The organism is Nocardioides sp. Z35_8 (assembly GCF_059621125.1).
In genome coordinates this window covers 170,349-228,019 of record NZ_JCAQIE010000002.1, presented here as the reverse complement: position 1 = coordinate 228,019, position 57,671 = coordinate 170,349, and the positions used below count along the sequence as shown (strand labels likewise).

The 57,671-nt window shown below is 72.6% G+C and carries 46 protein-coding genes, 2 tRNA genes and 1 pseudogene (2 of these 49 cut by a window edge); 37 read left to right on the top strand and 12 right to left on the bottom strand.

Annotation, left to right across the window (positions count from 1 at the left end):
- Positions 1-1,571: the 5' portion of an aminopeptidase N gene (gene pepN / locus AC54T2_RS12810; protein ID WP_496666355.1), read on the bottom strand. The gene continues 997 nt to the left of window position 1, outside the view; 1,571 of the gene's 2,568 nt are visible here — the first part of the coding sequence; it begins with the start codon at positions 1,569-1,571; the stop codon falls past the left edge of the window.
- Between the two features lie 133 nt (positions 1,572-1,704).
- Between pepN and AC54T2_RS12805 the strand changes: the two genes are divergently transcribed.
- The 11 genes from AC54T2_RS12805 (at position 1,705) to AC54T2_RS12755 (ending at position 11,848) form a co-directional block, all read left to right on the top strand.
- Positions 1,705-2,304, top strand: coding sequence for a mycothiol-dependent nitroreductase Rv2466c family protein (locus tag AC54T2_RS12805; RefSeq protein ID WP_186340772.1), 600 nt, complete (start codon positions 1,705-1,707; stop codon positions 2,302-2,304).
- Between the two features lie 78 nt (positions 2,305-2,382).
- The gene (gene metG, locus AC54T2_RS12800; protein ID WP_186340773.1) at positions 2,383-4,185 is read left to right on the top strand and encodes a methionine--tRNA ligase; all 1,803 of its coding nucleotides are present in this window, start codon (positions 2,383-2,385) and stop codon (positions 4,183-4,185) included.
- Between the two features lie 10 nt (positions 4,186-4,195).
- Positions 4,196-4,771 (top strand): LURP-one-related family protein, encoded by a 576-nt coding sequence (locus tag AC54T2_RS12795; protein ID WP_241005157.1) that lies wholly within the window; start codon positions 4,196-4,198, stop codon positions 4,769-4,771.
- A gap of 44 nt (positions 4,772-4,815) precedes the next feature.
- Entirely contained in the window at positions 4,816-5,685 is an 870-nt protein-coding gene (locus AC54T2_RS12790) for an alpha/beta hydrolase (protein ID WP_186341232.1), read from the top strand.
- Between the two features lie 69 nt (positions 5,686-5,754).
- Complete coding sequence (locus AC54T2_RS12785) at positions 5,755-6,288, top strand: ribose-5-phosphate isomerase (protein ID WP_186340774.1); 534 nt, start codon at positions 5,755-5,757, stop codon at positions 6,286-6,288.
- On the top strand, positions 6,281-7,216 hold the full coding sequence (locus tag AC54T2_RS12780) for an Fpg/Nei family DNA glycosylase (RefSeq protein WP_186340775.1): 936 nt from the start codon (positions 6,281-6,283) through the stop codon (positions 7,214-7,216). Before AC54T2_RS12785 ends, AC54T2_RS12780 begins: the two co-directional genes overlap by 8 nt.
- The gene (locus AC54T2_RS12775) at positions 7,213-8,268 is read left to right on the top strand and encodes a PP2C family protein-serine/threonine phosphatase (protein ID WP_241005156.1); all 1,056 of its coding nucleotides are present in this window, start codon (positions 7,213-7,215) and stop codon (positions 8,266-8,268) included. The genes AC54T2_RS12780 and AC54T2_RS12775 overlap by 4 nt, the downstream gene beginning before the upstream one ends.
- 93 nt (positions 8,269-8,361) lie before the next feature.
- Positions 8,362-8,435: transfer RNA gene (locus tag AC54T2_RS12770), tRNA-Gly, on the top strand.
- A gap of 46 nt (positions 8,436-8,481) precedes the next feature.
- A tRNA-Pro gene (locus AC54T2_RS12765) sits at positions 8,482-8,554 on the top strand.
- A gap of 129 nt (positions 8,555-8,683) precedes the next feature.
- Complete coding sequence (gene tig, locus AC54T2_RS12760; protein WP_489974840.1) at positions 8,684-10,102, top strand: trigger factor; 1,419 nt, start codon at positions 8,684-8,686, stop codon at positions 10,100-10,102.
- A 138-nt stretch (positions 10,103-10,240) separates the two neighbouring features.
- Entirely contained in the window at positions 10,241-11,848 is a 1,608-nt protein-coding gene (locus tag AC54T2_RS12755; protein ID WP_496666354.1) for a serine/threonine-protein kinase, read from the top strand.
- Here AC54T2_RS12755 and AC54T2_RS12750 read toward each other — a convergent pair.
- From AC54T2_RS12750 to AC54T2_RS12730, 5 genes are all read right to left on the bottom strand, one after another.
- Entirely contained in the window at positions 11,835-13,892 is a 2,058-nt protein-coding gene (locus AC54T2_RS12750; RefSeq protein ID WP_496666353.1) for a transglutaminase TgpA family protein, read from the bottom strand. The genes AC54T2_RS12755 and AC54T2_RS12750 overlap by 14 nt on opposite strands.
- Before the next feature lie 119 nt (positions 13,893-14,011).
- Entirely contained in the window at positions 14,012-15,154 is a 1,143-nt protein-coding gene (locus AC54T2_RS12745; RefSeq protein ID WP_496666352.1) for a DUF58 domain-containing protein, read from the bottom strand.
- Between the two features lie 10 nt (positions 15,155-15,164).
- Complete coding sequence (locus AC54T2_RS12740) at positions 15,165-16,154, bottom strand: AAA family ATPase (RefSeq protein ID WP_496666351.1); 990 nt, start codon at positions 16,152-16,154, stop codon at positions 15,165-15,167.
- A 66-nt stretch (positions 16,155-16,220) separates the two neighbouring features.
- Entirely contained in the window at positions 16,221-18,917 is a 2,697-nt protein-coding gene (locus AC54T2_RS12735) for a fibronectin type III domain-containing protein (RefSeq protein ID WP_496666350.1), read from the bottom strand.
- Between the two features lie 116 nt (positions 18,918-19,033).
- Entirely contained in the window at positions 19,034-19,885 is an 852-nt protein-coding gene (locus AC54T2_RS12730; RefSeq protein ID WP_496666349.1) for a hypothetical protein, read from the bottom strand.
- 147 nt (positions 19,886-20,032) lie between these two features.
- On the opposite strand from AC54T2_RS12730, the gene AC54T2_RS12725 reads away from it, so the two are divergent.
- The 3 genes from AC54T2_RS12725 to clpX all read left to right on the top strand — a co-directional run bounded on the left by AC54T2_RS12725 (position 20,033) and on the right by clpX (position 22,688).
- Positions 20,033-20,638 carry an ATP-dependent Clp protease proteolytic subunit gene (locus AC54T2_RS12725; RefSeq protein ID WP_056908601.1) on the top strand — a complete coding sequence of 202 codons (606 nt, stop codon included), beginning with the start codon at positions 20,033-20,035 and terminating at the stop codon, positions 20,636-20,638.
- Positions 20,639-20,643: 5 nt separating this feature from the next.
- Positions 20,644-21,252 (top strand): ATP-dependent Clp protease proteolytic subunit, encoded by a 609-nt coding sequence (locus AC54T2_RS12720; RefSeq protein WP_186340784.1) that lies wholly within the window; start codon positions 20,644-20,646, stop codon positions 21,250-21,252.
- 155 nt (positions 21,253-21,407) lie between these two features.
- The gene (clpX, locus tag AC54T2_RS12715) at positions 21,408-22,688 is read left to right on the top strand and encodes an ATP-dependent Clp protease ATP-binding subunit ClpX (protein ID WP_186340785.1); all 1,281 of its coding nucleotides are present in this window, start codon (positions 21,408-21,410) and stop codon (positions 22,686-22,688) included.
- Positions 22,689-22,924: 236 nt separating this feature from the next.
- Here clpX and valS read toward each other — a convergent pair whose 3' ends face one another.
- Positions 22,925-25,558, bottom strand: a complete 2,634-nt coding sequence (gene valS / locus AC54T2_RS12710; protein ID WP_496666348.1) for a valine--tRNA ligase — start codon at positions 25,556-25,558, stop codon at positions 22,925-22,927.
- Positions 25,559-25,634: 76 nt separating this feature from the next.
- Here valS and AC54T2_RS12705 point away from each other — a divergent pair, with 76 nt between their 5' ends.
- The 14 genes from AC54T2_RS12705 to AC54T2_RS12640 all read left to right on the top strand — a co-directional run bounded on the left by AC54T2_RS12705 (position 25,635) and on the right by AC54T2_RS12640 (position 41,971).
- Positions 25,635-26,588: a GNAT family N-acetyltransferase gene (locus AC54T2_RS12705; protein ID WP_186340787.1), complete on the top strand. Its 954-nt coding sequence runs from the start codon at positions 25,635-25,637 to the stop codon at positions 26,586-26,588.
- A 12-nt stretch (positions 26,589-26,600) separates the two neighbouring features.
- Positions 26,601-27,968: a bifunctional tetrahydrofolate synthase/dihydrofolate synthase gene (gene folC, locus AC54T2_RS12700; RefSeq protein ID WP_186340788.1), complete on the top strand. Its 1,368-nt coding sequence runs from the start codon at positions 26,601-26,603 to the stop codon at positions 27,966-27,968.
- On the top strand, positions 27,965-28,363 hold the full coding sequence (locus AC54T2_RS12695; protein WP_496666347.1) for a DUF4233 domain-containing protein: 399 nt from the start codon (positions 27,965-27,967) through the stop codon (positions 28,361-28,363). Before folC ends, AC54T2_RS12695 begins: the two co-directional genes overlap by 4 nt.
- Positions 28,364-28,385: 22 nt before the next feature.
- Positions 28,386-28,817 carry a nucleoside-diphosphate kinase gene (gene ndk / locus AC54T2_RS12690; RefSeq protein WP_186340789.1) on the top strand — a complete coding sequence of 144 codons (432 nt, stop codon included), beginning with the start codon at positions 28,386-28,388 and terminating at the stop codon, positions 28,815-28,817.
- A gap of 302 nt (positions 28,818-29,119) precedes the next feature.
- Positions 29,120-30,148, top strand: coding sequence for a rod shape-determining protein (locus AC54T2_RS12685; RefSeq protein ID WP_186340790.1), 1,029 nt, complete (start codon positions 29,120-29,122; stop codon positions 30,146-30,148).
- A complete protein-coding gene (gene mreC / locus AC54T2_RS12680) occupies positions 30,148-31,086 on the top strand; it encodes a rod shape-determining protein MreC (protein WP_186340791.1) in 939 nt (312 codons plus the stop codon). Before AC54T2_RS12685 ends, mreC begins: the two co-directional genes overlap by 1 nt.
- Positions 31,083-31,595 (top strand): rod shape-determining protein MreD, encoded by a 513-nt coding sequence (mreD, locus tag AC54T2_RS12675; RefSeq protein ID WP_496666346.1) that lies wholly within the window; start codon positions 31,083-31,085, stop codon positions 31,593-31,595. The genes mreC and mreD overlap by 4 nt, the downstream gene beginning before the upstream one ends.
- The gene (gene mrdA / locus AC54T2_RS12670) at positions 31,592-33,724 is read left to right on the top strand and encodes a penicillin-binding protein 2 (RefSeq protein ID WP_496666345.1); all 2,133 of its coding nucleotides are present in this window, start codon (positions 31,592-31,594) and stop codon (positions 33,722-33,724) included. The genes mreD and mrdA overlap by 4 nt, the downstream gene beginning before the upstream one ends.
- Before the next feature lie 4 nt (positions 33,725-33,728).
- Entirely contained in the window at positions 33,729-34,913 is a 1,185-nt protein-coding gene (gene rodA / locus AC54T2_RS12665; protein WP_496666344.1) for a rod shape-determining protein RodA, read from the top strand.
- Between the two features lie 144 nt (positions 34,914-35,057).
- Complete coding sequence (locus tag AC54T2_RS12660) at positions 35,058-37,031, top strand: TIGR03960 family B12-binding radical SAM protein (RefSeq protein ID WP_489974827.1); 1,974 nt, start codon at positions 35,058-35,060, stop codon at positions 37,029-37,031.
- Positions 37,032-37,284: 253 nt separating this feature from the next.
- Positions 37,285-38,034: an FkbM family methyltransferase gene (locus AC54T2_RS12655; protein ID WP_496666343.1), complete on the top strand. Its 750-nt coding sequence runs from the start codon at positions 37,285-37,287 to the stop codon at positions 38,032-38,034.
- Positions 38,031-39,083, top strand: a complete 1,053-nt coding sequence (locus tag AC54T2_RS12650) for a glycosyltransferase domain-containing protein (protein WP_489974825.1) — start codon at positions 38,031-38,033, stop codon at positions 39,081-39,083. Before AC54T2_RS12655 ends, AC54T2_RS12650 begins: the two co-directional genes overlap by 4 nt.
- A 102-nt stretch (positions 39,084-39,185) precedes the next feature.
- Entirely contained in the window at positions 39,186-40,310 is a 1,125-nt protein-coding gene (locus tag AC54T2_RS12645; RefSeq protein ID WP_496666342.1) for a class I SAM-dependent methyltransferase, read from the top strand.
- Entirely contained in the window at positions 40,307-41,971 is a 1,665-nt protein-coding gene (locus tag AC54T2_RS12640) for a glycosyltransferase family 2 protein (protein WP_496666341.1), read from the top strand. The genes AC54T2_RS12645 and AC54T2_RS12640 overlap by 4 nt, the downstream gene beginning before the upstream one ends.
- On the opposite strand, the gene AC54T2_RS12635 is transcribed toward AC54T2_RS12640, so the two are convergent.
- Positions 41,968-42,867, bottom strand: coding sequence for a glycosyltransferase (locus AC54T2_RS12635; RefSeq protein WP_496666340.1), 900 nt, complete (start codon positions 42,865-42,867; stop codon positions 41,968-41,970). The two genes, AC54T2_RS12640 and AC54T2_RS12635, sit on opposite strands and share 4 nt — an antisense overlap.
- A 22-nt stretch (positions 42,868-42,889) precedes the next feature.
- Here AC54T2_RS12635 and AC54T2_RS12630 point away from each other — a divergent pair, with 22 nt between their 5' ends.
- A complete protein-coding gene (locus AC54T2_RS12630) occupies positions 42,890-44,185 on the top strand; it encodes a polysaccharide biosynthesis protein (protein WP_489974821.1) in 1,296 nt (431 codons plus the stop codon).
- Complete coding sequence (locus AC54T2_RS12625; protein ID WP_496666339.1) at positions 44,172-44,945, top strand: glycosyltransferase; 774 nt, start codon at positions 44,172-44,174, stop codon at positions 44,943-44,945. The genes AC54T2_RS12630 and AC54T2_RS12625 overlap by 14 nt, the downstream gene beginning before the upstream one ends.
- A gap of 7 nt (positions 44,946-44,952) precedes the next feature.
- Here AC54T2_RS12625 and AC54T2_RS12620 read toward each other — a convergent pair whose 3' ends face one another.
- The 4 genes from AC54T2_RS12620 to AC54T2_RS12605 are packed head-to-tail and all read right to left on the bottom strand — an operon-like array spanning position 44,953 to position 48,992.
- Positions 44,953-45,843, bottom strand: coding sequence for a glycosyltransferase (locus AC54T2_RS12620; RefSeq protein WP_496666338.1), 891 nt, complete (start codon positions 45,841-45,843; stop codon positions 44,953-44,955).
- A complete protein-coding gene (locus tag AC54T2_RS12615) occupies positions 45,840-46,217 on the bottom strand; it encodes a DUF2304 family protein (RefSeq protein ID WP_489974818.1) in 378 nt (125 codons plus the stop codon). The genes AC54T2_RS12620 and AC54T2_RS12615 overlap by 4 nt, the downstream gene beginning before the upstream one ends.
- Entirely contained in the window at positions 46,214-47,059 is an 846-nt protein-coding gene (locus tag AC54T2_RS12610) for a glycosyltransferase (protein ID WP_489974817.1), read from the bottom strand. The genes AC54T2_RS12615 and AC54T2_RS12610 overlap by 4 nt, the downstream gene beginning before the upstream one ends.
- A gap of 10 nt (positions 47,060-47,069) precedes the next feature.
- Entirely contained in the window at positions 47,070-48,992 is a 1,923-nt protein-coding gene (locus AC54T2_RS12605; protein ID WP_489974816.1) for a DUF7657 domain-containing protein, read from the bottom strand.
- 63 nt (positions 48,993-49,055) lie between these two features.
- Between AC54T2_RS12605 and AC54T2_RS12600 the strand changes: the two genes are divergently transcribed.
- The 7 genes and pseudogenes from AC54T2_RS12600 to AC54T2_RS12570 form a co-directional block, all read left to right on the top strand.
- On the top strand, positions 49,056-49,778 hold the full coding sequence (locus AC54T2_RS12600; protein ID WP_489974815.1) for a TIGR03936 family radical SAM-associated protein: 723 nt from the start codon (positions 49,056-49,058) through the stop codon (positions 49,776-49,778).
- Positions 49,779-50,100: 322 nt separating this feature from the next.
- Positions 50,101-52,980 (top strand): annotated as a pseudogene (locus tag AC54T2_RS12595) (Rne/Rng family ribonuclease); the annotation flags it as partial.
- A 752-nt stretch (positions 52,981-53,732) separates the two neighbouring features.
- Positions 53,733-54,032: a 50S ribosomal protein L21 gene (rplU, locus tag AC54T2_RS12590; RefSeq protein WP_056908626.1), complete on the top strand. Its 300-nt coding sequence runs from the start codon at positions 53,733-53,735 to the stop codon at positions 54,030-54,032.
- 45 nt (positions 54,033-54,077) lie between these two features.
- Complete coding sequence (gene rpmA, locus AC54T2_RS12585) at positions 54,078-54,332, top strand: 50S ribosomal protein L27 (protein WP_135840891.1); 255 nt, start codon at positions 54,078-54,080, stop codon at positions 54,330-54,332.
- An 86-nt stretch (positions 54,333-54,418) separates the two neighbouring features.
- Positions 54,419-55,987: a GTPase ObgE gene (obgE, locus tag AC54T2_RS12580; RefSeq protein WP_186340816.1), complete on the top strand. Its 1,569-nt coding sequence runs from the start codon at positions 54,419-54,421 to the stop codon at positions 55,985-55,987.
- Positions 55,977-57,098, top strand: a complete 1,122-nt coding sequence (gene proB / locus AC54T2_RS12575) for a glutamate 5-kinase (protein WP_489974813.1) — start codon at positions 55,977-55,979, stop codon at positions 57,096-57,098. The genes obgE and proB overlap by 11 nt, the downstream gene beginning before the upstream one ends.
- 144 nt (positions 57,099-57,242) lie before the next feature.
- Positions 57,243-57,671 carry the 5' portion of a cysteine desulfurase family protein gene (locus tag AC54T2_RS12570; RefSeq protein WP_186340818.1) on the top strand. It continues 753 nt past the right edge of the window, so only the first 429 of its 1,182 coding nucleotides appear in the window; the start codon lies at positions 57,243-57,245; its stop codon lies beyond the right edge, outside the window.

Here is a 57,671-nt window from a genome sequence, read left to right as displayed (position 1 = left end):
TCGGTGCTGGCGCCGTCGACGTCGATCTCGAGGTAGTCGCGACGCACGAGGCGCCCGGCGCCCTCCTCGTCGGTCACCGTGTCGTAGAGGCCGATGCCGAGGCGGTGCCGGCGCAGCGTCGGCCAGTCGGGGTGGGCCGACTGGGCGACGGCGAACGACGAGTAGGCGCCGTCGGCGTCGAGCTCGAAGACGGGCGCGAGCGTGTTGACGCCGGCCGTCTGGAGCCACTCCTGCGCCCAGCCCTGCAGCTCGCGGCCCGAGGACTTCTCGAGCGTGGCGAGCAGGTCCTTGAACTCCGGGTTGCCGTACTCCCACTCCTTGAAGTAGGACCGCAGGCCCTTCAGGAACGGCTCGATGCCGACCCACGCGACGAGCTGCTTGAGCACCGACGCGCCCTTGGCGTAGGTGATCATGTCGAAGTTGACCTCGACCGCGTGCAGGTCGACGTTGTCGGCCGCGATCGGGTGGGTGGACGGCAGCTGGTCGGCGCGGTAGCCGGTCTGCTTGCGGGCGTTGGCGAAGCCGGTCCACGCGTCGGTGAACTCGGTGGCGTTGGCCTCGCACCAGTAGCAGGCCCACTCCGCGAACGACTCGTTGAGCCAGAGGTCGTCCCACCACTTCATGGTCACCAGGTCGCCGAACCACATGTGCGCCATCTCGTGGGTGATGACCGAGGCGCGGAACTCGAAGAACGAGCGGGGCTGGCGGCTGCGGGGGAGGTACTCGTCGCGCAGGGTCACGCAGCCGGCGTTCTCCATCGCTCCGGCGTTGTACTCCGGCACGTAGAGCTGGTCGTACTTGCCGAACGGGTAGGGGTAGTCGAACTGCTCCTCGAACCACTCGAAGCTCTGCTTGGTCAGCTTGACCAGCTCGGCGGTGTCCATGTGGTCCTTGAGCGACTGGCGGCAGTAGTGGCCCAGCGGGATGGTGCCGAACTTGCCCTCGTAGGTGTCGAACTCGCCGTGGTACTCGCCGGCGACGATCGCGGTGATGTAGGTCGACATCCGCTTGGTGGTGGGGAAGCGCCACACCGAGGCGCCGTCGCCCGCCTCGACCGGCTCGGGGGTCGCGGCGTTGGACACCACGACCCAGTGCGAGGGGGCGGTGACGTTGAAGGTGAACACGGCCTTGAGGTCGGGCTGCTCGAAGGTGGTGAAGACGCGCCGGGCGTCGGGCACCTCGAACTGGCTGTAGAGGTAGACCCGGTCGTCGGCGGGGTCGACGAAGCGGTGCAGCCCTTCGCCGGTGTTGGAGTAGGCGCAGTCGGCCGTCACCACCAGCGTGTTGCTCGCCTCGAGCCCGTCGAGCGCGATGCGGTGGTCGGCGTACGCGGTGGCCGGGTCGAGGCTGCGTCCGTTGAGCGTGATCTCGCGGACGCTGGGCGCGACGAGGTCGGCGAACGTGGCGGCTCCTGGCTCGCGGCAGGTGAACTCGAGCGTCGTGGTGGAGACGAAGGTGGTCTCCTCGGGCTGGGTGGCTGACGTGAGGTCCAGGTCGACGGTGTACGCCGTGACGTCCAGGAGGGCGGCGCGGGTGGCGGCCTCGTCCCGGGTGAGGTTGGTTCCAGGCATGCTCGCATCCTGCCACCGGGTGCATCGCCGGCCCATGCCGGAGGGGGCCGGTGGGCGGCCGGCGGGCGGCCGGTGGGCGGCCGGTGGGGGAGGGGTGGGGAATAGGTGGCCGTGGCGGGGTCTTGTGGTGGACATGGCTACCGCTGACCTCTGGTTCGACCCGCTCTGCCCGTTCGCCTGGATCACCTCGCGCTGGATCCGCGAGGTCGAGCAGGTGCGCGACATCGACGTGCAGTGGCACGTGATGTCGCTGGCCTACCTCAACAAGGACAAGGACATCCCCGACGAGTACCGGGAGATGCTGAAGGGCACCGAGAAGCCGGTGCGCGTCGCGATCAAGATCGCGCAGGAGCGTGACAACAAGGCGCTGGGCGACTGGTACACCGCGGTCGGCACCCGCCACCACAACCACGGTGAGGGGCTGACCAGGGAGACGGTCGCCGCGTCGCTGGCGGACGCGGGCCTGCCCGCCGACCTGATCGAGGCCTGGGACGACGCGTCGCTCGACGACGCGGTCGCGAAGAGCCACCACGAGGGCATGGACCCCGTCGGCGACGACGTCGGCACGCCGACCATCCACATCGACGGCTCGGCGTTCTTCGGTCCGGTCCTGTCCAAGATCCCCCGCGGCGAGGAGGCCGGCGAGCTCTGGGACGGCGCCGTGGCCGTCGCGAAGTTCCCCTACTTCTACGAGCTCAAGCGCTCGCGCACGGGCGACCTCGACTTCTCCTGACCCCGCGCTGCCGCCCGCCCGTGCCCGGGGACGCCACCGGGGCAGGGCGGGTGGCACCCGGTCACTAGGCTTGCGTCCATGACTCGTGTCCTGTCCGCCGTCGCCTGGCCCTACACCAACGGCCCGCGCCACATCGGCCACGTGGCCGGTTTCGGCGTGCCCTCCGACGTGTTCAGCCGCTACATGCGGATGGCGGGCCACGACGTGCTGATGGTGAGCGGCACCGACGAGCACGGCACGCCGATCCTGGTGCTCGCCGACAACGAGGGCCTGCCCGCCCGCGAGCTGGTCGACAAGTACAACCAGGTGATCGTCGACGACCTCTGCGGCCTCGGGCTGTCGTACGACCTCTTCACCCGCACCACCACCGGCAACCACTACGCGGTGGTGCAGGAGATGTTCGAGACGTGTCGCCGCAACGGCTACATGGTCGAGGAGACGACGAAGACCGCGATCAGCCCGTCCACGGGCCGCACGCTGCCCGACCGCTACATCGAGGGCACCTGCCCGATCTGCAAGTACGCCGAGGCGCGCGGCGACCAGTGCGACAACTGCGGCAACCAGCTCGACCCGACCGACCTCATCGACCCGCGCTCGAGGATCAACGGCGAGACCCCGGAGTTCCGCGACACCCAGCACTGGTTCCTCGACCTGCCGGCCCTCGCCGACGCGCTGGGGGCGTGGCTCGACGAGCGCGAGGCGACCGGCCTGTGGCGACCCAACGTGATCAAGTTCAGCCAGAACATCCTCAAGGAGATCCGTCCGCGCGCGATGACCCGCGACATCGACTGGGGCATCCCGGTCCCGGGCTGGGAGGACCAGCCGACCAAGCGGCTCTACGTGTGGTTCGACGCGGTCATCGGCTACCTGTCGGCCTCCATCGAGTGGGCCCGTCGGCTGGGCGAGCCGGACAAGTGGCGCGAATGGTGGAACGACGCCGACGCCGAGTCCTACTACTTCATGGGCAAGGACAACATCGTCTTCCACTCCCAGATCTGGCCGGCCGAGCTGCTGGCCTACAACGGCGAGGGCGACAAGGGCGGCGAGCCCGGCGCGTACGGCACGCTCAACCTGCCGACCGAGGTGGTCTCCAGCGAGTTCCTGACCTTTGGCGACTCGCAGTTCTCGACCAGCCGCGGCAACGTCATCTACGTCGGCGACTTCCTCGCCCGCTACGGCCCCGACGCGCTGCGCTACTACATCTGCGCGGCCGGGCCGGAGACCTCCGACGCCGCCTTCACGTGGGCCGACTTCGTCACCCGCAACAACTCCGAGCTGGTCGCGGGCTGGGGCAACCTGGTCAACCGCACCGCCACGATGGTCGCCAAGAGCTTCGGCGAGATCCCGGCGGCGGGGCCGCTCGAGGAGGTCGACGAGCAGGTGCTCGCCACCGTGCGCGGGGGCTTCACGAGCGTCGGCGACCTGATCGAGAAGCACCGGCTGCGAGCCGCCGTCGCCGAGGCGATGCGGGTGGTCGGCGAGGTCAACAAGTACCTCACGGTCACCGAGCCCTACAAGATGAAGGACGAGTCCCAGCGCGAGCGCCTCGCGACGGTGCTGCACGTGGCCGCGCAGTGCGTGAGCGACTGCAACACGCTGCTGTCGCCGTTCCTGCCCCACGCGGCCAACAAGGTGCACGCGGTGCTGGGCGGCGAGGGCGAGCTGATGCCGATGCCGCGCATCGAGCAGGTCGAGGAGCTCGAGCCCGACAACGGCGCCGGCCACACGTCGTACACGATCATCACCGGCGACTACTCCGCGACGCCCGCGTGGGCGTCGCGCCCGGTGCCGGTGGGTGCGAAGGTGGCCAAGCCGACGCCGGTGTTCACCAAGCTCGACCCGTCGGTCGTCGAGGAGGAGCTCGCCCGGGTGGGTGGCTAGGCTCCGCCCCATGCCCGACACCGCCGAGATGTACCTGCCGCACTTCGTGGTCAGGCAGAAGCTGACCATGATGATCAACCGCTACGAGATCTCGGAGTCGGACGAGGCGGGCAACCCCACCCGGCTGATGGCGCTCGCGGAGCAGAAGCGGATGGCGTTCAAGGAGCAGGTCACCTTCTTCGCCGACGCGAGCAAGTCGCGTCCGGTCTTCGGCTTCAAGGCGCGCCGTGCGATCGACCTCAACGCCGGCTACGACATCACCGACGAGTCCGGGGCGCAGATCGGCTACTTCAAGAAGGAGTTCGGCGCGTCGCTGCTCCGCTCGACCTTCCTGGTCGAGGGGCCCGGCTACGCCGGCTCCGGTCGCGAGCGCAACCAGCTCGTCGCGCTGCTGCGCCGCTTCACCGACGTCGACTTCATCCCGGTCAACTTCGACTTCGTCGACACCACCGGCGCCCCGCTCTTCTCCGTCGAGCGCAGGATGTCGATCCGTGACCACTACCGCGTCACGGTGCCCGACCGGCGGGTCGACTTCCGGGTCGCGGCCGCGGTCGCCGTCGGCCTCGACGCACTGATGTCGCGCTGATCGAGCGCTGGACCCCGACTCCCACCGACCAGGAGGTCGTCGTGATGTATCCCGAGGTGCGCGCGGCACTCGCCGGGGACGACAGTCCCGACCTCCGCGCGCCCGGCTTCAACCTCGCCGCCCACCGCGAGGACGCACGCCGCGCCAGCCTCCTCGAGCCGCGCGAGGACGTCGCCGCGGTCGAGGAGGTCGACGCCGACGGGGTGCGCTGCCGCCTCTACACGCCCGCCGGCGCCCGGCCGGGCCTCGTCGTGCACGCCCACGGCGGCGGGTTCGTGCTCAACGACGTCGACGTCCACGACCCCATCTGCCGCCGCTTCGCCAACCGGCTGGGCCGCCCGGTGCTGAGCGTCGGCTACCGCCGCCCGCCGGAGCACCGGTTCCCCGCGGCGCCCGACGACCTCGACACCGTGGTCGGCTGGCTGCGGCGCGAGGGCCCGCCGGGCGCGTACGCCGCCCACGGCGACTCCGCGGGCGCCAACCTCGCCCTGGTCGCCGCCCTGCGCAACCCCGGCTTCTTCCGCGCCGTGGCGCTCGTCTACCCCTTCCTCGACCCGCGCAACGCGTTCCCGTCGTGGCAGCAGGGGGCGGACTCGGGCTTCGACCCGGACCAGGCGCGGTGGTACTGGGAGCAGTACGCACGCAGCGAGGCCGACTACGACGACCCCGACCTCGCGCCGCTGCTCTCCGACCGGCTGCACACCCTGCCGCCCACGTTCGTCGCCACCGCCGAGGCCGACCCGCTGCGCGACGAGGGGGAGGAGCTCGCCCGGCGGGTCGCCGAGACCGGCGTGGAGACCGTCGGGGTGCGCTACCTGGGCCAGACCCACGGCTTCTGGCGGCACGCGGGCTTCACCGCGTCCGAGCCGCTGGTGCGGCAGGTCGCCGGCTGGCTCGACCTGCACCTCGCCTGAGCCGCAGGAGGACACTCGCGATCTCGTGGGGGTGGTGTCGGCGTCGGGCTGCTCTGGGAGACTCCTCCCATGCGCGTACACCTGGGCTCCGACCACGCCGGACTCGAGCTGAAGGACCACCTGACCACCTGGCTGGTCGACCACGACTACGAGGTCGTCGACCACGGACCGTTCGTCTACGACGCCCTCGACGACTACCCGTGCTTCTGCCTGCGGGCGGCCGAGGGCGTGGCCGCCGACCGCGCCGACGGCCTGGAGAGCATGGGTGTCGTGATCGGCGGCTCGGGCAACGGCGAGCAGATCGCGGCCAACAAGGTGGAGGGCATCCGGTGCGCCCTGGCCTGGTCGGAGGAGACCGCCGTGCTGGCGCGCGAGCACAACGACGCCAACGTCGTCTCGGTCGGTGGCCGGATGCACCCGGTCGAGGAGATGACCCGCTTCATCGAGCTCTTCCTCACCACCCCCTTCTCCGGCGACGAGCGCCACGCGCGCCGCATCGGACAGCTCACGACGTACGACGAGACGGGCGAGCTGCCGCCGCTGCCGGAGTCGGCCCTGCGCGGCACCGTCCCCGACTCCTCACCCGATCGCCCGGATGCCTGAGGGGCACACGCTCCGCAAGCTCGCCGACGACCTCACCGCGGCCTTCGCCGGACGGCGGGTGCGGGTCACGTCGCCGCAGGGACGGTTCGCGGCCGACGCGGCGCTGCTCGACGGGTCGCGGGTGATCGGCGCCGACTCCGCCGGCAAGCACCTGTTCCTCGAGCTCGAGGGCGAGCGCTTCGTGCACGTGCACCTCGGCCTGATCGGCCAGCTCGACGTGCACGCCGACATCGGGGGAGGGCTCGGGGCGGTCCCCGACCCGGTGGGCGCCGTCCGGCTGCGGCTGGTCACGCTCCCGGACGCCGATGCCGGCGCCGAGTCCGGCGCCGGTCCGCGACCCCCGGCGTACGCCGACCTGCGCGGCGCGATCGTGTGCGACCTGGTGGGCCCCGCCCGCCGCGCCGAGGTGATCGAGCGCCTCGGCCCCGACCCGCTGCGTCCCGACGCCGACCCCGATCGCGCCTGGCGCCGCATCTCGGCGAGCCAGCGCCCCATCGGCGACCTGCTGATGGACCAGAAGGTGCTGGCAGGTGTCGGCAACGTCTACCGCGCCGAGGTCCTCTTCCGCCACCGCATCCACCCGCTCCGGCCCGGCAACACCCTGCGGGTCGGGCAGTGGCGCGCGATGTGGGACGACCTCGTCGAGCTCATGGCCGAGGGCGTGCGCACCGGCCGGATCGACACCGTGCGCCCCGAGCACACCCCCGAGGCGATGGGCCGCGAGCCCCGCAAGGACGACCACGGGGGCGAGGTCTACGTCTACCGCCGCACGTCGCTGCCGTGCCTGGTGTGCGGCACGCCCGTGCTCACGGGTGAGCTCGTCGGACGCAACACGTTCTGGTGCCCCCGATGCCAGCCGAAGTTCCGCTCGCGGGCCTTACGATCTCCCACCAAGGGGACTGGGAGATCAGGAGGGGCTCGTCGGTGAGTTCTCCATCGCTCAACGCCGCCGCCAGTCGGCTCGTCCCCCGCGGGTCGCGGATGCTCGTCCTGCTCGTCGTCGTCACGGTGCTCATCGGCCTGGTCATCTGGCGCTTCCACGAGAGCGTCCCGCTCGTCAGCCTGCTCGTCCCGCTGCTGGCCTCGAGCCTGGTGCTCGGCCCACGCCAGCTGCCGTGGTTCGTCGTGTTCGTCCTGCTGGTGCTCGCGCTCGTCGTGCCCAGCCAGGACCGGATCGACCTGCGCATCGTGCTCACCGTGGTCATCATGTTCGTCCTGGGCTTCGTGGTGCTGGCCTCGTCCCTGCGCCGCACGCGCCTGGGGGTGGCGGGCATCCAGGGCGAGACGATGTTCGTCGACCTGCGCGACCGGATCCTGCGGCAGGGCGGGATCCCCGACCTCCCCGCGCAGTGGTACGCCGCCAGCGAGCTGCGCTCGGCCGGTGGCACCCCCTTCGCGGGCGACTTCGTCGTCGCCTCGCGCATCGCGGAGCGCCTCGAGGTGGCGGTGGTCGACGTGTCGGGCAAGGGCCAGGGCGCCGGCACCCGCGCGCTGCTGCTCTGCGGTGCCCTGGGCGGGCTGCTCAGCGCGCTGCCGCCCAGCGAGTTCCTCGACAGCGCCAACCGGTTCCTGCTCCAGCAGGACTGGGACGAGGGGTTCGCCACGGCCATCCACCTCTCGCTCGACCTGACGACCGGCCGCTACGACATCCGCAGCGCCGGGCACCCGCCTGCCGCCCTGCGCCATGCCGGCTCAGGCCGCTGGGAGGTGCTGGAGTCGGAGGGCCCGATCCTCGGGCTGATCGAGGACGCGACCTTCCCCGCCGTCTCCGGGGTGATGCGCCACGGCGACGCGCTCCTGCTCTACACCGACGGGATGGTCGAGACCCGCAACCGCGACATCGCCCTGGGCATCGACCGGATGCTCGGCCAGGCCGAGCGGCTGCTGCGCGGCCAGTTCGAGGGCGGCGCCAAGCGGCTCGTCGAGGCGCTCGGCTCCCGCAACGACGACCGCGCGCTGCTGCTGGTGCACCGGCGCTGACGCCGGTGTGGCCCCGCGAGCCGGTTGGGGTGCCGGACCGCGGGTGTGGCACCATGACTCCCGCACCGGCGGCGAGGACGCCGTCGGACGCGCGCGGATGTAGCTCAATGGTAGAGCCCCAGTCTTCCAAACTGGCTACGCGGGTTCGATTCCCGTCATCCGCTCCAAGCAGGCCGCGGCGCCTCCGTCAGGAGCGTTCCGGGGTCGGTTTGGCGGGGCGTAGCGTAGTGGCTAGCGCGCCTGCTTTGGGAGCAGGAGATCGCAGGTTCGAGTCCTGTCGCCCCGACCGCTGGTGGCTGATTCGGCCTGCGCCCGCTGCGCCGATAGACTTCCATGGTTTGCGGACGCCTCTTCCCCGCGGTTCCCCCGGCTCGTCCGCATGCGTACCCATGACCTTCAGCATCAGGAGACATTTGTGAAGAGCGCCGTCGAGACCTTGAGCCCCACCCGGGCCAAGCTGACCGTCGAGGTGCCCTTCGAGGAGCTCAAGCCGAGCCTCGACGCGGCGTACCAGAAGATCGCGAAGCAGATCAACGTCCCCGGCTTCCGCCGCGGCAAGGTCCCGCCGGCGGTCATCGACCGCCAGATCGGCCGTGGCCCGGTCCTCGACGAGGCCATCAACGCCGTGGTCCCGCAGCAGTACATGGCCGCGCTGCAGGAGCACGACCTCGAGCCGCTGGCCCAGCCGGAGATCGAGGTGACGAAGTTCGAGGACAACGAGTCCCTCGAGTTCACCGCCGAGGTCGACGTCAAGCCCGACTTCGAGCTCCCCGACTACGAGGGCCTCGAGGCCAGCGTGGAGGACGTCGAGATCACCGACGCCGACGTCGACGAGCAGGTCGAGGCGCTGCGTGAGCGCTTCGGCACCCTCGTCCCGGTCGAGCGCGCGGCCGCCGAGGGCGACTTCGTGACCATCGACCTGGTCGCGGCCCGCGACGGCGAGACCGTCGAGGGTGGCGAGGTCACCGGGATGTCCTACAAGGTCGGCCGCGGCGGCATGATCGACGGCCTCGACGAGGCCCTGGCCGGCCTGTCCGCCGGCGAGGAGAAGACCTTCGACTCCGAGCTGGTCGGTGGCGACCTGGTCGGCGAGCCGGTCCAGGTCACCGTCAAGGTCTCGGCCGTGCAGGAGCAGCAGCTCCCCGAGTACGACGACGAGTTCGCCCAGCTGGCCTCCGAGTTCGACACCGTCGACGAGCTCACCGCCGACGTGCGCGAGCGCCTCGGCCGCGGCAAGCGCCTCGAGCAGGCCGCCGCCGCCCGCGACGCGGTCCTCGAGGCCCTCCTCGAGAAGGTCTCGGTCCCGCTGCCCGAGGTGATGGTCACCGACGAGCTCAACGCGCGCCGCCAGAACATCGAGCAGCAGCTCGCCATGGCCGGCATCGCGATGGAGAAGTACCTCGAGGACGAGGGCCAGACCCAGGAGGAGTTCGAGGCCGACCTCGAGCGCCGGGTCCGCGACGCCGTCGCCGCCCAGTTCGTCCTCGACAAGATCGCCAAGAAGGAGGAGTTCGGCATCGACCAGGCCGAGCTCTCCGAGCACCTCGTGCGGCGTGCCCAGCAGTCCGGACAGGACCCGCAGGAGTTCGCCAACCACATGTTCGAGCACAACCACATCCCCGAGCTCGTGCAGGAGATCCTGCGCGGCAAGGCGCTGGCCACCATCGTGGAGGCCGCCACCGTCAAGGACGCCTCGGGCAACGTGGTCGAGCTCAAGAACCTGCGCCCCGACGGCACCATCGGCGAGCCCGTCGAGGAGACGGCCGCCGAGAGCACCGAGGACTCCGCGGCGGAGAGCACCGACGAGAGCACCGACGAGTCCGGCAAGGCCTGACCCGCCCGGCTCCCGCGACCGGCGTCCACCCTCGGGTGGGCGCCGGTCCGCATTTCCGGCTCCTCCGCGGACCCCGGCGGACCCGCTCGTGTCCGGGTACGATCGCCGCTGTCCGACGGGGCGTACAGGGGGGCACGGATGGTCGACAGCGCGAGCGAGCACCACGCGTGGCGCCCGCCTGCCGACGGACCGCCGCCCACCGAGGCCCTCGCGGGCTACACCGACCTCGTGGTGGTCGGGCGCGGCGGGGAGTCGGTCGTCTACCGGGCCCGCGAGCCGCGTCTGGGCCGTGACGTCGCGGTCAAGGTGCTGCTGGTCGACGACGCCGAGAGCTCGGCCCGGTTCGCCCGTGAGATCGAGATCACCGTCGGCCTGGGCCGCCAGCACCCCAACATCGTCACGGTGCTCGACACCGGCACGACGGAGTCCGGCCGACCCGCGATCGTGATGGAGTACTACGACGGCGGCACCCTCAACGACCGGCTCCGCGAGCAGGGGCCGTTCCCGCCCGAGGAGGTCGTGCGCATCGGCCTGGTGCTCTCCGACGCCCTCGCCTTCGCCCACGACCAGGGCTTCCTCCACCGCGACGTCAAGCCGCAGAACGTGCTCGTCCTGCCCACCTCGTGGGTGCTGGCCGACTTCGGGATCGCGCGCCTCGTCGACGCGGAGTACACCTCGTCGGTCGAGGCGTTCACCTACCGCCACGCCTCGCCGCAGATCCTCGACGGCCACCCTCCGACCCCCGCCGACGACATCTGGTCGCTCGGGTCCACCCTCTACACCCTCCTCGAGGGGCGGGCGCCGTTCGCCAGCGACGACCCCGACGACGACTCCGCCCTGGCCTACCTGCGCCGGGCCCGCACCGAGCCGCACCGGCCGTTCTCGACCGACGCCGGTGCCCTCGGCGAGGTGATCAGCCGGTGCCTGGTCAAGGACGTGACGCAGCGGTGGGCCAGCGTCAAGGACGTCCACCACGCCCTGCTCCGGATGCGCCACGGCGCCTGGGAGCCGGGCGCTGCCTGGCCCGTTCCAGCGCCCGTCCCCGGGCCCGTCGGGCAGCTGGCCGCGCCGCCACTCCCGGAGGCGACGCGTCGCCGTGGCGCCGACGACCCGGCCCCGCTCGCGCCGCGGCCCGCGGTGCCTGTCGGACGGAGCGTCGAGGCGGACGGTGCTCCGCCCGCGCATCCGCCGGCGCCGCACGAGCACACCCACCTCCGCCCCCGCCCCGACGACGAGCCCGACCCCGGCGGTTCGCTCGATGGCGGTGACGCCCGGCCGCCCCGGCGGCGTCGCGCCGTCGCGCTGCTGGGGGTGCTCGCGCTGGTCGTGGGATCAGCCCTCGGCCTCGCCGGGGCACTGCTCCGCGACGACGACCTCGACGACCCCCAGGGGTCCTCGCAGGAGCAGGCGGGTCTCGGCACGACCGCAGCGGAGGAGGACGACCCGGGCCCGGTCGAGCAGCCCCAGAGCGCCTTCGACCCCGCGCTCGCCTTCCGCATCGAGGACCTGCGCGCCGATGCGGGGGAGGTCACCGTGGAGTGGAATGACCCGAGCGAGGGGATCGGCTGGTTCCACATCTCCCAGACCAGCCCCGAGGCGCGGCCGGTCCAGGAGTTCGACACCGGCGTGACCGAGGCGACGTTCACCCTGTCGCAGCCGCCCGGCCGGCCCTGCTTCGTGATGGTGCTGCACATGCCCGACGGCTCGCTCGGACGCTCCGACCAGCGGTGCGTCAGCCTCGGCTGAGGAAGACCGAGGGGTCGAAGGGCCACCACCAGCGACGCCAGCGGGGCACGGCGCGGCGCGCGGCCCGGCGTACGTCGCCCAGCGCCGGCCCCGGGTCGTCGGCGTCGGTGCCGGGCGGGGCGAAGGCTGCTCGCTGCGACGTGGCGGCGAGCACCTTGACCGCGTCGGTGCCGAGGCGCCGGCTCGCCATGGTCGCGACGTCGTCGGCGCTGTGGTGCGCCGTGACCGGGAGGCCGGCGAGGCGCAGCACGTCGCGCGCCTCGGCCCATGCCCCGCGCGGGCCGCGCCGCAGGTGTCGCCACGACCGGATCCGCCGGGCCGCGAGCAGGAGCGCCAGCAGCCCGGCCAGGCCGCCTGCACCCGCTGCGGCCGGGACGGCCCACCCTCCCGGACCGCCGGGCCGCGACGGCGCCGCCTGGCCGGTGCCGTCGGCCTGGCCGGTGCCGGTCCCGGAGTCGTCCGGGGTGGCCCCGGGGCCCGGGTCGTCGCCGTCGCCGCGCTCGACGGTCTCCTCCTCCGGCCGCGGCGCCTCACGGGCGTCGGTGGGGGAGAACGGCACCCAGCCGAGGTCCTGGAAGAAGACCTCCGGCCAGGCGGTGGCGTGCCGACCGCGCACCGACCAGCCGTCCGTCGCCGATCGGCGGGTCTCCGGGTCGGGCCGGAAGCCCACCACCACCCGGGTCGGCAGCCCGTTGTGGCGCGCGAGCACCGCGAACGACGTCGCGAACTGCTCGGCCGTGCCGACACGGGCGCCGACGGTGCCCGGCTCGGCGAGCAGGAACGTGGTGATCCGCCACAGCTGCGACCCGGAGACCGCCGTGGGGGACAGCCGGGCCCGGTCGTGCAGCATCGTCTCGATCGCCACGGCGCGGTCGTAGGGAGTGACCGCACCCGCCACCGTCTGCTCGGCGAAGGTGCTCAGCTGCTGGGGCAGCGGCGGCAGCGCGAGGTAGGGCGCGAGCCCGCCGCCGGTGGGCACGGTCGCGCTCGCCAGCCGGGCGTCGTCGGGGTCGTCGGCGAGCCCGGTGACGGTGTAGGCGACTCCACGGGTGGTGGCGGCGTCGGTGCCACTGCGCACCAGGCCGTCGGAGCTCGTGAGCCACAGGTTGCCGGAGACCGGCTCGACCACGGCGTCGTCGGTCGACACCTCGGTCGGCCAGCCCGGGCTCGGCAGCCAGCGTTCCTCGATGTCGACCATCTCGACCCGGACCGTCGAGGAGCGGGTGCTGCTGCCGAGCAGCGGCGCGACGTCGTAGGTCTCGCCGACGGGCGAGTAGCGCGTGCCGGCGCTCCACTGCGCCCCGTCGTAGCGGTCGAGGGTGACCAGGCGGAGCGGCCCGACCGGTCCGGACACGTCGAGCAGCTCACGGTCGGGGTCGCTCGTCCACGCCCCGAGCTGGGCGAGGGGGTTGCTGGCGACCACGTCGACCGTCGGCGGGTCGACCAGGGTGCGCGGCTCGAAGGGCGCGGACCACCGCACGGTCGTCGAGGCCACCAGCAGGCCGGTGGCCGCCAGCGCCACGACCAGGGCGAGCGCGATCCGCCGCCCAGTCCGGTGGCGGTGCTCGTCGAGCACGACCCAACCGAGCAGGGTGCACGCCACGAGCACCGAGGCCAGGAGGCCGCGGCGGTCACCCTCACCCGTGGTGAGCAGCGCCCCGGCGACGTAGAGAGCGAGCGCTCCCACGACCGGCGCGACCAGCCGGTGGGAGGTGAGCCGGATCGCGACCAGCAGCGACACCAGCGAGGTCAGCAGCAGCGGCCCCACGAGGACGTCGGCCCGGGCCGGGAGCGGCCGGGGGGTGGTGAGCAGGCGCGGCACGGCGTCGGTGACAGTGTCGGAGAACGCCGTCCCGGCGTCGGCGGCGAGGACGTAGGCCCCGAGCACCAGCAGCGACACCAGGACGGCCGCGCTCGCCCAGGGTGAGACGCCGAGGCGGACGACCGCCCGGCACACCGCCAGCGGCACCACCGCGGCGGCCGCCAGGGACAGCACGGGGAGCGGGCCGCTCCACGCCGTCGCGAGCGACAGGCTCCCGAGCACCAGGAGCGCGCCCGCCCACGCAGCCGGCCGGAGTCCCGGGGAGGCAGGGGTCGTCGCGGTCGGCGCCGCGGCATCGGGGGAGGGTGGAGGCGCGTGCGGAGCAGGTGGGGCGAGGGTCGTCACGGAGTCCGCCCGTCCCACAGCCGCGCCAGCGCCCGCGAGCCGGGAGCGCGGAGCACGGTCGCGCCGCCGAGCACGCCCGAGGGTGTCGCGGGCTGCGGGTCGACCACGCAGAGCGTGGCGTCGAGGGCCCCACCGACGGCGAGCGCCAGCACGCCGAGGTCGGCGGCGCTCCCGGTCACCACCGCCGCGACGTCGAGCCCGCGGTGGTGCCCGTGCTGCAGCCCGCGGTCGGGGCCGGCGTCGATCTCCGCGAGCAGGAGCTCCAGCTCGTGGGCCTCCCGTGGGACCTGCCGGGTGGTCGATCCGGGCACCGTGACGTCGTGGCGCCCGCTCGACGTGGCGAACCACAGCGGGTCGCCGCTCTCGACCGCGACCCGGCACAGGGCGGCGGCGAGCTCGAGGGCCTCCTCGAAGTCGTCCTCCCCGGCGTAGCTCTCCTGCCGGTCGTCGAGCAGGACGCAGACGTGGGGCTGGGCCGGGTCGGCGTCCTCACGGACCATCAGCGTCCCCGTGCGCGCGCTGGTGGCCCAGTGCAGCCGACGCAGGTCGTCGCCGACGGCGTACTCGTGCAGGCCGACCAGGTCGGTGCCGCCGAGCTCGAGGCTGTCGCCGCCGCCGACGGCCGCACGTCGGTGGCCGGCAGGCAGCGAGCCCAGCGGGATCCGGCGCGGCAGCACGCGCAGCCGGACCACGTCGCCGGCGTCGGTGGTGGTCGCTGCCAGGCCGAAGAGCGAGACCCGCCGTAGCCGGAGCGGGCCGACGTCGACCACCCCGCGGCGGTTGGTCGCGATGTCGTAGGTCGTCTCGGCGCCACGAGGGTCGACCTCGACCGGGGCCGTCAGCCGGCCGTCGACACTGTCCTGCGCGAGCGTGCGCACCAGGGCGGCGCGCCTGCCCGCCAGCCGCAGGTGGCCCGAGCAGGGGTCCTGCCGGACGACCACGAGCGGGTCGACGGTGCGGTGCACGACCACGTCGGGGCGGCGGAGCACGGCGACCACCTCGACGACCACCAGCACGACCAGGAACGCGCCGAGCGCGGCGACCACGGGATAGCGGAGCAGGGCTCCGCTCGCGGCCAGCAGCAGGCCGGTGCCGAGCATCCACCTGCCCCGGGGCGCGGTGGCACGCCACGGCGTCATCGCGGCAGCCTCACACCCGGTCCGGCTGGGGAGGGGCGACCCGCTCGAGGGCCTGGTGCACGACTCCGGTCGACGTGTGGCCCTCCAGGAGCGCTTCGCGGGTGAGCACCGTGCGGTGGGCCAGGACGGGCTCGGCGAGGCGGCGTACGTCGTCGGGGATCGCGTAGTGGCGACCGCGCGAGGCGGCGTGGGCCTGCACGGCGCGCACGAGGGAGCGCAGCCCGCGCGTGCTCGCGCCCAGGCGGACGCGCCGGTCGTCGCGGATCGCGACCCCGACCTCCCGCGCGTAGGTGAGGATCGGGTCGGCGACGTGCAGCCGCTCGACGACGGCGGAGAGTCGGGCCATCTCGGTGGGGTCGCTGACGGTGGGCACGTCGTCGATGCGGCCGGCGGTGCTGCCGGGGCGCAGCACGTCGAGCTCGTGCTCGAGGTCGGGGAAGCCCAGGCTGGTGCGCACCATGAACCGGTCGAGCTGTGCCTCCGGCAACCGGTAGGTGCCGTCGAGGTCGATGGGGTTCTGCGTGGCGACGACCGTGAACGGCTCGGGCACGGGGTGTGCGGTGCCGTCGACGCTGACGGTGTGCTCCTCCATCACCTCGAGGAGGGCCGACTGGGTCTTGGCGGCCGCCCGGTTGATCTCGTCGGCGAGCACCACGTTGGCGAAGACGGGTCCGGGGCGGAACCGCACCTGGCCGTCGCGCGGGTCGAACACGCTGGTGCCGGTCACGTCGCTGGGCAGCAGGTCGGGGGTGAACTGGACCCGGTGCATCTCCCCGCCCAGCGCCTTCGCCAGCGCCCTCGCCAGCGTGGTCTTGCCCGTGCCGGGCAGGTCCTCGACGAGCACGTGGCCGCGCGCGAAGGTCGCCACCAGCACGAGGTCGATCACGCCGCGCTTGCCGCGCACGGCGACCTCGACCGCGTCGCCGAGGCGCTGGTGCACCCGGCGGAACTCGACGACCTCCTGCTCGGTGGTGGCGGGGCTCGGGGCGAGGGTGGTCACGGGCTGGCTCCTGGGGTCGGGGAGGGGTCGAGAGTGGCGTCGAGACGTCGGGAAGCGGTCGGCGACTCAGGGGATGTCGCAGCCCTCGCAGAGGGTGGGCTGCCTGGTCTGCCAGGAGTAGCGGGCACTCAGCACGCTCCCCGAGCTGTTGGTGGCCCGGAACTGCACGGAGTGCGATCGCACGCCCGAGTTGGGCTGCCAGATGTAGGTGCCGTCGTGCTGGATCACCAGCGAGGTCGCGCCGCAGCTGATGGGCGACCAGCCGGACCCGTCGTCGTAGGCGCACGTCCCGCCGAAGCCCGCCCAGTCCGCGGGCGCGAGCTGCAGCTGGGAGGTGCCCATGCCCTCGAGGTTGAGGTCGCCCCCCGACTGGCCCGTGACGTGCTGGCGCCCGCCTCCCGGCAAGGGCTCGACCGGGATGCTCCCGGAGTCACTGGCGCCGGCGGAGGCCTGGGGGCCGGCGCCCTCGCCGTTGATCGCGATGACCGAGGCGGTGCCGTTGCCGCCGGGGGAGCAGGAGGCGTCCCGGGTGCGGTCGCAGCTGCTGACCAGGGTGTGCGAGCGCGCCGAGGCGCCCAGCGTGACGGTCTCCGACCTCGTGCCGGTGGACACGGTCACCCGGTAGCCGGTGATGGGCGAGCCGTTGTCCGGAGCGGGGTCCCAGCGGAGGGTGACGGCGTAGGTCGGCCCCTGCCAGCTGCCGCCGTAGACGCCGGTGGCGGCGACGCCGGGCGCCTGGCCGGGCACGCCGGCGGGGGTCACGGCGTTGGACGCGGCGGAGGCGCTCGAGTCGCTGCCGAGGAAGGCCGTGACCCGGAACGCGACCTGCTGGCCCGCCGGGACCGTGACGACCGCCTGGCGCTGGTCGCCGCCGACCCGCCCGACCTGGCTGCCCCCGGTGGTGGTGAGGACGAACTCGTCGGGCACGTCGCCGGTGTAGTCCCAGCCGAGCTGGACCTGGGTGCTCGAGACGACCGAGGCCCGGACCGAGGTGGGGGTGCCGAGGACGGGGTCGGGCTGCGTGGTCACCGTGTTGGACACCGTCGAGGTGGCCGTCCGGCCGCCGAGCCGGGCGGTCACGACGAGGGCGACGCTCGCGCCGGGGGTGACGTCCACGACCGCGCGGCGGCTGGTGCCGCCGACCGTCGCCAGGGTCGGGCCGCCGGGATGGGCCACCACGAAGTCGTCCGGAGTCTCCCCGCTGTAGGACCAGTCGACCTGCACCTGCGTGCTGCCGAGCACCGTGGCGCTCACGTCGGTGGGCGTGCTCGGCGTCACGGTGGGCGTGGTAGTCGGGGTGGCAGTGGGGGTGGAGGTGGGGGTGGAAGTGGGGGTGGTCGTGGGAGTGGCGGTCGGGGTGGGGGTGGGCGAGATCGTCGCGACCGGGTCGTCGTCCTCGTCCTCGTCGTCGCGACCGCCTCCGCCGCCGTTGTTGTCGCTCCCGCGGGGGCCCTGGTCGCCGTTGCGGCCCGGGTCGCGCCCGCCCTGGGTCGCCTGGGACCCGGACTCGCCCGACTGCTCGTCGCGCGTCTCCTCCGTCTGGTCCTCGGTCTCAGGCTGCGTCTCGGGGATGGCGATCTCCTGCGGGTCGGTGACGGCGTCGCCGCCGCTCCCGCGGGAGAACTCCGAGAGGGAGCCGTCGGCCCCCACCGAGATCCCGGTGCGCGCACCGGGCACGTTGATCAGGAGCGTGTCGTCGTCGAGGACGAGCTCGGGGTCCTTGCCGCGGGGCGTGAGGATGGGCGGCCCGGCCATCTCGCCCGTGGGGTCGAGCTGGAGGACCTTCGCCCGGCCGGCGCAGGGCACGTAGACGCGTCCCGCGAACACCTCGGGGCGTCCGGGGGAGTCGCAGCCGGAGGCGGCCACGGCCACCTCGGCCAGCCGGCCCGCGGCGAGGATGACGACGGTCGAGGAGTCCGGAGCCGCGGCGGCCGTCAGCTCGCTCGGCGTGCGCAGTGGCGCGAGCAGCTCGCCGCTCAGCGCGGAGGTGGGCGTACGCACCTCGCGCTCGGTGGCGACCTGCTGCACCAGGCCGGGCTCGGCGTCGGTGACGGTGACACCTCGCTCGTGCGCCACGACCACGGCGTCCCCCCGGACGTCGAGCTGGTGGGTGTCCTGCTCGAGGAACTCCGCCGACGTCGCGGACCACCTCAGCGCGGTGAGCCGGCCCGTGCGGTCGAGGGACCACACCGTCCCCTGCCCGTCGACGGCCACGTCGGACAGGCCCCGCCGCTCGACCCACACCCGGCCGATCTCGTCGGTGGTGATGGGGTCGATCGCCGCGAGGCTGTGGGCCGTGCGGTCGACGAGGAAGACGGTCGTGCCGTCGCTCAGGGTCTCCGCGGAGCCGTCGCCGGGCACGCTCCGGCGACCGGACTGCTCCAGCGTGGTGACGTCGATGGTCGAGAGCACGCCGTCGGTGTTGTCGATGACGTAGAGGAAGCCGGCGTACTGGGCGAGGGTCAGGTCGTTGCCGGCCGCGGCGACCGAGCGCCGCACCTCGGCGCGCCCGAGGGCGGGGTTGACCTGGATGACGTCGCCGCTCGGGTCGTCGGCCAGCCAGGTGAGTCCGTCGGCGAGCTCGACCGCGGTGCGGGAGAGGCCGTTGCCGAACAGCACCCCGGCGACGAGCGAGGCCACGACCAGGACGACGGAGAGCTCGGCCGCGCCCTTCGACTGGCGCTTCGACGCGAGCCTGCGCAGCCGCGCGGTGCGGGGCGCGTCGGTGCCCCCGGCGTGCGTCGTCGCCCGACCTGCCCCCATGGATCCCCCTCGTCGCGGTGCGCGGCAAGTCTCACAGAACCGGACCGCACGGCACCACCGTTCGCGCGGCGGAACGTTCCGTCCCGTCCGCCGCTCTGTTCCGCTCCAGGCGGGGCTCAGCCCGGGTGCGGGGCTCCCGCGACGCGCTCGCGGGCGGCCGCCTCGACGCCCGCGAGGTCGTCGACGGTGACCAGGCGGACCTCGGCCGTACGCCGACCCACGGCGAAGCGCACGTTGCTGGCACGCCCGCTGCTGGCCCGGAACGGGTCGTCGCGGACGCTGAAGGCCAGGGACGAGATCGCCTTGATCGCGTCGTCGACCCGCTGGGAGCGCTCGAGGTTCCAGGCGTAGCCGTGCCACCGCAGGACGCGCTCGTAGATCTCGCGGTTGGTCGGGGGACGCGGGTAGTCGTCGGTGCCGACCAGCCAGGGCTCGGCGAGGGCGAGGGCGACGTACCACTCACGGGAGTGCCGGACCAGCCCCGGCGACGGGGCGGTGGCCGAGGAGTCGCGGTCGACGCCGCTGTCGGCGACGGCGGGCCGGGGCGCCGCCTCCTCCCCGGGGGTCGTCACCTCCACGACGATCGTCAGGTCGTCGTAGACCTCGGGGTCGAGCTCGCGCCCGCGCATCACGACGAGGTGGTTCTCCCCCTCGTCGAGCAGCAGCGACATGCCCTCGACGAGCGTCACCCGTCGTGCCCCGCCCGGGGCGTCGAACAGGCTCGCCACCTGGGTCTCGCCCGCGCCGTGCCAGCGCAGCCGGGCGATCTCCTCGCCGATCTCGAGCTCGCCCAGCAGGCGCGACACGTGCGGGGCGCAGTGCGGGAGCGCGAGGACGGTGACGTCGAGGGCCCTGTCGGGCTCCTCGGTGCGCAGCGCCTGGTGGGGCGCGCGACCGAAGAGCAGCCGTTCGCCGCTGCCGAGCGTGGCGGTGGGCAGGTCTGCCCCCCGAAGCGTGACCCGCAACATGGGCCCGAGTAGACCACACGCGCAGGCCCCGCGAGGCGCTTCGATCCGCTGTGGGCGAACAAGGGCCGGTCCCGCGTGGAAGTGTCCGTCCTTCCGGCTAGTGTCGCCAGCGTGAACCAGAACTCCAGCCCAGCCCTCTCGCCCGAGATGAACGGTGCCGGTGGGATGTATGGCCTCGACGACCACATCTACCAGCGCCTCCTCCGTGAGCGCATCGTCTTCCTCGGCTCGGAGGTGCGCGACCAGAACGCCAACGCGATCTGCGCCCAGCTCCTGCTGCTGTCCGCGGAGGACCCGGAGGCCGACATCTTCCTCCACATCAACAGCCCCGGCGGCTCGGTCGACGCCGGCATGGCCATCTACGACACGATGAACTACATCCCCAACGACGTGGCGACCGTCGGCATGGGGCTCGCGGCGTCGATGGGGCAGTTCCTGCTGTGCGCCGGCACCAAGGGCAAGCGCTACGCCCTGCCCCACGCCCGCATCATGATGCACCAGCCCTCCTCGGGCATGGGTGGCTCCGCCTCCGACATCAAGATCCAGGCCCAGCAGTCGCTGCACATCAAGAAGGTGCTGCTCGACCTGATCGCCGAGCACACGGGCCAGAGCGTCGAGCAGGTGGTCGCCGACGCCGACCGTGACCGGTGGTTCACCGCCGACCAGGCCGTCGAGTACGGCCTCGTCGACCAGGTCATCACCAGTGCCCGCGAAGCCGCCGACGAGGGCCGCCCGGCCCGGACCAAGGACTGACAGCCATGAACTACTACATCCCGCAGTGGGAAGAGCGCACGTCCTACGGCTTCCGCCGCATCGACCCCTACGCCAAGCTCTTCGAGGAGCGCATCATCTACCTCGGGACGCCGATCAGCGACGACGTCGCCAACGCGGTCATCGCCCAGCTCATGTGCCTGGAGACGATGAACCCCGACACCGACATCAGCATCTACATCAACAGCCCCGGCGGCTCGTTCACCGCGCTCACCGCGATCTACGACACGATGCGCTTCATCAAGCCCGACGTGCAGACGGTGTGCTTGGGCCAGGCGGCCTCGGCGGCCGCGATCCTGCTCGGCGCCGGAGCCAAGGGCAAGCGGATGGCGCTGCCCAACAGCCGGATCCTGATCCACCAGCCCTACACCGAGGGCACGTTCGGCCAGACCTCCGACATCGAGATCCAGGCCAACGAGATCCTGCGGATGCGCGAGCTCCTCGAGCGGATGATCGCCGACTCCAGCGGCAAGGACATCGACCAGGTCAGCCGCGACATCGAGCGCGACAAGATCTTGACGGCCGAGCAGGCCGTCGAGTACGGCCTCATCGACGCCGTCATCGAGTCCCGCAAGGGTGCCCCGGCCCTCACCTGAGGGTGAGCCGAGGCTGGTGGCGAGGCTCGAAATCATGGTCGTCGACATCCCGTGTCCGGCCCCCGACGGGGGCCGGCTCGGGGTACCGTCGTACGGCCTGTTGCAAGGTGTGAGGAGCCGGAACCCCCATCCGGCACGACTGGAGGACACGACTCGTGGCACGAATCGGTGACGGCGGCGACCTGCTCAAGTGCAACTTCTGCGGAAAGAGCCAGAAGCAGGTCAAGAAGCTCATCGCTGGCCCCAACGTCTACATCTGCGATGAGTGCATCGAGCTGTGCAACGAGATCATCGAGGAGGAGCTCGCCGAGGGCGCCGAGGTCAGCCTCGAGGAGCTGCCCAAGCCGCGCGAGATCTTCGAGTTCCTCAACTCCTACGTCATCGGCCAGGAGCACGCGAAGAAGTCCCTCGCCGTCGCGGTCTACAACCACTACAAGCGTGTCCAGTCCGGCCTGCAGCCCGTCAGCGGCAAGGCCAAGGAGGACGCCGTCGAGGTGGCCAAGTCCAACATCCTGGTGATCGGCCCCACCGGCTGCGGCAAGACCTACCTGGCCCAGACGCTCGCGCGGATGCTCAACGTCCCCTTCGCGATCGCCGATGCGACCGCGCTGACCGAGGCCGGCTACGTCGGCGAGGACGTCGAGAACATCCTCCTCAAGCTCATCCAGGCCGCCGACTACGACGTCAAGAAGGCCGAGACGGGCATCATCTACATCGACGAGATCGACAAGGTGGCCCGCAAGGCGGAGAACCCCTCGATCACGCGCGACGTCTCCGGCGAGGGCGTCCAGCAGGCGCTGCTCAAGATGCTCGAGGGCACCACAGCGTCGGTCCCCCCGCAGGGCGGGCGCAAGCACCCGCACCAGGAGTTCATCCAGATCGACACCACCAACATCCTCTTCATCGTGGGTGGTGCCTTCGCCGGTCTCGAGCAGATCATCGAGCAGCGCGTGGGCAAGAAGTCCCTCGGCTTCACCGCCGACGTGCGCGGCGCCGCCGAGCGCGAGGCCGACGACCTGCTCGCCCAGGTCCGCCCCGAGGACCTCACCAAGTTCGGCCTGATCCCGGAGTTCATCGGCCGCCTGCCGCTGATCGCCAGCGTGAGCAAGCTCGACCGCGAGGCGCTCGTCCAGATCCTCACCGAGCCGCGCAACGCGCTCGTCAAGCAGTACCAGAAGCTGTTCGACCTCGACGGCGTCGAGCTCGAGTTCACCGACGAGGCGATCGACTCGATCGCCGAGGCCGCGCTCGAGCGCGGCACCGGTGCCCGCGGGCTCCGGGCCATCATCGAGGAGGTGCTCCTCTACGTGATGTACGACGTCCCGTCGCGCGGCGACGTCGCCAAGGTGATCGTCACCCGTGAGGTCGTCGAGGACGGCGTCGAGCCCACCCTGGTCCTGCGCGAGGCCGAGGGCCGCAAGAAGAAGTCCGCCTGACCCTGACCCTGACCCTGGCCCGGGTCGGCAACCGCCGGTCCGGCCCCGGTGCGTCGCCGCCGCCGCGGTGACGGTTCATCAAGGTATGTCGCTCAACCCGCACTCCCCACGATCAGCTCACCATGGGAAGTGCGGGTTGGCCTGCATACCGTGATGAACCCGCGGCCCGACGCCCGGGGCGGCCCCGGGAGCCCTCAGGGGGGACCCCAGGGCGTACGAGCCGGCGGTAGTCCGCGTCAGTCCTCGGTGGGCGCGAGCTCGGCGGCGGTGACCCGCAGCTCGGCGCTCGACTCGTCGGTGACGAAGTCGAGGTCGCCGACGATCGTGCCGACGGCACGGAGGTCGTCCTGCGCCTGCTGGGCGGCCTCGAGCAGCGCCGCCGGACCGGTGATCTCCACACGGGAGAGCGGCGCCCGCATCTTGGCCTTGGCCTGCGACTTGGCGCCCCGGATGCCGGTCAGCGCGGCGGCCACCGCATCGAGGACGGTGGGCGGGGCCGCGGCCGCGGCGCCGAGGTCGGCCGCGGTGGGCCAGGCGGCGTGGTGGATCGAGCCGTCCTGCCACCACGACCAGACCTCCTCGGTGACGTAGGGCAGGAAGGGCGCGAGCAGCCGCAGCTGGACGTGCAGCGCGATGGCCAGCGTGGCCCGCGCCGAGTCGGTGCCGGTGCCGCCCTCGTCGTCGTAGGCGCGCTCCTTGACCAGCTCGAGGTAGTCGTCGCAGAACTCCCAGAAGAACTTCTCGGTGACCTCGAGCGCCGTGGTGTAGTCGTAGGCGTCGAAGGCCTCCGTCGCCCTGCGCACCACGGTGTCGAGGCGTCCGAGCAGGGCGCAGTCGACGGGTGCGCTGACCGCGCTGGGGGCCAGCTCGGTGGCTCCGACGTTGCCGAGGACGAACTTGGAGGCGTTGAGCACCTTCATCGCCAGGCGGCGCCCGACCTTCATCTGCGACTCGTCGAAGGGCGAGTCGGCGCCGGGGCGGCCGATGGCGGCCCGCCACCGGACGGCGTCGGCGCCGTACTTGTCGAGGATGTCGGTCGGGACGACCACGTTGCCCTTGGACTTCGACATCTTCTTGCGGTCGGGGTCGACGATGAAGCCGGAGATCATCGCGTGCGTCCACGGGGCGACCTGGTGCTCGTAGTCGGAGCGGACGACGCGCGAGAACAGCCAGGTGCGGATGATGTCGTGCGCGTGGGTGGCCAGGTCGTAGGGGAAGACCCGCGAGAACAGGTCGTCGTCGACGCCCCACATGCCCGCGATCTGCGGGGTCAGGGACGACGTCGCCCAGGTGTCCATCACGTCGGGGTCGCCGATGAAGCCGCCCGGCTTGCCGCGCTGGTCCTCGGTGTAGCCCTCGGGGGCCTCCGTCGACGGGTCGACGGGGAGCCGGTCCTCGCTCGGCAGGAGCGGGTGGTCGTGGTCGGGCTCGCCGTCGGCGTCGAGGGGGTACCAGACGGGGAACGGGATCCCGAAGAAGCGCTGGCGCGAGATGAGCCAGTCACCGTTGAGGCCGCCGACCCAGTTGTCGTAGCGGTGCTTCATGTGCGCGGGGATCCAGGTGATCTCCTCGCCGCGGGCGAGCATCTCCTTGCGCAGCGCGGCGTCGCGTCCGCCGTTCTTGATGTACCACTGGCGGGTGGCGACGATCTCGAGCGGCTTGTCGCCCTTCTCGAAGAAGTTGGCCATGCGCTGCGTGGGCTGCGGCTCACCGTCGAGGTCGCCGGACTCGCGGAGCAGGGCGACCATCGCCTCGCGGGCGCTGAAGGTGGTCTTGCCGGCCAGCTCGGCGTACGCCGTCGCGGCGGGCTCGGCAGCGAGCCACTCCGGCGTCTCCCGGAGGAGCCGGCCGTCGCGGCCGACGACCGTGCGGACCGGCAGGTCGAGCTCGCGCCACCACGTCACGTCGGTGAGGTCGCCGAAGGTGCAGCACATCGCGATGCCGGCGCCCTTGTCGGGCTCGGCCGCGGGGTGGGGCAGGACCGGGATCTCCACGCCGAAGACCGGCGAGGTGACCGTGGTGCCGAAGAGCCCCTGGTAGCGCTCGTCGTCGGGGTGCGCGATCAGCGCGACCACGCTGGGGATCAGCTCCGGCCGGGTGGTCTCGATGTGGATCGGCGAGCCGTCGGGGCGGTGGAAGGCGACGCGGTGGTAGGCACCGGGGTAGTCGCGGGCCTCGAGCTCGGCCTGCGCGACCGCCGTCTGGAAGGTGACGTCCCAGAGCGTGGGCGCCTCGGACAGGTAGGCCTCGCCGCGGGCGTAGTTGCGCAGGAACGCGCGCTGGCTGACGGTGCGCGAGTGGTCGCCGATGGTCGTGTAGGTCGGGTTCCACTGGACCGACAGGCCGAGCTGGCGCCAGAGCGCCTCGAACGCCTTCTCGTCCTCGACCACGAGCTGCTCGCACAGCTCGATGAAGTTGGGCCGGCTGATCGGCACCTGCTTCTTGGGGTCGGGCCTCTCCGGCGGCGTGAAGTCGGGGTCGTAGGGCAGGGCGGGGTCGCAGCGCACGCCGTAGTAGTTCTGGACGCGGCGCTCGGTCGGCAGGCCGTTGTCGTCCCAGCCGATGGGGTAGAAGACGGCCTTGCCCTGCATGCGCTGGTAGCGCGCGATCAGGTCGGGGTGGCTGTAGGAGTAGACGTGCCCGACGTGCAGCGAGCCGCTGACGGTCGGCGGGGGAGTGTCGATCGAGTAGACGTTCTCGCGGGGCTGCGTGCGGTCGAACGCGTAGGTGTCGTTCTCGGCCCACACCCGAGACCACTTGTCCTCCAGGCCCTCCAGCGCCGGCCGCTCGGGTACGACGACGGCACGCGGGTCGGTGCTCGATGTCGTCGGACCGGCCTCCGGGGCCTGGGTGCTGGGGTTCTCAGTCATGCTCCGATTCTATTGACGGGCCTCCAGCCGACGAAAACGAGTATCGACGCAGGCGGCGACGGCCTACCGTGCGGCCATGGATCCCGACGTCACGCTGGAGTTCTTCGCCACCCCGCAGCCGTTCCTCGACGCGGCCGGCGGGCTGCTCGCCGCCGAGCCGGTGCTGGGCAGCGTGATCGCCAGCGTGAGCGAGCGGACGGCCCGCGAGCTGGCCGCCGGCCACGACTCCTGGGCCGAGGTGGGGGCGACGTTCGAGCGCTGGTGGGTCGTGGTGCGCGACGCCTCCGGGGCGGTGGTCAGCGCGGCGATGCGCACGGCTCCGTTCGCGCCCCACCCGACGTTCTCGATGCCGATGGACGACGGCGCCGCCACGGCGCTGGCCACGGCGCTGCACGCGCGCGGGGAGCTCCTCGGCGGCGCCAACGGCGCGCTGCCCGGGGCGGCGGTGCTGGCGCGGGTGAGCGCCGAGCTGACCGGGGGAGAGGTGGTGGCCGACAAGGGGACGCGGCTGTGGGAGGCCACGTCCGTCGAGGCCCCGCCCGCGCCCGACGGTCGGCTGCGGCTCGCGACCGAGGACGACGCCGAGCTCGTGCTCGCGTGGTTCAGGGCGTTCCACGAGGAGGCCGACGAGCAGGCCGGGCGCGAGCCCGACCCGGACTCCGGTGAGCACAACACGCTCGACAGCGTCCTGGTCAGGATCCGCGAGGGCGTCGAGTGGCTGTGGGAGCTCCCCGACGGGACGGTCGCCCACCTCACCGGCGCCGGCCTGCCGTCGTACGGCGTCTCGCGGATCGGCCCCGTCTACACGCCCAAGGAGCACCGCGGTCGCGGCATCGCGTCGTACGTCGTCGGCGAGCTGACCCGGCGCGGGCTCGAGGCGGGCCACCGGATGTGCCTGTTCACCGACCGGGCCAACCCGACCTCCAACAAGATCTACGCCGCGCTGGGCTACGAGCCGACGGTCGACATGGCGGAGCACGTCGTCGGGCTCCCCGGCCACGAGTCGTCGTCCGGGCAGCGGGGTCAATAGACTCGCGGGGAGATGACAGACCCCCACGACGCCGCCGACGCACCGCGCCTCGCCCAGACCTACGCCGAGGTCGAGGACGCGCTGCTCTCCCGCTGGCCCGAGACCCGGCTCGAGCCCAGCCTCGACCGCATCGCGGCCTTCACCGAGCTCCTCGGCGAGCCGCAGCGCTCCTTCCGCACGATCCACCTCACCGGCACCAACGGCAAGACCAGCACCAGCCGGATGATCGAGACCCTGCTGCGCGCGCTCGACCTGCGCACCGGCCGGTTCACCTCTCCCCACCTCGAGCGGATGAGCGAGCGGATCAGCATCGACGGCGAGCCGCTCGACGACGAGGCGTTCGTGCGCGCGTTCAACGACGTGGCGCCCTACACCCACCTCGTCGACGCCGAGCAGGACCACCCGCTGAGCTTCTTCGAGACGATCGTCGGCATGGCCTACGCCGCCTTCGCCGACGCCCCCGTCGACGTGGCCGTCGTCGAGGTCGGCATGGGCGGCGGCTGGGACGCCACCAACGTGGTCGACGCCGACGTGGCCGTGGTGCTGCCGATCGCGGTCGACCACGCGAGGTACCTCGGCGACGACCCCGCCACCATCGCCGTCGAGAAGGCCGGGATCATCAAGCCCGGCTCCATCGCCGTCCTGGCCGAGCAGACGCCCGAGGTCGCCGCCGTGCTGCTCGAGCGCGCGGCCGAGGTCGGGGCGACCGTCGCCCGCGAGGGCATGGAGTTCGGCGTCGTCTCGCGCACCCCCGCCGTCGGCGGCCAGGTGCTCACGCTCAAGGGCCTGCGCGCGCAGTACGACGACGTGTTCCTGCCGCTCTACGGCGCGCACCAGGCCCAGAACGCCGCCGTCGCGCTCGCCGCCGTCGAGGCGTTCGGCACGGGCGCCCTCGACGACGAGGTCGTGCGCGCCGCGTTCGCCGAGGTCACCTCCCCGGGACGGCTGGAGATCATCCGCCGCAGCCCCACGATCGTGCTCGACGCCGCGCACAACCCGCACGGGGCCGAGGCCGTGGCCGAGGCGCTCGAGGACTCCTTCTCCTTCAGCCCGCTGGTCGGGGTGCTGGGCGTGATGGAGGACAAGGACCACGAGGGACTGCTGTCCGCCTTCGAGCCGCACCTGGCCTACCTGGTCTGCACGCAGAACTCCTCGCGGCGCTCGATGTCGGCCGCCGCCCTGGGCCGCGCGGCGGTCGAGGTGTTCGGCGAGGACCGCGTCAGCGTCGTGCCCGACCTGGCCGAGGCGATCGACCGCGCCGCGACGCTCGCGGAGGCGGGCGAGGCCATCGACGTCTCGATCGGGTCCGGCGCCGTGCTCGTCACCGGCTCCGTCGTCACCGTGGGCGAGGCCCGCGCGCTGCTGAAGGGGCGCCGATGAACGAGAACACTCCCGAGCAGGTGCCGGCCAACACCGAGCGCTCGCCGCGGCGCGGCATGGCCGCGGCCGTGCTGAGCCTGGAGGCGATCACCCTCGGTCTGAGCACTCCCGTGATGATCACCATCGCCGGCGTCCCGACCGGCACCGCGCTGACGGTGGGGCTCGGCCTGGCGCTCGTGTGCCTGCTACTGGCCGGGATGCTGCGCGCCGAGTGGGCCTACCTCGCCGGCTACGCCGTGCAGGTGGCCGCCATCGCGCTGGGCTTCGTCGTCCCGGTGATGTTCGCCCTCGGGGCGATCTTCGCCGCGCTCTGGACGGCGGCCGACCTCCTCGGGCGCAAGATCGAGCGGGAGCGCGCCGCCGCGTGGGCGGCGTACCGCGCGGAGCAGGGCTGAGGCTCCTCGCTAGGCTGCCCGCATGACCGACGTCCAGCGCTCCCTCGTCCTCGTCAAGCCCGACGGCGTACGCCGCGGCCTCTCGGGCGAGGTGCTGCGCCGGATCGAGGCCAAGGGCTACACCCTCGCCGCCGCCGAGCTGCGCTCCGCGACGCCCGAGCTCCTCGCCGAGCACTACGCCGAGCACGAGGGCAAGCCGTTCTACGCCCCGCTCGTGGAGTTCATGCTGTCCGGCCCCGTGCTCGCCGTCGTGATCGAGGGCGAGCGCTGCATCGAGGGCTTCCGCTCCCTCGCCGGCGCGACCGACCCCACCGTCGCCGCCCCCGGCACCATCCGCGGCGACCTCGGCCGCGACTGGGGCCTCGCCGTCCAGCAGAACCTCGTCCACGGCTCGGACTCCGAGGAGTCGGCCGCCCGCGAGATCGGCATCTGGTTCCCCGCCCTCGCCCGCTGAGCGGGCGTTCTGGCTGACGTTTCTTCGTTTGTCGGAGTCCCCGCTCGAGCGGGGACTTCGTCACTTGGAGGGGGTTGCAACGGCCTCGAAGTGTCGGACTCGCTCACCAAGTGTGGCGTGACGTCAACCCGCTGGCCCGGGCGTACAAGCGCGCCCCGGGTGCGTACGTCGCGGCCGGACTTGCGCCGCCCCGCGCGTGTCCTCCCCAGAACACCGGGCCGCGCTCCTTAGCCTGAGTGCGGGTCGGCTGCAGCGGTCGTCCCCACTTCCCGGTACGACCGACCTGCAAGGGCAGCAGCGGCATGGCAAACAGCTTCATCGGTCGAGACATGGCCGTCGACCTCGGCACCGCCAACACGCTGGTCTATGTCCGCGGCCGGGGCGTGGTGCTCGACGAGCCGTCCGTCGTGGCGATGAACACCGCCACCGGGGAGGTCCTCGCCGTCGGCCACGAGGCCAAGCGGATGATCGGGCGCACCCCCGACAGCATCGCGGCGATCCGTCCGCTCAAGGACGGTGTGATCGCCGACTTCGAGGCGACCGAGCAGATGCTGCGGTACTTCATCCACCAGGTCCACCGCCGCCGCTACTTCGCCAAGCCGCGGATGGTCATCTGCGTGCCGAGCGGCATCACCGCGGTCGAGCAGCGCGCGGTCAAGGAGGCCGGCTACCAGGCCGGCGCCCGCCGGGTCTACATCGTCGAGGAGCCGATGGCGGCCGCGATCGGCGCCGGGCTGCCGGTGCACGAGGCCACCGGCAACATGGTCGTCGATGTGGGCGGCGGCACGACCGAGGTGGCGGTGATCAGCCTCGGTGGCATCGTGACCAGCCTGTCGGTGCGCACCGCGGGCGACGACCTCGACCAGGCGATCATCGCGTGGATGAAGAAGGAGTACTCCCTCATGCTGGGGGAGCGCACCGCCGAGGAGATGAAGATGACCCTCGGGTCGGCCTTCCCGCTCCCGAGCGAGCCCGACGCCGAGGTCCGCGGGCGCGACATGGTCTCCGGGCTGCCGCGCACGGTCGTGGTCTCCAGCTCCGAGCTGCGCCAGGCCCTCGAGGAGCCGCTCCACAACATCATCGACGCCGTCCGCACCACCCTCGACCAGACGCCTCCCGAGCTCGCCGGCGACATCATGGACCGCGGCATCGTCCTCACCGGGGGCGGCGCGATGCTGCGCGGCCTCGACGAGCGGCTGCGTCACGAGACCGGCATGCCCGTCCATGTCGCGGAGGACCCGCTGTCCTCGGTGGCCCTCGGCGCCGGCAGGTGCGTGGAGGAGTTCGAGGCGCTCCAGCAGGTCCTGGTGTCCGACCCGAGGCGCTTCTGATGGGCGCCCTCGGGGGGCACGAGGTGCGCGAGCGTCGCTGGACCGGCCTCGACAAGCTCGAGTCGCGCAACCGTACGCCCCGGTCGCTGCTCGTGGCGCTGGTCCTGGCCAGCGTCACCCTGATCACCCTCGACGTCTCCGGCGGCGCCGACTCTCCCGTCGAGCCGGCGCGGCGCGTGGTGGGCGAGGCGTTCGGGCCCGCCGAGGCGGGCGCTGCGGCCGCCGTACGCCCCTTCACCGCCGTGCCCGCGTGGTTCCGCAGCAAGGGCGACCTCACCGACCGGGTGCGCGACCTCGAGGCCAGCAACGCCGAGCTGCGCGGCCGCGTGGAGCTCGCCGGCTTCGACCGCAACCGCCTCGAGCAGTACGACGGCCTCACCACCGCCGCGACCGACCTCGGGTCCGCCCTCGTGCCGGCCCGCGTGGTCGCGATGGGCCCGCGCCAGTCCCAGAGCTTCACCGTCACCATCGACGCCGGCTCCGAGTCGGGCGTCGGTCCCGACATGACGGTCGTCAACAACGACGGACTCGTCGGCCGGGTGCTGCGGGTCACGCGGAGCACCGCGACCGTGCTGCTGGTCATCGACCCCGACTCCACCGTCGGCGGTCGGGTCGGCTCGAGCATGGAGATCGGGTTCGTCACCGGCAGCGGCTCGCTCGACCAGAAGGCCGGGCTCGACCTGCGCCTCGTCGACGACGCCTCCGTGCCCGCCCGCCACGACACCGTCGTGACCTGGGGCAGCTCCACCGGCCCCTACGCGCCGGGCGTGCCGATCGGCACGATCACCGAGGTCTACAGCTCGCTGCGCGAGGCCTCCCAGCGGGCGGTCGTGAAGCCGTTCGTCGACTTCTCGGCCCTCGACGTGGTCGGGGTGATGGTGCCCAGCGGCTCACGGAGCGACCGGGCCGTCATCGAGGCCGACGGGAGCCTGCGATGAGCCGCCTGCGCTGGGTCGTCGCCCTGGCGGCCGTCGTCGTCGCCCTCGTCGTCCAGGTCACGCTCTTCCCGCACGTCGCCTGGCACGGCATCGTGCCCAACCTGTGCCTGCTGGTCGTCGTGGCCGCCGCGCTGACCGTCGAGGCGCCGTTCGCCCTCGTCCTCGGCTTCGTCGCGGGGCTGACGCTCGACCTCGCGCCGCCCGCCGACCACGTCGCCGGACGCTGGGCGCTCGCCCTCACGATCGCGGCGTTCCTCGCCGCCCGGGTGCGCCAGGACCAGAAGCCCACCGCCCTCGCCGTGATCGGCACCGTCGCCGCCGCGTCCTTCGTGGCCACCTCGCTGTTCGCGCTGTCCGGCGTCATCCTCCAGGACCCCGCCATGTCGGTCGCGGGGCTCCTCGAGGTCGTCCTGGTCGCCGTCGTGTGGGACGTACTGCTCACGCCGTTCGTGCTCCCGCCGCTGATGAGGCTCTTCGGCCGGCTGAGCCCGCAGTGGGCGGCGTCGTGACCGCTGCCGGGTCCGCGGCCGCGAAGAGCCGGCTCCGCCTCGTCGTGGTGCAGGCGCTGGTGTTCTCGCTCTTCGCCACCCTGTTCGTCCGCCTCTACTACCTCCAGGTCATCGGCGGCGAGTCCTACCAGGCGCAGGCGGCCGACCAGTCGGTGCGCGACATCGTCGTCCAGCCCCAGCGGGGGCTCATCGTCGACAGCCAGGGCCGTCCGCTCGTGGCCAACCGCACCTCCTGGGTGATCTCGCTCGACCGCACGGTGCTCGGCAAGCTCGGCGACAAGCAGCGCACCGAGCTGGTGCGCCGTGTCGCGGTCGTCGTCGACGCGACCCCCGAGGACGTCGAGGCCCGCCTCGTCACCTGCGGCGACCCCGGCAGCGTCCGCGACGTCTGCTGGAACGGCTCGCCCTACCAGCCCGTGCCGGTCGCCGTCGACGTGCCCAAGGACGTCGCGCTGCGGGTGCTCGAGCAGTCCGAGGACTATCCCGGCGTCCTCGCCGAGCAGCAGAGCGTCCGCTCCTACCCGCGCCCCTTCGGCATCAACCTCGCCCACGTGCTCGGCTACCTGAGCCCGGTGACCGAGGACGAGTACGACCTCGCTGCCGAGCGCGACGACCGGTCCCTCAACGGCGCCTCGGTCGTGGGCCGCGCCGGCGTGGAGAAGCAGTACGACGAGTGGCTGCGGGGCCTGCCCGGCTACCGCCGCGTGGCCGTCGACTCGATGGGCCGGGTGCTGGGCGACGACTCCCTGGTCGAGAGCACCCCGGGCGACACGCTCGTCACCTCCATCGACGCGAAGGTGCAGTCGGTCGTGGAGCGCCAGCTCGCCCAGCGCATCGCCTTCCAGCGCACCCAGGTCGACACGGTGACCGGGCGCCGGTTCGCCGCCGACTCCGGGGCTGCCGTGGTGCTCGACGCGAAGACCGGCCGGGTGATCGCGATGGCGAGCCAGCCGACGTACGACCCCGACGTGTGGACCGGCGGCATCAGCGAGGCGCAGCTCACCCGGCTCTACTCGGAGAAGGCCGGCACACCGCTGCTCTCCCGCGCCACCCAGGGCCAGTTCGCGCCCGGGTCGACATGGAAGCCGTTCATGACCGCCGGCGCGCTCACCCACGGCTACTCCATGGACACCACGCTGCCGTGCACGTCGGGGTTGCAGGTCGGCAACCGCGTGTTCAAGAACTACGAGTCGGGCGCCTACGGCAACATCGGCTTCGCCAAGGCGCTCGAGGTCTCCTGCAACACCTTCTTCTACCGCATCGGCTACGACTTCTGGCAGCGCCTCGGCAGCGACCCGGCCGACATCGACGCGGAGGACCCGCTGGTCGAGGAGGCGAAGGAGTTCGGGTTCGGGTCGCGCACCGGCATCGACCTGCCGGGCGAGGCGCCCGGGCGCATCGCCGACCGGCACTGGAAGCAGGCCTACTACGAGTCGCAGAAGGACTACTACTGCGAGCTGAGCGACAAGCCGCAGACCGCCGACACGAGCGACTTCGTCTACCGGTTCGCCCGCGAGTTCTGCCTCGAGGGCAACCTCTACCGCGCCGGCGACGCCGTCAACTTCTCCATCGGCCAGGGCGACACGATCGTCACGCCGCTGCAGCTCGCCCGCGGCTATGCCGCGCTGAGCAACGGCGGCACGCTCTGGGCGCCCACCGTGGCCAAGGCCATCGTGAGCCCCGAGGGCAAGGTGCTGCGCCGCATCGCACCGCGCAGGATCGGCCGGGTCGACGTGCCGAGGAAGTACCTCGACTACATCGACGGCGCGCTGGAGAACGTCTCCCGGGTCGGCACCATGGCCTGGAAGCTCGGCGGCTTCCCGATCGACGAGGTGACCATCCGCGCCAAGACCGGCTCCGCCGAGGTCTACGGCAAGCAGTCGACGGGGTGGGTGGCGTCCTACTCCGAGGACTACGTCGTGGTGATGATGATCAGCCAGGGCGGCACCGGCTCCGGCTCCACCGGTGACGGCATCCGCGCCATCTGGGAGGCGCTCTACGGCATCGAGGGCGAGGCCGTACGCCCGGCGCGGGCGGCGATCCCCGGCACGGTCCCGCCCGCCCGGCTGCCGCAGTTCCTGGAGGACGGATCGATCATGCCGCCGGTCCCCGAGAAGGCACGGAAGTGATGCGATGACCGTCCTGTCGACCCGTCCCGCCACCCGACCGGGACAGCGTCCCCTGCGCGGGTCGAGCCTGCGCGCCCCCGGCCTCGACTGGTCCCTGATGCTCGCTGCCGGGCTGCTGGTGGTCCTCGGCACCCTGCTCGTGTGGTCCGCCACCTCGACGCGGATCGACCTGACCGGCGGTGACCCCAACGCCTACCTGCGCAAGCAGCTGGTCAACGTCGCCATCGGCCTGGTGCTGATGGTCTCGGTGATCGCCACCGACCACCGGTGGGTGCGCATCCTCGCGCCGCTGGCCTACCTCGCGAGCGTCGGCGGGCTGGTGATGGTGCTCGTGGCCGGCAGCACGATCAACGGTTCCCGGTCGTGGATCCAGCTCGGCGGCATGTCCATCCAGCCCGCCGAGTTCGCCAAGCTGGCGGTGGTGGTGGGCATGGCGCTGGTGGTGGCCGAGCGCACCGAACGCCGGTGGGGCAGGGGCGTGGGCAGCCTGGAGGTCGTCGCGATGCTCGCCATCGCCGCCGTCCCGGCCGCGCTCATCCTGCTGCAGCCCGACCTGGGCACCATGCTCGTGCTGGCCGCGACCGTCTTCGGCGTGCTGGCGGTCGCGGGAGCCGGCCGGCTGTGGCTGGCCGGGCTCACCCTCGGCGGGGTGGTCGGCGCGGTCGCGGCGGTGTCGTTGGGGGTGCTGAAGCCCTACCAGGTCGACCGCTTCCTCGCCTTCACCGATCCCGGCCTCGACCCGCGCGGGGCCGGCTACAACACCGAGCAGGCGCGCATCGCGGTGGGCAACGGCGGCCTGTTCGGCCAGGGGCTCTTCGACGGCTCGCAGACGCGCTCCGGCTTCGTGCCCGAGCAGCACACCGACTTCATCTTCACCGTCGCCGGTGAGGAGCTCGGCCTCGTGGGTGCCGGGCTGCTGATCCTGCTGGTCGCCGTCGTCATCTGGCGCGCCCTGGCGATCTCCGCGCGCGCCGACGACCTCTTCGGCCGGGTCGCGGCGGCCGGCATCGCCTGCTGGTGGGGCTTCCAGGCCTTCCAGAACATCGGCATGTGCCTGGGCATCATGCCGGTCACCGGCGTGCCGCTGCCGTTCGTGTCCTACGGCGGCAGCTCGCTCTTCGCCGGCATGCTGGCCCTCGGCCTGCTCCAGAACATCCACCTCCGCTCGGCCGGACCCTTCCGCCGCTGAGCAGGTCGCTGAGCAGGCCGCTGAGCAGGCCGCTGAGTAGGCCGTGCCACCTGGCGCGACGTAGTCTTGGTGGTCGGCCGCGGGTCGTGTGTCGTGCCCCGCCCCGTCCTCCCTTTCCCCGAGCTCAGTCGAGGTGTTCGCAGCATGTCCGTCGCGTCGGTCTTCCCGCGCCTGGAGGCCAGGCTTCCCTCGGTGCAGAAGCCCATCCAGTACGTCGGCGGCGAGCTCAACTCCGTCGTCAAGGACTGGGACTGCGCGGACGCCTCGGAGTCCGGCGGACCCACCGTGCGGTGGGCGCTGATGTATCCCGACGCCTACGAGGTCGGCCTGCCCAACCAGGGCGTGCAGATCCTCTACGAGGTGCTCAACGAGCGCGACTGGATCCTCGCCGAGCGCACCTACTCGGTGTGGCCCGACATGGAGCGGGTGATGCGCGAGGGCGACGAGCACGGCCCGATCCCGCAGTTCACCGTCGACAGCCACCGCCCGGTCGGCGCGTTCGACCTCTTCGGCCTGAGCTTCTCGACCGAGCTCGGCTACACCAACATGCTCAACGCGCTCGACCTGGCCGGCATCCCGATCCACGCCGCCGACCGCGGCGAGGACGCCCCGATCGTCATCGCCGGCGGGCACGCCGCCTTCAACCCCGAGCCGATCGCCGACTTCGTCGACGCCGCCGTGCTCGGTGACGGCGAGGAGGTCGTGCTGGCGATCTCCGAGGTCGTCCGCGAGTGGAAGGCGCAGGGGCGTCCCGGCGGACGCGAGGAGCTGCTGCGCCGCCTGGCCGTCACCGGCAACATCTACGTGCCGCGCTTCTACGACGTGGCCTACGGCGCCGACGGCGCGATCGAGGCCGTCGTGCCCAACCGCCCCGGCATCCCGTTCCGGGTCCGCAAGCACACGCTGATGGACCTGGACCAGTGGCCCTACCCGGCCAACCCGCTGGTGCCGCTCGCCGAGACCGTCCACGAGCGGTTCTCCGTCGAGATCTTCCGCGGCTGCACGCGCGGGTGCCGCTTCTGCCAGGCCGGCATGATCACCCGCCCGGTGCGCGAGCGCTCGATCAAGACCATCGGCGACATGGTCGAGAACGGCATCCGCAAGACCGGCTTCGAGGAGGTCGGCCTGCTGTCGCTGTCCAGCGCCGACCACACCGAGATCGGCGACGTGGCCAAGGGCCTCGCCGACCGCTACGAGGGCTCCAACGTCTCCCTGTCCCTGCCGAGCACGCGCGTCGACGCGTTCAACATCACCCTGGCCAACGAGTTCTCCCGCAACGGCCGGCGCTCCGGCCTGACGTTCGCCCCCGAGGGCGGCTCGGAGCGGATGCGCAAGGTCATCAACAAGATGGTCAGTGAGGACGACCTGATCCGCACCGTCGCCGCGGCCTACTCCCACGGCTGGCGCCAGGTGAAGCTCTACTTCATGTGCGGCCTGCCGCAGGAGACCGACGAGGACGTGCTCGCCATCGCCGACCTCGCCAAGCGCGTCATCAAGACCGGTCGCGAGGTCTCCGGGCGCAACGACATCCGCTGCACGGTCTCCATCGGCGGCTTCGTGCCCAAGCCGCACACGCCGTTCCAGTGGGCCGCCCAGCTCGACCACGTGGCGACCGACGAGCGGCTGCGGCTGCTGCGCGAGGTCGTGCGCGAGGACAAGAAGTACGCCCGGGCCATCGGCTTCCGCTACCACGACGGCAAGCCCGGCATCGTCGAGGGCCTGCTCTCGCGCGGCGACCGGCGCGTCGGCCGGGTGATCGAGGAGGTGTGGCGCGACGGCGGCCGCTTCGACGGCTGGAGCGAGCACTTCTCCTACGACCGCTGGATGGCGTCGGCCGAGAGGGCGCTGGCCGGCACGGGCGTCGACGTCGACTGGTACACCACCCGCGAGCGCGACTACGACGAGGTGCTGCCCTGGGAGCACCTCGACTCCGGCCTCGACAAGGACTGGCTCTGGAGCGACTGGGAGGACGCGCTCGCGGCCGCCGACGGCGCCGACATCGAGGTCGAGGACTGCCGCTGGACGCCCTGCTACGACTGCGGCGTGTGCCCCGAGATGGGCACCGAGATCCAGGTCGGCCCGACCGGGCAGACGCTCCTGCCGCTCAGCGTCGTCTGAGACCCGGCGGCGGCAGGGCCGCCGGGATCGGTCGTGCGGCTTCGAGCGCGAGCGACGAGACCTCCACCGCAGGCTCCACCGCGAGCTGGCGACCCGCTGCTTCCACCCGCCGTACGAGCGCGGTGCCCATGCCTGTCCCCGTCGCCCGCCCGAGGCGCTGTGTGTCGGCCCGCGGGGGCCCGATACGGTTTTGTTACCCAAATGTGGAGGAGGCTGGGTGCCGAGAACGGACCGAACCGACGACGAGCCCTACGTGACGAGCCCCACGGGGCACCGGATGTACGTCGACCCGGACGATGATCGTGCTCGTGAGCTGGCCCAGGCCGGCGGGGCGCTGAGCCGGGGCTCGTCGCTGCTGTGGGACACGGCACTCGGGCTGGACGAATGGGACGTCGTGGTCGACGTGGGCGCCAACTACGGGGAGATGATGCTGGGCGCCCCGGTGCGGCCCGACGCGAGGAAGGTGTGCTTCGAGCCCAACCCGCGCGTGCTGCCCTACCTCCGCAGGTCGATCGAGGAGTCCGGGATCGACATCGACCTCAGGGAGATCGCGGTGGGCGCCGCGGACGGTGAGGCGGCGTTCGTCGCCGACACCGAGTGGTCGGGTCGCTCAGGGCTGGCAGAGACCCACCGCACCGATGCCGAGCACCGCCTCGAGGAGTTCAGCGTGCCGGTGCGCACGCTCGACTCCGAGCTCGCGCTGCGCCCCGGCGAGCGCGTGTGCGTCAAGGTCGACGTCGAGGGAGCCGAGTTCGACGTGCTGGACGGCGCCCGCGAGCTGGTGCGACGTGCGGAGCCTTGGGCGATCTTGGTGGAGGTGCTGCACATGGACGGTTTCGAGAAGGCACGGCTGGCCGAGGAGTTCACGATGAGGACGCTGGATCGGCGCGGGGGCGAGCTGGTGACGATCCCGCCGGTGAGCGCGAGGCGTGTCGACGAGCTGCTGCGCGGCGGCTGGCTCCACGGGCAGGACGTCGTGCTGACGGCGAGGCACGCCGCATGAGCCGCCCCCGGCGCGCCGTCTACCGAGCGCTCATCGGAGGCTACGAGCAGCTGCGCGAGGAGGAGGTCGCACGCGACTCCGACCTGCCGTTCATCTGCTTGACCGACGACCCCGAGCTGACCAGCGACACCTGGGAGGTGGTCGTGGTCGAGCGCCGCCTGCCGCACGACCTCACCCGGAGCGCGAGGGCCTTGAAGATCCTCGGCCACCCGGTCCTCGACGACTACGACGAGACGCTGTGGGTGGACAACACCGTCGCGCTGACCACGCCCCCCGACGACCTGTTCGACGACTGGCTGTCGGACGCCGACGTCGCGGCCCCCCTGCACTCCTACCGCTCCTCGATCCTCGCCGAGGCCGAGGCCGTCCTCGAAGGGGGGCTCGACGACTTCGCGCGGGTCTACGAGCAGCTGACGCACTACCTGCTCGACGGCAGCGAGGCGCTGGAGGAGAACCCGCACTGGACCGGCATGCTGGCCCGCCGGCACACGCCGCAGATCGACGCCGCGATGACGGCGTGGTGGGAGCAGGCGCTGCGCCACTCCCGGCGCGACCAGCTGTCCTTCATCCCCGTCATGCGGGCGTACGACGTGCGGCTGCGGTCGGTCCGCCTGGACACGCACGAGTCCCCCTGGCACCAGTGGCCGCGCGCCTCCGGCCGCGCCCCCCGCTCGGAGGGCTCGCGCCTGAGGGAGCTCCTGCGTCCGCCGGCCGCCCAGATCGGCGTCCTGGAGGAGAGCCTCGGCCAGACCACGCACGCGATGCAGACGGCGGTGGCCCACCGCGAGGAGGTCATCGCCTCCCTCGACGCCCAGCTCGCCCAGGCGCGTGCCGAGACGGTCGCCACCCGCGAGGAGCTCGACCGCGTGCGGCACGAGCGCAACCTCGCGCACCTCGACCTCACGGCAGCAGAGGCTCGCCTGGCCGAGGCCGGGCGACGCGTGCGCAGGCTGCGGCGCCGGCTGCGGCAGGCGCGGCGCGACCAGAAGGCCCCACGGCGCTCGCCACTGTCGAAGGCAGTCCGACGCGTGAGCCGCACCGAACGCTGAGCACAGTCCGAAGGCGCGGCCCAGGGGTGCACCTGCGGTAGCCTCCATCGCCGAACCGATCGTTCGCCCGGCCCCGCGCCGGACGACAGGAACAGGAACTTCATGGGTGACGACCAGCAGGCCCCGCAGAGTGGGACCGTGGCCTCCGACTACGGCAGCTGCTACTACAACGACGCACACCTGGGCGGCTACGACAACTACGCCTGGGACAACGACCAGTGGCGCGGCTTCTTCCAGCTGGTCGCCGACCGCATCGTGGCGATCGCCGGGCGCGGCCGCATGCTCGACGTCGGCTGCGCGAAGGGGCTGCTGGTCCAGGCCCTCCGCGAGAAGGGGGCCGACGCACGAGGCTTCGACATCTCGCAGCACGCCATCGAGGCAGCGCACCCCGACGTGCGCGAGCACCTGTGGGTGGCGTCGGCGGTCGACCCGATCGAGGGGCGCTACGACCTGGTCAGCATGATCGAGATGATCGAGCACCTGGCGCCCCAGGACGCCCAGCGCGCGATCGACCAGGTGACGGCCGTGACGGACCGGGTGCTGTTCTCCTCGAGTCCCGGTGACCACGACGAGCCGACCCACGTCAACACCAAGTCCACCGCCACCTGGGCGGCCTGGTTCGCCGAGCGTGGCTTCTTCCGGCGCACCGACGTCGACCTCACCTTCCTCTCCCCGTGGGCCGTGCTGTTCGAGCGCGCCGACCGCACGGTCCGCGACGTCGTAGGCGCCTACGAGGCGCAGCTCGCCGCACTCAACGCGGAGGTGCTGGACAAGCGGACCGCGTTGCTGGCCGCCCATCGCAACATCACCGAGCTGCGCGACGGTCCCGACGGCGGCACGGCGCTCGCCGACAAGGAGCGCGCCGAGCAGGCGCTCGCCGAGCAGGTCGCCCTCGTGAAGGAGTTCGAGAAGGAGGTCATGGAGGCGCGGCACGCGCAGCTGCTCAACCGTGACCACGTCGTCGGGATCGAGGCGGAGATCGGACGCCAGAACGACGAGATCCTCCGACTCCACGGCGCCTTGCGTCGACTCCAGGGCCGTGAGACCCGGCTGACCGAGCGCAAGAGGGCCCAGGCCAAGCGCATCGCCGGGCTCACGACCAAGCTCCAGAACGCCAGGAAGCGCAACGCTGCGCTCGCCCGGCGGGTAGCGGAGCTGGAGTCGAGCGTCGCGCCACCCTCCCTCGCGCGTCGGGCCGTCCGACGGCTGCGGGGCGCGGGCCGATGAGCGCGCCGCTGTTCTCGATCGTCACGCCCGTCTACGAGCCGCCGCTCGACGTCTTCCGGGAGACGTTCGCCTCCGTGCTGGCCCAGGAGTTCACCGACTGGGAGTGGGTGCTCGTCGACGACTGCTCGCCGTCGCCGGACGTGCGCGACTTCGTCCGCGAGCAGGCGGCGCTCGACTCGCGGATCAGGCTCGTCGAGCGCACCGAGAACGGCCACATCGTCAAGGCGTCCAACGACGGCGTGGAGGTCGCCCGCGGCGAGTTCCTCGCCTTCCTCGACCACGACGACCTGCTGGCCGTCAACGCCCTCAAGGCCATGGCGCGCCACATCGGCGCGCACGACGACGTCGACTATCTCTACTCCGACGAGGACAAGGCCGACGAGGACGGCAACCTCCACTCGGAGTTCCGCAAGCCGCGCTGGTCGCCGGAGCGGTTGCGCGGGCAGATGTACACCTCCCACCTCTCGGTGATGCGTACGTCGCTGGTGCGCGAGGTGGGTGCCTTCCGCGAGGGCTACGACGGCTCGCAGGACCACGACCTCGCCCTGCGGGTCAGCGAGCTCGCGCGCCGGGTGGTCCACGTGCCGCAGGTGCTCTACCACTGGCGGGCGATCCCCGGGTCCGCCGCGGCCGACATCGACGCCAAGCCCTACGCCACCATCGCCGGCCAGCGGGCCGTCCAGGACCAGCTCGACCGGCTCGGGATCAAGGGGCGGGTGGAGCAGGGGCGCGAGGCGGGTCGCTACGTCATCCAGCGCGACCTCGATCCCGCCGTGAAGGTGTCCATCGTCATCCCGACGCTCGGCAGCTCGGCGCTGGTGTTCGGCGAGCGCCGGGTGCTGGTCGAGGAGACCGTGCGGACGGCGTTGGCCAGGACCGAGCACGACAACGTCGAGATCGTCGTGGTCTACGACAAGCCGACGCCCAAGAAGGTGCTCCGGCGCCTGCGCGAGATCGCCGGCGACAAGCTGGTCCTCGAGCGGTTCACCAAGCCCTTCAACTTCTCCGAGAAGTGCAACGTGGGCGCGCTGCGGGCGACGGGGGAGCGGCTGGTCTTCCTCAACGACGACGTCGAGGTCATCAGCGACCGCTGGCTGGAGAACCTCGTCGGCCCGCTGGACGAGCCCGACGTGGGCCTGACGGGGGCCAAGCTCTACTTCAGCGACAGCTCGATCCAGCACGCCGGGCACGGCTACTGGGGCCGGCACTACCACCACCCCTTCCGGTTCCGCACCCGCGAGGACCCCGGCCCGTTCGGGGAGCTGGCGGTCAACCGCGAGGTCACCGGCGTCACCGCGGCGTGTGCCGCGATCCGACGTGAGGTGTTCCTCGGCGTCGGCGGGTTCACCGAGGCCCTGCCGTCCAACTTCAACGACGTCGACTTCTGCTACAAGGTCGCCCGCCACGGCTATCGCACCGTCTGGGTCGCCAACTGCGAGCTGTTCCACTTCGAGTCGCAGACCCGCGACGGCACGGTGCAGGCGTGGGAGCGGCACTTCGTGGTGCGTCGCTGGGGGATCCCCGACAAGGACCTCTACACGCCGGCGTCGATCGCCGCGCCGATGATGGACCCCCACCGGCTGCTCGATGCCCAGATCGCCGCGCCCGTGCGGCGCAAGCGCACGACCAGGGCGAAGGGCCGCGACAACGCCACGGCCTAGAGGCCGCGTCGGTCCCCGGCACGCTGCTCCGGCATCACCCCGGCCTCGCCGCGCAGTCCCGCACGCAGGCCCGCGGCGGCCAGGCGCAGCCGGGCGGCCCGGCCGGGCGCGAGCACGGTGACGATCACCAGGTGGCGCGTGGCGCGGGCGACCGCCCCGACGGCCCAGCTGCGATGGCGCCGGGCGTGGCGGCTCAGCAGCCGGACCAGGTTGCGCCACTGGTAGAAGTATCGGAAGTCGCTCGCCACCACCAGGGGCAGCCGGCGACCGCTGGGCAGCACGATGGGCTGCCCGAGCCGGTGCTCGAGGACGGCGCCGGGGGCGACGATCGCCACCAGACCGTGGTCGAGCGAGCGGAGCCAGTAGTCGGTGTCCACGCCGTCGATCACGAGCGACTCGTCGAACTCGCCGACCAGGTCGAGCGTAGCCACGGGCAGCAGCAGGCCAGACTGGATCGGCTCGCCGCCCTCGGCGTAGGTGTCGGCTCGCGTCGTGCTCCCGCGGGTGACGGTCGCGACCGAGCCCGGCGACGACATGCCGACAGGCATTCCGACGGCCCGGGCGTCGTGCTCGGCGGCGAGCAGGGCGGCGACGAGGTCGGCGGGGAGCTCGGAGTCCTGGTCGAGGGTGAGGACGTGGGTCAGCAACGGCTCGCTGCTGCGCGCCGCCCGGATGCCCGTGTTGAGCGCGGCGCCGATGCCGCGGTTGGTCCCGTGGCGCACGACGATCGCTCCGAGCGCAGCGCACTCGTCCAGCTCCGGCACCGCCGCGGGCGACCCGTCGTCGACGACGACCACCCGCTCGACCTGGTCGACCACGGACCGCACGGCACGCGCCAGGGAGGCGTCGGGGTGGTAGGCCGTCACCACGGCAGCCACGCGAGGGGTGTGCGTCATGTCCGGACTAGAGTAGGCGGCGATGGAGCGTGAGGAGGCGGCGGCAGGCCGTGAGCGGGGCCGCGCCGCCGTGCTGGTCGCCCTCGCAGCGGGTGCGTCCGCACTGGTGAGCTATGCGGTGATGTGGCTGGCAGCCCGGTCGCTCTCGACCGCCGACGCGACCACCTTCCTCACCATCTTGTCCGTCCTGTTCTTCTCCTACGGCCTGCTCTCCGGCCTGGCGACCGAGGTCACCCGGTCCGCAGCGGCAGCCGTGCGCGACGCGCGGGCTGTCGGGCCCAGCCTGTGGAAGGTCGCCGGGGTCGTCTCCGTCGCGTGCTCCGTCGCCATGGTGGTCTTCGTCGTCGTGTGGCACGGTCGGCTGCTCGGCCCGGAGGCCGACCTCGGCGACGCGTGGCCCGTCGCCCTGCTCATGGGGCTCGGCGTCGCGGGCTACGCCTTCCACTCGACCGCCGTCGGCGCGCTGACCGGGCGGCGGCAGTGGTCGGGGTCCGCGACCGTCATCGGCGCCGAGGCCGCCGCGCGCCTGGTGCTGACCGCGGCCGCAGTCGCGCTCGGAGCGAGCCTCCTGGGCATGGTGGCCGGCTCCGCGGTGGCTGCGCTGGCGGTCTTCGCCGTCCTTGCGACTGCTGCGACCGTCCGTCGGGCGATGTCCACCGCCACCGACTGCTCCGGGCGGGTGCTCGGATGGCGCATCGCCCAGTCCATGTTGGCCCAGGCCTCCGCAGCCGCGGTGATCGTGGGGTTCCCGGTCCTGCTGGCCTCGACCACCACGCCGGCCGCCTACCGGCACGCCGCACCTCTGATCCTCGCGATCTCCTTGACGCGGGCACCTCTGCTCGTCCCCCTCAATGCCGTCCAGGGCATCGCGGTGTCCTACCTCGTCCACGCCGGCCGCCGCTTCGGGCGTGCCCTCGCGGTCGTCGTCGGGATCCTCACGGCCGTGGGCGCTGTCGGCAGCCTGCTCGCGTGGGCGATCGGTCCGTGGCTGATGTCCACGCTCTTCGGCGCCGACTATCGCGTCGAGGGCTGGGTGCTGGGGCTGCTGACGCTCTCCGCCACGCTGCTCGCCGTCCTCACGGTCACCGGCGCGACCTGCCAGGCCACCAACCGGCATGCCGTGTTCCTCGGCGGATGGGTGGTCGCGACCGTGTCCACGGCGCTCCTGCTCCTGCTTCCCGGCTCGCTCGAGCAGCGCAGCGTGACGGCGCTGCTGGTCGGGCCCACCGTGGGGCTCGCCGTGCACGTCGCCTCGTTGATCCGGGGCATCGCCGGCCATCGCAACGCGGAGAGGGGGCCGGTCCGTGTCGACGCGTGAGCAGGGTGCGGTGGGGGAGCGACCGCCGGTCTCGGTGGCCATGGCCACCTACAACGGCGCGTTCTACGTCGGGGAGCAGGTCGCCAGCATCCTGGCCCAGCTCGGACCGCGTGACGAGCTCGTCATCGTCGACGACGCGTCGACCGACGACACGCCGACGGTGGTCGGCTCCTTCGCCGACGAGCGGGTCCGGCTGATCGAGTCGCCGGTCAACCGGGGCTACGTGGCGACGTTCGAGCAGGCGCTGCTCGCCTGCCGGCACGACCTGCTCCTGCTCGCCGACCAGGACGACGTGTGGCCCGACGGGCGGGTCGACGTCATGGTCCGAGCGCTCGCCGGGGCAGACGTCGTGGCGGGCAACGTGGCGCTGCTCGGCTCCGGGAAGGCCCTCAGCTCGCCCTTCGGCGCCGAGGGCTGGCTCCTCCGCTCCGACGACTCCACCCGCCACGCGCGCAACGTGGGTGGCGTGCTCGCCGGGATGCGTCCCTACTACGGGTGCGCGATGGGGCTGCGCCGTGCAGCGCTGGAGACCGCGCTGCCCTTCCCGCCGTTCCTCGTCGAGTCGCACGACCTGTGGCTCGCCCTCGTCGGCAATCTCCGGCGCAGCACCGCCCACGTGGACGACGTGGTCGTGCTGCGCCGCGTCCACGAGTCCAACGCCAGTCCCGATCGACCTCGCGGAGTGCTGCCCGCGCTCCGCTCGCGGACGATGCTGCTGCGCAGCGTCGGCGAGATCGTCCGCCGCCTGCGGCGTCGCTGAGCGCAGCTCAGTCGGTCGCGTGCGTCCAGATCTGGCGCAGGGAGCGCAGCCGGCCGGGAGCGCGCAACGCCTGCGGCAGGAGCGTCACTGCGTGCAGCCGTGAGGTCCACCGGTGACGAGCGGCGCGCGCCGCGCGGGACCAGCCGTCGGCCTCGAGAGCCCCGCCGACCTCGCGGAAGAAGCGCCGGTCGTCGGCGAACCGCGACCCGTCGAGTGCGGCCGAGGAGGAGAGGCTCTCGGAGTGACGCCGGTAGGAGAAGGCCTCGTGGGGATCGAGCACGAGGGAGCCGCCGTCTCGCACGATGCCCAGCACCATGGCGAGGTCGAGGACGATCGGCAGGTCCGCACGGAACGGACGGTCGGTGAGCCACGAGCGGCGGAAGACCAGGGAGGGCCAGTAGAGCCAGTTGCCGCGGAGCAGGCTCACGGCGAGGCCCTCGCCCGACAGCACTCGGGTCGAGGCGGCGCGCGGGCGCAGCACGGCCTTGATGCGGTCGCCCAGCGGCGCGCAGGGGGCGCCCGACTCGTCGATCACCTGCACCCCCATCTGGAGGAAGGCGGCGTCGTCGTACCTCCTCATCAGCGCGCGGGCGCGAGACACGAAGTCGGCGTGGAGCAGGTCGTCGCAGCCGAGGAACATCACGAGGTCCTGGGTGGCCAGGCGGCGGCACTTCTCGAAGTTGGCTGCGATGCCCAGGTTGGTCTCGTTGCGGATGTAGGTGATCCGGGGGTCGTCCTGCTGCGCGAAGCGCTGGGCCACCGACGGGTCGGGATAGCAGTCGTCGACGATCGTCATCGTCCACTGGGCGTCGGTCTGGGCGCGCACGCTGGCGACGGTGGCGTCCAGCAGCGCGGGATCGCCCCAGAACGGGACGAACACCTCGAGGGTGTCGCTCACGCACTGTCCTCGCGCGACGGCTCGTCGCCGTGCAGCGTGCGGCGCTCGAGCTCCACCTGGAGCAGCGCGACGTCCTCCGCCAGCGTGCGGGTGCGCTCCTCGAGCCGGCCGAGCTCGGAGCTGTGCTGGAGCGTGAGCACCATGATCACCAGCGAGGCGACGAAGAACAGCAGGTTGGCCGGCACCTGCAGGCCGATCACCGTCGTCGCCCAGGAGAGCAGGCCGGGGAAGGCCGCCACCGTGAGGGCGCCGAGCGCCACGACGCCCCAGATCAGGGCGTACTTCTCGCGCAGCCGGTGACGCCGCAGCATCTCGAAGAGGGACACCAGGATGACGATCGAGCCGGTCACTCCCAGGATGCTGACGCCGCTCATGGCTCGACCTTCCCGCTGGCCAGGTCCGCGTCGGCCGGCGTCGCTCGCACCGGCTCGGACTCGGACGCGGGGGACGGGACGTCAGGGGCCGCGGGGGCACCGGCCGAGTCGTCGAGCTGCGCCGGCCAGTCGCGCACCAGCGCGAGGAAGAGCGCGAACACGGCCCGGAGCAGGTAGACCGCGGCCTTGATGGGGGAGTGGGAGGCGCGCCCGGCCATCCGGGGACGCATCACCACGGGCTCCTGGCGGATCACGCAACCGGCCCGGGCCCCGATGACCAGCGACTCGACCGTGTCGCCGAGGTACTCGGCCGGGTAGTGGCGGGCGAACAGCGAGATGGCCCGCCGGTTGCTGACGCGGAAGCCCGACGTGACGTCGGTCAGGCGCGTGTGGGCGAGCCGCGAGAGGACCGCGGCGAGCAGCACCATCGCCCATCGCCGCGGTCCGCGCACCTTGTAGGGGTCGTCGGCCGTCGCGAATCGGGCGCCGATGACGACGTCGGCGTCGGTGAGGCGGTCCACCAGCTGCTGGACGTAGCGCGGGTCGTGCTGGCCGTCGGCATCGATCTGGACCGCCACGTCGTAGCCGTGGCGCAGGGCGAACCGGTAGCCCGCCCGCATCGCGCCTCCCACGCCGAGGTTGTAGGGCAGGCTGCACACGGTGGCGCCGGCCTCCACCGCCCGCTGGCGGGTCTGGTCGGCGGACCCGTCGTCGACCACGAGGAGGTCGGCCTCGGGCACGCAGGCGCGGATCTCGGTGACGGTGGCGCCGATCGATGCCTGCTCGTTCCACGCGGGGACGATGATCAGGACACGACGGCCCGACACCGCGGCGGCTGACATGGCAGGCATGCTATCGCTCCACATCGACGTCGTAGACGATGCGGGGTGTGCCACCCCAGTCGAAGCGGTCCGCCTCCTTCAGGCACGGGAGGGACAGCTCGCGGGTCGCGACGATGGTGTCCACCTCGGGCAGACGCCGAGCGAGCGTGCACGGTGACGCCGCCACCAGGATGACGTCGGCGCTCGGGTTGGAGATCTCGATGCCTGGGTCGTCCTTCCACTGGAACCACACGAAGGCGCCGCCGCGGTTCCACAACGACGGGTCCGCTTCGGGCGCGAGCTGCGACCACGCGTCCTCGTCCGGTCCGGCGAGCTGGCGCCCCGTGAGGCTGGGCACCCCGGTCGCCGCGAGCAGGCTGTCCACGGCGTACGCGTCGGCTGCCCACACTCCGTCGCTCGAGCGGACCTCCGGCGCCTCGTCGAGGAGGTCGTCGGCGACCGTGCTGCCCCGCAGGTCGCCCAGCCCGACGAGGAACGGGTTGACGTTCCACACCAGCAGGGCCGCCCCGGCCACGGCCACCACGTAGCCGTACGGACGGCGCGGGCGGAAGGTGATCGCGAAGACCGCGACCGCCACGACGGCCGAGGCCACGTAGATGGTGGTCAGCGAGAGCTCGGGGATGTTGGTCACGCGCAGCAGCGAGGCGGCGTACGCCGTCGTCGCGCCGGTCGCCACCGCGGCGACGACGGCGACGCGCCGTGGACCGAGGTCGGGCAGCAACGGCAGGACCAGGCACACGAGGACGACGCCCAGCATCCCCACCACGTCCGCCGCGCGGGCCTGCGGGACCATGCTGAGCAGCGGGACGCTGCCGGCGAGCGTGCCGAGTGCGAACGTCGACCAGGCGAACCACAGGGCGGTGATCGCGGCGAGCACGACGATGGCGGCGCGGTGCCGCACGGGCGCCGGTCGCCAGACGGCTGCGGCCAGGATGGCGAACCACACCAGGGAGAAGCCGAACGACGAGGAGATCTCGCTGGCGTTGGACCCGTTGATGACGGGGTTGTCCTGAAGGACGCCCAGCACGGGCGCGGCGAAGATGTCCTGCAGCGGGCTGGGCAGCTCGGTCGTCCGGCGCTGGCCGGGATAGACGGTCTCGGTGAGGACCGCCAGGGTGGCCCTGTTCTCGAGGAGCACCCCCGCCAGCGTCGCCAGGGTCGCGGCACCCGTCGCCGCCACCACGGTGATCGACAGCCGCCGGCGCCGGCGAGCGACGACCAGGTGGGCGACCGTGGCGGCGAGGATCGCGCTCCCCAGCACGACGCTCCACGGCTGGTAGCCGTAGACGGTGCGGGTGAGCAGCAGGGCTGCCCCCACCCCCCACCCGACCGCGGCGGCGCGGCGCCCGTCGAGGGCGGCACCGTGCGCGCACAGGAGTGCGGCGCAGCCGGCGAACAGGGGGCCGAGCGTCGCGATCGGGCCGAACGACCACCAGGCCGCGAGCGGGGACAGGACGAGGAGCGCCAGGGCCAGCCAGCCGACCCGCGGGTTGCCCGTGATCCGGCGGAACCACGCCGGAAGCGCGAGGGCCAGGAGCAGCAGGGGGAACCACAGGGTGGCGGAGTAGAGGATGCGGTCCGGGAGCCACGGGCCGAGCTGCAGCAGGGACCGGTCGATGAGCACGACCGTGCTGACGGGTCCGTTGGGCAGCGAGTTGAGGAACTCGTCGTCTGCGGTCAGGGGGTTGAGGTCGTCGGTCGACCCGGTCGCGAGGACGCGGAGGAGCGCCGGCGTCGAGGTGGCCCACTCGTCGGAGCGCACCGTGAGAGGCGTGCCCAGCATGATGCCGGAGTGCTCGCCGGGGGTCTCGCGGAGCTGGTCGATGCCGATGCTCGAGTAGCTCGAGCCGGTCAGGGTGAGGACCGAGTAGACCAGGAGCGGGATGATGACCGGCCAGCGCGCGTCGCGCAGCCTGTCGCGCACAGAACGCACGTCGGGACCTTCCAGCTCAGCGGTGGGACCGGCCGCACTATACGGGTGCCCTACCGTTGCGCCGTGCCCAAGGACCAGCCCCAGCAGCAAGCTCCGCCCGTGCAGCGGCTCCGCGTCCGCTACGCCAAGCGGGGCCGGTTGCGATTCACCAGCCACCGCGACTTCAGCCGCGCGTTCGAGCGCGCGGTGTTCCGAGCCCGGATCCCGATGGCCTACTCCTCGGGGTTCAACCCGCACCCGCGGATCTCCTACGCCGGCGCGGCTCCGACCGGCTCGGCGAGCGAGGCGGAGTACCTCGAGCTGGCGCTCGCCGAGGTGCTCGTCCCCGCGGAGGTGCACGCGGTGCTCGACGAGGCGCTGCCGCCCGGCCTCGACGTCCTGGATGTCGTCGAGTCGACGGGCGGGTCGCTGGCCGACCTGCTGGAGGCGAGCCGCTGGCGCATCGCGGTCGTGGCCGACCGGGCCACCGTCGTCGACGCCGTCGCGCGCTTCCTCGCCGCCGACGAGGTCCTGGTGGAGCGGATGACCAAGAAGGGGATGCGCGAGTTCGACGCGCGCGACGCCGTGGCGTCGCTGGTCGTGCTGCCCGACGACGGGGAGGGCCGGACCACGCTCGACGTGGTGCTGCGGCACGGCACGCCGTCGGTGCGCCCCGACGACGTGCTCCGCGCCCTGGAGGCCGTCGCTGGTCTCTCGGTCGGCGAGGCGCCGTTGATGACCCGGCTGGCCCAGGGCCCGTTGCTCCCGTCCGGAGAGATCGGCGACCCGCTGGCGGCTCGCGCGTAGGTCTCCCCGGGCCCGGTGTGCGATACTCGCCACGTTCGACGCCCCGATCACCGTCGGGATCCGTCGAGCCGACGACGTTCTCGCCGGCCGCACCCGTGGTCGGCACCCCGAGCGGGATGGACGTCACCGGACCGCGACGCGGTCACAAGAGTCGGTGACAGCGACTCGGGTGGCCCGGCGACCGCGGCGGGTGGCGCCCCGCCTCGCTCGGAGACGCACCCGCGGAGGGGGTCGCCGCCACAGAAGCTTTGCGTCCCCGTGATCGTCCCGCGTGAGCGGCGGACGCCGTATCGGCACCGCGACGGTGCCCGAGGAGCGCCACATGCTCAGTGATGACCAGAACGCCCAGCCCGGCCGCACCGAGTCGGGGACCCCGGCTCCGGAGGCCGCGACCGAGCCGGCCGCGCCCGTCGTGACGCGCCGCACGCGCAAGGCACCCGCCAAGAAGGCGGCGCCCGCCTCCGCGCCCGCCGCGGACCACCCCGTCCAGAGCACCGCCGAGAGCACCGCCGCGCAGCCCGCAGCCGGTGAGCCGAGCGGTGAGCAGGCCGGTGACGCACCCGTGGTGCGCAAGACGGCCACGCGCCGCGCGCCCGCCAAGAAGGCGCCGGCGCGCAAGAGCGCCGCCAAGAAGACCGCCCAGGCTCCGGAGTCCGACGCTCCCGAGCCGGTGACCGCCGACCTTCCGAGCACTACCGACGCCCCCGACGCGCCCGCGGTGGCCGAGGGCACCTCCGAGGCGCCTGCCGCTCCCGCCAGGCGGGGGGCACGCAAGACCGCGGCCAAGACCCCGGCCAAGAAGGCACCCGCCAGGCGGACCGGCGCCAAGAAGGCCGCAGCCGCCCCCGCCGCCGAGGACGCCGGCGCGCCGGCCGGGACCACCGCCGCCCCTGAGACCACCGACGAGGGCACCGACGCCGCCACCGGCCACGCCGTGCTGTTCCAGCCGCCGGTCGTGACCACCACCACCCGCCGCACGCGCAAGAAGCCGGCTCCGGCCGAGGTCGCCGACGAGCCCACCGACGCCGCGACGCCGACGGCGGACACCGGGAGCGCCGAGGCTCCTGCCCCGGCCAAGAGGTCCACCACCCGCAGGTCGACCGCGAAGAAGGCTGCCGGCAGTCCCGCCGACGCTGCCGCCGGCGAGGCGACCTCCGAGGACGTCGCCGAGGTCTCGGCCGAGGGCGCCGAGAGGGCCCCGCGGAAGTCTGCTCGCCGGTCCGGCAGGAAGGCGGCCGCCGCAGCCCCGGTCGAGCCGGACATCGACGCGTCGCTGACCGCCGACGAGGACGAGGACGCCGACGAGGCGACGGACGAGGCGACCACCGAGGCCAGCGCCGAGGCCAGCGCCGAGGCCCCCACCGAGGGCAGTGACGACACCGACGACAGCGACGAGTCCGACGGCGAGGGTGGCGGTCGCCGTCGCCGCCGCCGCGGCGGTCGTCGCCGCCGCAAGTCCGGTGAGGGCAGCGGCGAGACGACTGCCGACTCCGGCGACGAGCCCGGTGACACCGGCTCGGCCGAGGCGCCCGAGGACGCCGGCAGCAGCGGCGGGTCGACCGGCCAGGGCGACTCCGACTCGGACTCGGACTCGGGCGAGGGTGGCGAGGGCAGCTCGCGGCGGCGCCGCCGCCGCCGCCGCTCCGGCGACGAGGGCTCATCCGACGACGGCGACGCCAACACCGTGACGCGGGTCCGCAAGGCCCGCTCCGCGGAGGACCAGATCACCGCCGTCTCGGGCTCCACCCGCCTCGAGGCCAAGAAGCAGCGCCGCCGCGAGGGCCGCGAGGCCGGCCGTCGCCGCGCCCCGATCGTCAGCGAGGCGGAGTTCCTCGCCCGGCGCGAGTCGGTCGAGCGCGTGATGGTGGTGCGCCAGCGCGAGGACCTCACGCAGATCGCCGTGCTGGAGGACAAGGTCCTCGTCGAGCACTACGTCGCGCGCAAGTCGCAGACCTCGCTCATCGGCAACGTCTACCTCGGCCGGGTGCAGAACGTGCTCCCGTCGATGGAGGCCGCCTTCATCGACATCGGCAAGGGCCGCAACGCGGTCCTCTACGCCGGTGAGGTCAACTGGCAGTCCCTCGGGCACAAGGAGGGCCAGCCGCGCAAGATCGAGTCGGTGCTCTCCAGCGGCCAGATGGTGCTGGTGCAGGTCACCAAGGACCCGGTCGGCCACAAGGGAGCGCGCCTGACCAGCCAGGTCAGCCTCGCGGGGCGCTTCCTGGTCTACGTCCCCGACGGCACCACCTCCGGCATCTCGCGCAAGCTGCCCGACACCGAGCGCAGCCGGCTGAAGTCGCTGCTCAAGGAGATCGTCCCCGACACCGCCGGCGTGATCGTGCGCACCGCGGCGGAGGGCGCCAGCGAGGAGGAGCTGACGCGCGACGTCGAGCGGCTCAAGGCCCGCTGGGAGTCCATCGAGAAGAAGGCGACCAACAAGGGCTCCGGTCCTCAGATGCTCTACGGCGAGCCCGACCTGACCCTCAAGGTGGTGCGCGACCTCTTCACCGAGGACTTCTCCAAGCTCGTCATCGAGGGTGACGACGCGTGGGACACCGTCCACGACTACGTGGAGTCGGTCGCTCCCGACCTCGCGTCGCGGCTCGAGCGGTTCGAGCGGGGTGCGACCGGCGGAGACGTGTTCGCGACCTACCGCATCGACGAGCAGATCCAGAAGGGCCTCGACCGCAAGGTATGGCTGCCCTCGGGCGGCTCGCTGGTCATCGACCGCACCGAGGCCATGACCGTGGTCGACGTCAACACGGGCAAGTTCACCGGCTCCGGGGGCAACCTCGAGGAGACGGTCACCAAGAACAACCTCGAGGCGGCCGAGGAGATCGTGCGCCAGCTCCGGCTGCGCGACATCGGCGGCATCATCGTCGTCGACTTCATCGACATGGTGCTGGAGTCCAACCGCGACCTCGTGGTGCGCCGCCTCGTCGAGTGCCTGGGCCGCGACCGCACCCGCCACCAGGTCGCCGAGGTGACCTCGCTCGGCCTGGTGCAGATGACCCGCAAGCGGATCGGCACCGGCCTGCTCGAGGCGTTCAGCGAGCCCTGTGAGCAGTGCCACGGACGCGGGGTGGTCATCAAGGACCAGCCCGTCGACCCCGACGCCCGCTCCGACGACGGCGGCGAGGGCCGCCGCGGCGGGCGGCGCCGCGGCGGGCGCCGCGGTGCAGCCGGCGACGACTCCGGCAACGGCGACGCCGGCGCGAAGCCCACCGAGACCTCCCACGCGCCCTCGCCCAAGGACGTGGCCGCCATGGCGCGTCAGGAGCGTCCCGCGGACGAGGCCGGGTCCGAGTCGTCGGACGCCGAGGAGCCCACCGAGTCCACGGAGGCTCCCGCGGCCGAGACCGCGGCCGAGCCCGAGACCGCGGCCGAGCCCGAGACCGCGGCCGAGCCCGAGACCGCGGCCGAGCCCGAGACGGCGGCCGAGATCACCGAGATCACGGCTCCCCCCGCCGAGACCGCCGCCCCCGTGGAGGCGGCGCCGGTCGAGGTCGAGAAGCCGCGCGTGGTGACGCGTACGCGCCGCCGCTCCGCGAGTCGTCCTGCCGGTCCGCCGGCAGGTGCCGGCTCGGCGGCCGCGACCGGTGCCGAGGCTGCGCCCGGAGTGGCCCCCGCCGCCGGCGCTCAGGCGGCGGCGGACGGTGCCGCGGATGCTGCCGTGGACGGTGCCCCCGACGCCGCGGGCGGCGGTCCCGGGGAGCTCCCGGTCGTCGGGCACGTCCCGATCAAGAAGAAGGGCTCGCGCAAGCGCTGAGCCCGGGCGGGCGCCGACCGGGCCTCGTTTTGCCCGGTCGGCACCCGATCCCGTAGTCTTGACCCTCGGTGCTCGACACACCGATTCTGCGCGCCCGCCCCGCGGCGTACCCGCCCACCAGGCGGTGTCGTGCGCAGTCCGACAGTTTTTCATCCTGAAGTTCGTATCGAGGAGAGTGACTCGCCGTGTACGCAGTCGTGCGCAGTGGCAGCAAGCAGCAGAAGGTTGCCGTGGGCGACGTCATCGAGATCGACGCGATGGCCGCCGCCGGCGACACCCTCACCCTGCCCGTGGTGATGGTCGTCGACGGTGACAAGGTCACCGCCACCGGCCTCGACAAGGCGAGCGTGACCGTCGAGGTCACCGGCCGCACCAAGGGCCCGAAGATCATCATCCAGAAGTACAAGAACAAGACCGGCTACAAGAAGCGCCAGGGTCACCGCCAGAAGTACACCCAGGTCAAGGTCACCGACATCTCCCTCTGAGCTCGCGCTCGAGGTCGACCACCCACTCGCCAGAAGGACTGAACAATGGCTCACAAGAAGGGTGCTGCGAGCACCAAGAACGGCCGTGACTCCAACTCCCAGCGCCTCGGCGTGAAGCGCTTCGGCGGTCAGGTCGTCGGCGCCGGCGAGATCATCGTGCGCCAGCGCGGCACCCACTTCCACCCGGGCACCGGCGTGGGCCGCGGTGGCGACGACACCCTCTTCGCCCTGCAGGCCGGCGCCGTCGAGTTCGGCACCCGCCGCGGTCGCAAGGTCGTCAACATCGTCCCCGGCGAGTGACGTCACCGCGACACTGAGCATTCCTGCGAAGGGCGTCCCTGTCTGGGGGCGCCCTTCGTGCTTCACCACCCCCCGTTAGGACATCCATGGCCCTCCCCACGTTCGTCGACCACGTGACGCTGCACGTCGCAGCGGGACGAGGTGGCAACGGTGTGGCCTCGGTCCACCGCGAGAAGTTCAAGCCCCTCGGCGGCCCCGACGGCGGCAACGGCGGCCCCGGCGGGTCGGTGATCCTCGAGGTCGACCCCAGCGTCACCACGCTCGTCGACTACCACCACAGCCCCCGGCGCCGCGCCGAGCACGGCGGCCACGGGGCGGGCGGGCACCGCAACGGCGCCCACGGCAAGGACCTGGTCCTCGCGGTCCCCGACGGCACCCTGGTCAAGGACGCCGACGGCAACGTGCTCGCCGACCTGGTCGGTGCCGGCACGACGCTGGTCGTGGCCCAAGGCGGTCGCGGCGGGCTCGGCAACGCCGCCCTCGCCTCGTCCAAGCGCAAGGCCCCCGGCTTCGCGCTGCTGGGCGAGCCCGGCGACGAGCTCGACGTACGCCTCGAGCTGAAGGTCGTCGCCGACATCGGTCTCGTCGGGTTCCCGAGCGCCGGCAAGTCGTCGCTGATCGCCGCGATCTCGCGGGCGCGGCCCAAGATCGCCGACTACCCGTTCACCACCCTCGTGCCCAACCTCGGCGTCGTGACGGCGGGGGAGACCACCTTCACCGTCGCCGACGTGCCCGGCCTGATCGAGGGCGCCGCGGAGGGCCGCGGCCTCGGCCACGACTTCCTGCGCCACATCGAGCGGTGCGCCGCGCTGGTGCACGTGGTCGACACCGCCTCCATCGAGCCGGGGCGCAACCCGCTCGACGACCTCGAGGTGATCGAGAACGAGCTGGCCCGCTACGGCGGGCTCGAGGACCGGCCGCGGCTGGTCGCCCTCAACAAGGTCGACGTGCCCGACGGCCAGGACATCGCCGACATGGTCGCCGACGACCTGCGCGAGCGTGGGCACCGGGTCTTCCAGGTCAGCGCGGCGTCCGGTGCCGGCCTGCGCGAGCTGACGTTCGCGATGGCCGAGATCGTCCAGGCCGCCCGCGCCGAGAAGCCGTCCGTCGAGCCGCAGCGCATCGTGCTGCGTCCTCCCGCGGTCGACGGCGGCGGCGACTTCACGGTCGTGCAGACCGAGGAGGGCTGGCGGGTGCGCGGTCCCAAGCCCGAGCGCTGGGTGCGCCAGACCGACTTCAGCAACGAGGAGGCCGTGGGATTCCTCGCCGACCGCCTCAACCGGCTCGGGGTCGAGCTCAAGCTCGCCAAGATGGGCGCGCAGGAGGGCGACACGGTCCTCATCGGCCCCGAGGACAACTCGGTCGTCTTCGACTTCAAGCCCAGCATCGAGGCCGCGGGCGCGGAGATGCTCGGCCGCCGTGGCGAGGACGAGCGGCTCCGCGAGAACCGCCCGGCCCGCGAGCGGCGCCGCGACATCGCCGAGGCGATGGAGACCAAGTCCGAGGAGGAGGCCCGCGCCGACGTGGCCCGCCGACTCGACGAGGAGCGCAAGGCGAAGGGCCGCTCCCGCAGCACGGGCAGCTCCGGCGTCGGCCCGATGGCCTACGAGATCGGCAGCAAGGACGACCCCGACTGGGACGGCAGTGACGACTGACCGCTCGACCCTGGTCGACGGCGCCCGCCGCATCGTCGTCAAGGTCGGCTCGTCGTCGCTGACCACCGCCGCCGGTGGCATCGACCCCGCTCGGGTGCGCCAGCTGGTCGAGGTGCTCGCCGCCGTACGTGACCGCGGCGCCGAGGTCGTGCTGGTGTCGTCCGGCGCGATCGCCGCGGGCCTGGCGCCGCTCGGCTTGAAGCGGCGTCCGCGTGGCCTCGCCGCGCAGCAGGCGGCCGCGTCGGTGGGGCAAGGGCTCCTGGCCCACCGCTACCAGGAGGAGTTCGCTCGCCACGGCATCGTCACCGGCCAGGTGCTGCTGACCGTCGACGACGTCACCCGCCGCGCCCACTATCGCAACGCCCACCAGACCTTCGCCAAGCTGCTCGAGCTCGGTGTCGTGCCGATCGTCAACGAGAACGACACCGTCGCCACCTCGGAGATCCGCTTCGGTGACAACGACCGCCTCGCCGCCCTGGTCGCGCACCTCGTGCACGCCGACCTGCTCGTGCTGCTCTCCGACGTCGACGGCCTCTACGACGGCCCGCCGTCGCGCGCCGGGTCCCGCCTGGTGCCCGTCGTGCGCTCCGAGGACGACCTCGCCACGGTCACCATCGGGTCGACCGGCGCGGCGGGTGTCGGCACGGGCGGCATGACCACCAAGGTCGACGCGGCACGCATCGCGACGGGCGCCGGCATCGACGTGCTCCTCACCTCCGCCGAGCAGGCCGCTGCCGCGCTCACCGGCGCTGAGGTGGGCACGCACTTCGAGGCCACCGGCAAGCGCCGGCCCACCCGTCTGCTCTGGCTGGCCCACGCCACGTCGGGGCAGGGCACCCTCAGCCTCGACGCCGGCGCGGTGCGCGCGGTGGTCGAGCGTCGCGCCTCCCTGCTGGCCGCCGGCATCACGGCCGTCGACGGCAGCTTCGTCGCCGGCGACGCCGTCGACCTCCTCGACCCGTCCGGCGCGCTCGTGGGCCGCGGCCTGGTCAACTTCGACGCCGACGAGCTGCCCGCCCTCCTCGGCCGCTCCACCAGCGAGCTCAAGGCGGCGCTCGGCGCGGCCTACGAGCGCGAGGTCGTCCACCGCGACGACCTCGTCCTGCTCTGACCCGCCACGACACAGGCGCGCGGACATTGGTCCGCCGGGCGTGATCGGGCACCGCGGACCACGCGGTCCGGGCGCGAGCAACGTCCGCGCGGCTACGGGGACGGTGGCAGGGCGGCGCGGGTCGCCGCGTACGCTTGGCTGGACATGAACCAGCCGCTCGTCTACCTCGACCACGCTGCGACCACGCCGATGCTGCCGGTCGCGGTCGAGGCACTGACCCGCCACCTCGGCGACGTGGGCAACGCCAGCTCGCTGCACGCCTCGGGACGCGGCGCGAGGCGGGTGGTCGAGGAGTCTCGCGAGACCATCGCGGGCGTGATCGGCGCCCGGCCGGGCGACGTCGTCTTCACCTCCGGTGGCACCGAGTCCGACAACCTCGGCGTCAAGGGGGTCTTCTGGGCGCGCCGCGCCGACGACCCGCGGCGCACCCGCATCCTGGCCACCGCCATCGAGCACCACGCCGTGCTCGACCCGCTCCACTGGCTCGCCGAGACCGACGGGGCCGACGTCGAGCTGCTGCCGGTGACGTCCGAGGGTGTCCTCGACGTCGACGCCCTCCGCGAGTCCATCGCC

What these genes read in the sequence shown, in the direction of transcription:
- AC54T2_RS12805 (WP_186340772.1), top strand. Translation starts at nt 1,705, where the DNA reads ATGGCTACCGCTGACCTCTGGTTCGACCCGCTCTGCCCGTTCGCCTGG.
- metG (WP_186340773.1), top strand. Translation starts at nt 2,383, where the DNA reads ATGACTCGTGTCCTGTCCGCCGTCGCCTGGCCCTACACCAACGGCCCG.
- AC54T2_RS12795 (WP_241005157.1), top strand. Translation starts at nt 4,196, where the DNA reads ATGCCCGACACCGCCGAGATGTACCTGCCGCACTTCGTGGTCAGGCAG.
- AC54T2_RS12790 (WP_186341232.1), top strand. Translation starts at nt 4,816, where the DNA reads ATGTATCCCGAGGTGCGCGCGGCACTCGCCGGGGACGACAGTCCCGAC.
- AC54T2_RS12785 (WP_186340774.1), top strand. Translation starts at nt 5,755, where the DNA reads ATGCGCGTACACCTGGGCTCCGACCACGCCGGACTCGAGCTGAAGGAC.
- AC54T2_RS12780 (WP_186340775.1), top strand. Translation starts at nt 6,281, where the DNA reads ATGCCTGAGGGGCACACGCTCCGCAAGCTCGCCGACGACCTCACCGCG.
- AC54T2_RS12755 (WP_496666354.1), top strand. Translation starts at nt 10,241, where the DNA reads ATGGTCGACAGCGCGAGCGAGCACCACGCGTGGCGCCCGCCTGCCGAC.
- AC54T2_RS12745 (WP_496666352.1), bottom strand. Translation starts at nt 15,154, where the DNA reads ATGACGCCGTGGCGTGCCACCGCGCCCCGGGGCAGGTGGATGCTCGGC.
- AC54T2_RS12735 (WP_496666350.1), bottom strand. Translation starts at nt 18,917, where the DNA reads ATGGGGGCAGGTCGGGCGACGACGCACGCCGGGGGCACCGACGCGCCC.
- AC54T2_RS12730 (WP_496666349.1), bottom strand. Translation starts at nt 19,885, where the DNA reads ATGTTGCGGGTCACGCTTCGGGGGGCAGACCTGCCCACCGCCACGCTC.
- AC54T2_RS12725 (WP_056908601.1), top strand. Translation starts at nt 20,033, where the DNA reads ATGAACGGTGCCGGTGGGATGTATGGCCTCGACGACCACATCTACCAG.
- AC54T2_RS12720 (WP_186340784.1), top strand. Translation starts at nt 20,644, where the DNA reads ATGAACTACTACATCCCGCAGTGGGAAGAGCGCACGTCCTACGGCTTC.
- valS (WP_496666348.1), bottom strand. Translation starts at nt 25,558, where the DNA reads ATGACTGAGAACCCCAGCACCCAGGCCCCGGAGGCCGGTCCGACGACA.
- AC54T2_RS12705 (WP_186340787.1), top strand. Translation starts at nt 25,635, where the DNA reads ATGGATCCCGACGTCACGCTGGAGTTCTTCGCCACCCCGCAGCCGTTC.
- folC (WP_186340788.1), top strand. Translation starts at nt 26,601, where the DNA reads ATGACAGACCCCCACGACGCCGCCGACGCACCGCGCCTCGCCCAGACC.
- AC54T2_RS12695 (WP_496666347.1), top strand. Translation starts at nt 27,965, where the DNA reads ATGAACGAGAACACTCCCGAGCAGGTGCCGGCCAACACCGAGCGCTCG.
- ndk (WP_186340789.1), top strand. Translation starts at nt 28,386, where the DNA reads ATGACCGACGTCCAGCGCTCCCTCGTCCTCGTCAAGCCCGACGGCGTA.
- AC54T2_RS12685 (WP_186340790.1), top strand. Translation starts at nt 29,120, where the DNA reads ATGGCAAACAGCTTCATCGGTCGAGACATGGCCGTCGACCTCGGCACC.
- mreC (WP_186340791.1), top strand. Translation starts at nt 30,148, where the DNA reads ATGGGCGCCCTCGGGGGGCACGAGGTGCGCGAGCGTCGCTGGACCGGC.
- mreD (WP_496666346.1), top strand. Translation starts at nt 31,083, where the DNA reads ATGAGCCGCCTGCGCTGGGTCGTCGCCCTGGCGGCCGTCGTCGTCGCC.
- rodA (WP_496666344.1), top strand. Translation starts at nt 33,729, where the DNA reads ATGACCGTCCTGTCGACCCGTCCCGCCACCCGACCGGGACAGCGTCCC.
- AC54T2_RS12660 (WP_489974827.1), top strand. Translation starts at nt 35,058, where the DNA reads ATGTCCGTCGCGTCGGTCTTCCCGCGCCTGGAGGCCAGGCTTCCCTCG.
- AC54T2_RS12650 (WP_489974825.1), top strand. Translation starts at nt 38,031, where the DNA reads ATGAGCCGCCCCCGGCGCGCCGTCTACCGAGCGCTCATCGGAGGCTAC.
- AC54T2_RS12645 (WP_496666342.1), top strand. Translation starts at nt 39,186, where the DNA reads ATGGGTGACGACCAGCAGGCCCCGCAGAGTGGGACCGTGGCCTCCGAC.
- AC54T2_RS12640 (WP_496666341.1), top strand. Translation starts at nt 40,307, where the DNA reads ATGAGCGCGCCGCTGTTCTCGATCGTCACGCCCGTCTACGAGCCGCCG.
- AC54T2_RS12635 (WP_496666340.1), bottom strand. Translation starts at nt 42,867, where the DNA reads ATGACGCACACCCCTCGCGTGGCTGCCGTGGTGACGGCCTACCACCCC.
- AC54T2_RS12630 (WP_489974821.1), top strand. Translation starts at nt 42,890, where the DNA reads ATGGAGCGTGAGGAGGCGGCGGCAGGCCGTGAGCGGGGCCGCGCCGCC.
- AC54T2_RS12615 (WP_489974818.1), bottom strand. Translation starts at nt 46,217, where the DNA reads ATGAGCGGCGTCAGCATCCTGGGAGTGACCGGCTCGATCGTCATCCTG.
- AC54T2_RS12610 (WP_489974817.1), bottom strand. Translation starts at nt 47,059, where the DNA reads ATGTCAGCCGCCGCGGTGTCGGGCCGTCGTGTCCTGATCATCGTCCCC.
- rpmA (WP_135840891.1), top strand. Translation starts at nt 54,078, where the DNA reads ATGGCTCACAAGAAGGGTGCTGCGAGCACCAAGAACGGCCGTGACTCC.
- obgE (WP_186340816.1), top strand. Translation starts at nt 54,419, where the DNA reads ATGGCCCTCCCCACGTTCGTCGACCACGTGACGCTGCACGTCGCAGCG.